We start from the raw sequence: 54,797 nt of genomic DNA on the forward strand, positions 1-54,797 counted from the left end.
GCATATTACGCTTTCCCGCTTCAGAGTCAAGTGATTAATTTCGCTTTTCTCTGCTGACCCGGCGGCGTGTGTGCCGTTGTTCCGTGTCAGTGGAGGCGCATTATAGGGAGTAATTCCGAACCTGCAAGAATAAAGTGACATTTATTTACTAACTGCTCACTTTCCAGGCAAGTTTTACTCCAGACCTCAATTTTCGCCTGGTTTTTAAACAAAAACGAGCCGCAAGCGGCTCGTTTTTGCGTTTTGTGACTTACTGCACTGCCACAATACGATCGTCGTTGGCTTCCAGACGAATAACTTTGCCCGGAATCAACTCTCCGGAGAGGATCTGCTGCGCCAGCGGGTTTTCGATCTGCTGCTGGATAGCACGTTTCAATGGACGCGCACCGTACACTGGATCGTAACCATTCTCGCTCAGCAGCTTCAGGGCCTCGTCGGAGATGTGAATTTCATATCCACGCTCTTCCAGACGTTTGTACAGACGCTGCAGCTGGATCTGCGCAATCGACGCAATGTGTTTCTCACCCAGAGGATGGAATACTACCACTTCATCAATACGGTTGATGAACTCCGGACGGAAGTTATGGCTCACGACACCGAGCACCAGATCCTTCATATGGCTATAGTCCAGTTCACCGAAACGTTCCTGAATCAAATCGGAACCCAGGTTCGAAGTCATGATGACAACCGTATTACGGAAGTCGACCGTTCTCCCCTGTCCGTCGGTCAGACGGCCATCATCCAGCACCTGAAGCAGGATGTTGAACACATCAGGATGCGCTTTTTCCACCTCATCCAGCAGGATGACGGAATAAGGGCGACGGCGAACGGCTTCCGTCAGATATCCCCCTTCTTCATAACCAACGTATCCCGGAGGCGCGCCGACCAGACGTGAGACGGAGTGTTTCTCCATAAACTCGGACATGTCGATACGTACCATCGCATCGTCGCTGTCGAACATAAAGTTAGCCAGCGCTTTACACAGCTCGGTTTTACCGACGCCCGTCGGCCCCAGGAACAGGAACGAACCAATCGGACGGTTTGGGTCGGACAGTCCTGCACGACTACGACGAATAGCGTTCGAAACCGCTTCAACCGCTTCGTTCTGGCCAATCACCCGATTGTGTAGATCTTGCTCCATGCGCAGCAGTTTTTCACGCTCGCCTTCCAGCATGCGCGCCACCGGAATACCGGTCCAGCGAGCAAGCACTTCCGCGATTTCCGCATCCGTTACTTTATTACGTAACAGACGCATCGTTTTCCCTTCTGACTGCGTCGCTATCTCAAGCTGTTTTTCCAGTTCAGGAATTTTGCCGTACTGCAGTTCAGACATCCGCGCCAGATCGCCGACACGGCGAGCCTGCTCAATGGCAATTTTGGCCTGTTCGAGTTCAGCTTTAATGGTCTGAGTGCCGGAAAGGGATGCTTTCTCGGCTTTCCACTCTTCTTCCAGCTCAGAATACTGGCGCTCTTTATCGTCCAGTTCTTCATTGAGCATATCCAGGCGTTTCTTACTGGCTTCATCAGACTCTTTCTTCAGCGCCTGCTGTTCCAGCTTGAGCTGAATGATGCGTCGGTCGAGCCTGTCCAGCTCTTCCGGTTTCGAGTCAATCTGCATACGAATGCTCGAAGCCGCTTCATCAATAAGGTCGATCGCTTTATCCGGTAGCTGACGGTCAGCAATATAACGATGCGAAAGCGTCGCTGCCGCAACGATAGCCGGGTCAGTGATCTGCACGTGGTGGTGCAGTTCATAGCGCTCCTTCAAACCACGCAGGATCGCGATGGTATCTTCAACGCTTGGCTCAGCAACAAACACTTTCTGGAAACGACGTTCCAGAGCAGCATCTTTCTCAATGTACTGACGGTACTCGTCGAGCGTGGTGGCACCGACGCAGTGAAGTTCACCGCGCGCCAGCGCAGGTTTCAGCATGTTCCCGGCATCCATCGCGCCGTCCGCTTTACCCGCACCGACCATAGTGTGCAGTTCGTCGATAAACAGGATAACGTTCCCTTCCTGCTTCGCCAGGTCGTTAAGCACGCCTTTCAGACGCTCCTCAAACTCACCGCGGTATTTCGCACCGGCCACCAGCGCGCCCATATCCAGCGCCAGTACGCGGCGGCCTTTCAGGCCTTCCGGCACTTCGCCGTTGACGATACGCTGCGCCAGCCCTTCAACGATGGCGGTTTTACCGACACCCGGTTCACCAATCAGCACCGGGTTGTTCTTGGTACGACGCTGCAGTACCTGAATCGTACGGCGAATTTCTTCATCACGGCCGATAACCGGGTCAAGTTTGCCCTGTTCAGCACGCTCGGTCAGATCGACCGTAAATTTCTTCAAAGCCTGACGTTGGTCTTCGGCTCCCTGATCGTTCACGCTTTCACCTCCGCGCATTTTCTCAATCGCCTGAGTCACATTGGCGGTGGTCGCACCGGCAGATTTCAGCAGGTCGGTCAAGGTACCGCGTGATTCAAGCGCCGCCAGAACAAACAGCTCTGACGAAATAAAGTTGTCCCCACGTTTTTGCGCCAGCTTGTCGCAAAGGTTAAGCACGCGCACCAGATCCTGCGACGGCTGAACGTCGCCGCCGGTACCTTCTACCTGCGGTAAACGGCTCAGCGCCTGATCGATAGCGGTGCGTAACTGGCCAGCATTAATGCCAGCGGACGTTAATAAAGGACGTACCGATCCCCCTTCCTGATTCAGCAAGGCGCTCATTAAATGAAGAGGTTCGATAAACTGGTTGTCGTGCCCCAGTGCGAGGGACTGGGCATCGGCGAGAGCAAGCTGGAATTTATTAGTAAGACGATCCAGACGCATAACTCCTCCCATAACAGGTCAAATTTGCTACTGGAGATTAAATGAGGTCATCCCTCAATTATTCAAGGTTAATGACCTGAATTATGTGAAAAGAAAACGGCACGTACCGGATCGTCTTGATTCTTTAGGTTATATCAGCCAAATGAAACTTGCCATACGCCCCGTGGTCTTGTCGCGACGATAGGAGAAAAAATCACCCTTTTCGGTGAATGTGCAGCGATCGCCGCCGAAGATCTGCGTCACGCCAACGTTATTCAGACGCTGACGGGCGAGCTGGTAAATATCGGCCAGATATTTATCCCCCGAAGGCAGGAAGGCTTCAACCGCTTGCGGATCTTTTTCCATAAAGGCTTCGCGAACCTCTGGCCCCACTTCGAAAGCGCGAGGACCAATGGCCGGGCCAAGCCAGGCCATAATATTGGCGGGCTCATCGTTAAAGCAGGCGACTGTTTCTTCGAGCACGCCTTCACACAGACCACGCCATCCCGCGTGTGCTGCTGCCACCTCGGTACCTGCACGGTTACAGAACAGAACCGGCAGACAATCGGCGGTCATCACGGCACAAACGGTTCCCGGAGTATTACTGTAAGAGGCATCAGCGCATTTAGAAGCATAGGGTTCTCCCGTCAACTTCAGCACTGCGTTACCATGAACCTGTTCCAGCCAGACCGGTTTCGACGGCAAGTTCCCCGCAGCAAACAGACGTCGGCGGTTCTCTTCAACATGTTCCAGGTTGTCGCCACAGTGCGCACCGAGGTTCAAAGACTCCCACGCGCCCTGGCTAACACCGCCAATACGGGTTGAACTGCAGGCGGCCACGCCTGCAGGCAATGGCCACTCCGGGACAATCAGTTTGGTCATAACCAGTCCACTTGATCCTTATGTTCTTCGAAATCAGCACGCATGGCGTCGATAAGATCCACCATATCCTGCGGGATAGGCGCATGCCACTCCATCTGAATACCGGTGATAGGGTGGTAAAGACGCAGCATAGTCGCGTGCAGCGCCTGGCGATCGAATTTACGCAATACGCTGATGAACTCATCCGATGCGCCTTTAGGTGGACGCGGACGACCACCGTATACCTGATCCCCGACCAGCGGATGGGTAATGTGGGCCATATGCACGCGGATCTGGTGAGTACGTCCGGTTTCCAGACGCAGACGCAGGCGCGTATGAATACGGAAGTGCTCCATAATGCGATAGTGCGTCACCGCCGGTTTACCCATCGGATGCACCGACATATGGGTACGTTTGGTTGGGTGACGGCTGATTGGCTCTTCCACCGTTCCGCCAGAGGTCATATGCCCAATGGCTACCGCTTCATACTCGCGGGTGATTTCGCGCAGCTGCAGCGATTCCACCAGACGGGTCTGAGCTGGAACGGTCTTCGCCACCACCATCAAACCGGTGGTGTCTTTATCCAGACGGTGCACGATGCCCGCGCGCGGGACATCCGCGATCGGCGGATAATAATGGAGAAGTGCGTTAAGTACCGTACCGTCAGGGTTCCCCGCGCCCGGATGAACAACCAGGTCGCGCGGCTTGTTGATCACCAGAATGTCATCATCTTCATAGACGATGTCCAGTGGGATATCCTGCGGCTCGAAGCGGATTTCCTCTTCAATTTCAGCATTGATGGCGACAGCTTCCCCACCTAACACTTTCTCTTTTGGTTTGTCCCAGATCTTGCCGTTTACCAGCACGCGCTGGTCAAGGATCCATTCTTTTATGCGTGAACGCGAATAATCAGGGAACAATTCGGCCAAAGCCTGATCTAAGCGTTGACCGAGCTGATTTTCGGAGACTGTTGCGGTGAGTTCTACTCGTTGTGCCATAAACTGCTTCTTCGTTTAACGTTGGGTTTTACGGCTTTGCCGTTTAATATAGTGTGCTATTGTAGCTGGTCTTAATCGGGAGCAGGAACAGAGTTTCTCCCGGACAAACATTTGAGGAAAGTCAAAACGTCATGACGCGCATGAAATATCTGGTGGCAGCGGCCACGTTGAGCCTGGCTTTGGTGGGCTGCTCCGGTTCAAATGAACAGGTCCCTGACAATCCGCCGAATGAAATCTATGCGACTGCACAACAAAAGTTGCAGGACGGTAACTGGAAACAGGCGATAACGCAACTGGAAGCGTTGGATAATCGCTATCCATTTGGTCCATATTCGCAGCAGGTACAGTTAGATCTCATCTACGCATACTATAAAAATGCCGATCTGCCGCTGGCTCAGGCAACCATCGATCGTTTCATGCGTCTGAACCCGACTCATCCTAACATCGACTATGTGATGTACATGCGCGGCCTCACCAACATGGCGCTGGACGACAGTGCGCTGCAAGGCTTCTTCGGCGTGGATCGTTCCGACCGTGACCCGCAGCATGCGCGTGATGCCTTCAATGACTTCTCCAAGCTGGTGCGCGGCTATCCGAACAGTCAGTACGTGACCGACGCGACCAAACGTCTGGTGTTCCTGAAAGATCGTCTGGCGAAATATGAATACTCCGTAGCGGAATACTATACCCGTCGTGGCGCATGGGTTGCCGTGGTTAACCGCGTAGAAGGTATGCTGCGTGATTATCCGGATACTCAGGCAACGCGCGACGGCCTGAAGCTGATGGAAAATGCTTACCGTCAGATGCAGATGACCGCTCAGGCTGAAAAAGTGGCGAAAATCATCGCTGCGAACAGCAGCAACACCTGATATTGCCTCAATGCAAAACGGCAGCCCGAAGGCTGCCGTTTTTTTATTCATTTTACCGCGTCGCTGAAGCGCTTAAGCCTCAACACATCCAGTCAACTATGGCCCCAATTTTTGCCTTCGACAAGGTAAATCTCACCTCTTCCTGCCCTGCCTCACAAAAAAGATTCCCTGACAAAAACCGACAAAATAACGTGATATAAATCACACATTTTGACATTAGGTCGGGTATGCTGGAATCACCAAGACGGAAAGACAAGAGGTAAAATTTATGACAATGAACATTACCAGTAAACAAATGGAAATTACTCCGGCAATCCGCCAGCACGTCGCAGACCGTCTCGCCAAACTGGATAAATGGCAAACTCATTTGATTAATCCACATATCATCCTGTCCAAGGAGCCGCAGGGTTTCATCGCTGACGCAACTATCAATACTCCAAACGGCCATCTGGTCGCCAGCGCAAAACACGAGGATATGTACACAGCAATTAACGATTTGATCAACAAGCTGGAACGGCAGCTCAATAAAGTGCAACACAAAGGTGAAGCCCGTCGCGCCGCAACATCGGTGAAAGACGCCAGCTTCGCGGAAGAAGTTGAAGAAGAGTAATCCTTTAAATTGAGTGTACCGCCAACGCGCCTTCGGGCGCGTTTTTTGTTTTTTATTGACAGGGTGAAAACAGTACGGGTACTTTAACGGTATCAATCACAGGATGACTTTATGAAACTTACGCCGTTCTTCTTCGCATTCTTTTTTACCTTCCCCTGACTGGGAGGCGTTTCGTCGTGTGATAAAGAATGCGAAGACGAACAACAAGGCCTCCCACACCGGGGGGCCTTTTTTATTGATAACGATAAAATGAGACAGGCAACACTATGACACCGGAAAACCCGTTACTGGATCTGCGAGTAAAAATCAGCGCGCTGGATGAGAAACTGCTGGCGCTGCTGGCCGAACGCCGCGCGCTTGCCGTTGAAGTGGGCAAAGCCAAGCTGGACTCCCATCGCCCGGTACGCGATATCGACCGCGAGCGCGATCTGCTGGAACGTCTCATTCAGCTCGGCAAAGCGCATCACCTCGATGCCCACTACATTACCCGGTTGTTCCAGCTCATCATCGAAGACTCCGTTCTCACTCAGCAAGCGCTGCTCCAGCAGCATCTGAATAAAACCAATCCACACTCTGCGCGTATTGCCTTCCTCGGTCCGAAGGGATCTTATTCTCACCTGGCCGCACGTCAGTATGCCGCACGCCATTTCGAAGAATTTATTGAGAGCGGCTGCGCGAAGTTTGCCGACATTTTTAACCAGGTTGAGACCGGCCAGGCGGATTACGCCGTCGTACCGATTGAAAACACCAGCTCCGGCGCCATCAACGACGTCTACGATTTGCTGCAGCACACCAGCCTGTCGCTGGTTGGCGAGCTGACGATCCCAATCGATCACTGCGTGCTGGTCGCCGGCTCAACGGACCTGAGCAAGATCGAAACGGTTTACAGTCATCCACAGCCGTTCCAGCAGTGCAGCCAGTTCCTGAACCGCTATCCGAGCTGGAAAATTGAGTACACCGAAAGCACCTCGGCGGCGATGGAAAAAGTGGCGCAGGCTAACACCCCAACCGTCGCCGCGCTCGGCAGCGAAGCAGGCGGGGCGCTGTATGGTTTACAGGTGCTGGAACGCAACCTGGCGAACCAGACGCAAAATATCACCCGCTTCGTGGTGCTGGCACGCAAGGCAATCAATGTGTCAGACCAGGTGCCGGCCAAAACCACGCTGCTGATGGCGACCGGCCAACAGGCCGGGGCGCTGGTTGAAGCCCTGCTGGTGCTGCGTAACCACAACCTGATCATGACCAGGCTGGAATCACGCCCAATCCACGGTAACCCGTGGGAAGAGATGTTCTACCTCGATATCCAGGCCAACCTGGAATCTGCTTCCATGCAGAAGGCCCTGCGCGAACTGGGCGAGATCACGCGTTCCATGAAGGTGCTGGGCTGCTATCCGAGCGAAAACGTGGTCCCGGTTGACCCGGCTTAACGTTCGATGAACCGGCTTTTCTTCATCCCTGCCACGTTCACCGGCAGGGTGAAGATGGCGCCGGAGAGCGGATACTTCGCCACCTCGTCCGCATCCATATTTTCCCGCGTGGTGGTAATAAACAGCGTTTTCATGTCATCGCCCCCAAAGCAGACCATCGTCGGGCAACGCACCGGCATGCGGTATTCTTCCAGCTGCTCCCCTTGCGGAGAAAAACGCGCAATACGCCAGCCGCCAAACAGCGCGCTCCAGTAGCAGCCTTCCACATCCATGGCCGCGCCGTCCGGTATCCCTTCGCCCTCTTTAAACTGACGAAACACCTCGCGCCTGCCGGGTTCGCCCTTCTCATCAAGCTGCGTTCGGTAAATAACGCCGTTTGGCGTATCTGAAGTAAACATCCATTGATTATCAGGGCTAAACGCTAAGCCGTTGTGGCCGTGAATATCACACTGGATCACTTTCGGCGTCAGGTCGTTGTCGATGCGCATCAGCAGGGCACCGTTATAATCTCCCGGCCCCCAAAACGTGCCCGCGTAGAATCGTCCCAGAGAATCGGTGCCGCCGTCGTTAAAGCGTGCGAGCTGCGGGTTAGAGGGGTTATCGCACACCTTGCGGCGCAGCAGGCCGTGTTTATCGGTCAGCCAGATACCCGTTCGCATCGCAACGATAAAACCACCCTGCTCGCGCAGCGCGAAACAGCCCACCTCCTCATGGAAAGAGAGTACGGTGTGTTCTGCCGTCGGCAGATGGTAGCGGTGGATCTCCCCTTCCAGAATATCGGCCCAGTAGAGCGCGCGCTCTTCTGCGCTCCACGTCGGGCACTCAGGCAGATGCCCGGTGTAATTCAACAGCAGCTGCGGTTCGGCCATGACAGTTCCCCAAAATAAAAAAAGCCAGCATTGCTGGCTTTCAGTATATACATCATCGCATTACTGGCGACTGTCATTTGCCTGGCGCAACAGCGTCCGGCTCTCACTCTGGAAACGCTGCGCGTAATCGCCAAACCAGTGCTCAACCTTGCGGAAACTGTCGATAAACGCCTGCTTGTCTCCGTGCTCCAGCAGCGTAATGGCTTCGCCAAAGCGCTGATAGTAGCGCTTGATGAGCGCCAGGTTGTTCTCGGAGGACATAATAATGTCCGCGTAAAGCTGCGGATCCTGAGCAAACAGGCGCCCGACCATCGCCAGCTCCAGACGATAGATAGGTGAAGAGAGCGCCAGCAGCTGTTCAAGCTGCACGTTCTCTTCCGCCAGATGCAGACCGTAGGCAAACGTCGCAAAGTGGCGCAGCGCCTGAATGAACGCCATGTTCTGATCGTGCTCGACCGCGCTGATGCGGTGCAGTCGCGCGCCCCATACCTGAATCTGTTCCAGGAACCACTGATAGGCTTCCGGCTGACGACCGTCGCAGTAAACCACCACCTGCTTAGCCAGGCTGCCGCTGTCCGGGCCAAACATCGGGTGCAGACCCAGTACCGGGCCCGTATGCGCAGCCAGCATCGCCTGTAGAGGACCATTTTTGACGGAGGCCAGATCCACCAGGATGCAATCTTTCGGTAAAGCAGGAAGCTTTCCGATGATCTGCTCCGTCACGTGGATCGGCACGCTGACGATAACCATCCCGGCATCTTTCATGAGTTCCGGAGCATGCGCCCAGTCCCCTTTTTCCAGAATGCGCACCTGATAGCCCGAAAGCGTCAGCATTTTTTCAAACAGACGCCCCATCTGTCCTGCCCCGCCGACAATCACCACCGGCCTCAGGGACGGACAGAGGGTTTTGAAGCCCTTGTCGTTTTCGCTGGAATAGGATTCCCGCATCACGCGACGCAGAACATCTTCAATTAAATCCGGCGAAACGCCCAGCGCCTGGGCCTCTTTGCGACGAGAGGCCAGCATTGAGGCTTCGCGCTCCGGGACGTAAATCGGCAGGCCGTATTTGCTTTTCACCTCACCGACTTCGGCAACCAGCGCCATGCGGCGCGCCAGCAGGTCCAGCAGCGCCTTATCCACTTCATCAATTTGATCGCGCAGTGCGGTCAATTCAGCAACCATAACTAACCTCTTAAGCCAGACGCGTCGCCAGCTGGCCTTTCAAATCTTTGTGGATCTCACGCAGCAGCGCATCGGTGGTTTCCCAGCTGATGCAGGCATCCGTCACGGAGACGCCGTGCTTCATTGCGCTACGCGGTTGTTCAGATGATTGATTGCCTTCATGAATATTGCTCTCAATCATCAGACCGATAATCGAACGGTTGCCATCTTTGATCTGTGCGACCACGGATTCCGCAACCGCAGGCTGGCGACGGTAATCTTTATTTGAATTACCATGACTGCAATCTACCATCAGTGCCGGGCGCAGTCCCGCCTGCTCCATCTCTTTTTCACACTGCGCCACGTCCGCCGGGCTGTAGTTAGGTGCTTTCCCGCCGCGCAGGATCACATGGCCGTCCGGGTTACCCTGCGTTTGCAGGAGGCAGACCTGACCCGCCTGGTTGATACCGACGAAACGGTGCGGCATCGCAGCAGCGCGCATGGCGTTGATCGCCGTCGCCAGGCTGCCATCGGTACCGTTTTTAAAGCCAACCGGCATTGACAGGCCAGACGCCATCTCGCGGTGGGTTTGCGATTCCGTGGTACGCGCGCCAATCGCCGACCAGCTGAACAGATCGCCCAGGTACTGCGGGCTGTTCGGGTCCAGCGCTTCGGTTGCCAGCGGCAGCCCCATGCTGACCAGCTCCACCAGCAGGCGACGCGCAATCTTCAGGCCTGCTTCCACATCAAACGAGCCATCCATGTGCGGATCGTTAATCAACCCTTTCCAGCCGACGGTCGTACGTGGCTTCTCAAAATAGACGCGCATCACCAGATAGAGGCTATCGCTGACCTCCTCCGCTAACGCTTTAAATCGACGAGCATATTCAATGGCGGTTTCAGGATCGTGAATGGAGCAAGGACCGCATACCACCAGCAGGCGCGGATCGCGGCCGGCGATAATGTCAGAAATGGTCTGGCGAGAGTGCTCGATCTGAGCCTCCTGCGCGACGCTCAGCGGAAATTCCGCTTTCAGTTGATCCGGAGTGATTAACACCTGTTCGTCAGTGATATGTACGTTGTTCAGCGCGTCTTTTTGCATGATGGCGATCCTGTAAAGCTCGTTTGCGATAGTTGTATTCCTCAATGAGGTGAAACCACGATACCATAAAAAGTAAACATTTCAATCCAAAATACGTACACATTACTTTACACATGCCAATTTATTGCAAAAATCAGCCGATAAAAACGTAAACTTTAAATTACAGACAGGTTTTCTTTAGCCAGGCTATGCTGAAGAAAAAAGGAGAATGGCTATGCGTTCAATTGCTCTCGCGCTGTTGTCGCTGTTTTTAACGGGCTGTCAGATCAATCCTTACACCTTCCAGCCCGACTGGACCAGCCCATCCTGGTTTGATGCAGGTAAAGAAGACGCCATGAATGGCCTGCCGGTTAAAGATAACCAGGCCCTGGCCGATAGTTTTAACGACACACACGTTGATCGTAGTGAATATCTTCGCGGCTATGCTGATGGTCAGAAGAAAATCTGCGAAGAAGGGTTTATTCACGCCTGGGGATTAGCAGGCAAATCTTTCCCTGCCAGTTGCGATACAGCCGAAAACGCGGCAAAACTGCGTGCGTCATGGCAGCAAGGGATGGATGAAAGTATGCGCTCCAGCAGACTGAATTAATCTATTTTTATCCACCGGAAAATAAACAACTGTAGGATTTAGCTTAGGTCGGCCTCATGCTATTTCTGACATAATGACGGCCCTGATAAACAATGGTATTCTGCCCGCAACTCTTAAGGACATCTATTTCCAGAGCGATGTGGCGGATTCTGGTGAGAAATTTATTCTTGATCTCTTTTTTCCGACTCACTCTGGTGATAATGCTGTTCCTTATGGTGGGCCCTGCGGCGGCAGGCACGCTTACGGAAACGGATAAATCGGTACGCTCGATTGTCTCAGGCATCGTGAGCTATACGCGATGGCCGTCACTTTCCGGTCAGCCTAAACTCTGCGTCTACGCCACGTCGCACTATACGCACGCCCTCAGCGGCGATGAGGGGCATAGCGAGTTACCTTATACTCCCGTTATTGTACGTAACGATCAGGAAGCCCTGGCCGCGACGTGCGATGCGATCTATTTCGGGTCTGAATCACCGGCAAAACAACTTGAATTAATAAGTCAATATCAGGGCAGAGCGTTGCTATTAATCTCAGAGCAAAATCCGGAATGTGTAATTGGCAGTGCCTTTTGCCTGATAATCGATCGCGGCCAGGTACGGTTCGCCGTCAATCTGGATGCATTGACGCGCAGTGGCGTAAGAGTCAATCCGGATGTATTAATGCTTGCACGGAATAAGCAGCATGGATAAAGATTTCACTTCAACGCCACGTCCGACGTTTAAAAGAACGTTGAGGCGAAACAGCATGATAAGCGTCATCATCACGATGACGTTAATATGGCTGCTGCTCTGTTTTGCTTCCGTCGTGACGTTAAAACAATACGCGCAAAAGAATCTCGAATTAACTGGCGCAACAATGAGCCACAGCCTGGAAGCCTCGCTGGTGTTCAACGACTCGCTAGCGGCCAACGAAACGCTGGCTGCGCTGGGCAAACAGGGGCAGTTTGCCGTGGCCGAGGTTATTAACGCGCATAAAAAGCGGTTTGCCTACTGGTCCTGGAACCCGGAGGACAACAACGACACGCTGGGCGCACTGGTCAGCCGCTGGCTTTTCCCCGTACCGGTTGCGCAGCCCATCATGCATAACGGCGCAACGATCGGCGAAATTCGCCTGACCGCGCGTGACAGTCTGATCGGCCATTTCATCTGGATGTCGTTTGCCGTTCTGACCGGCTGTATTCTCTTTGCAACCGTCGTCGCGCTCACCATTACCCAGTCTTTGCACCATGGGATGGTCACAGCCCTGCAAAACATCACCGACGTGGTGCATGACGTTCGCACTAACCGCAACTTCTCCCGCCGGGTGAAAGACGGCCGTATTGAAGAGTTTCACCAGTTTGGTGAGGACTTCAACAGCCTTCTGGATGAGATGGAGGAGTGGCAACTGAAGCTTCAGGCGAAAAATGCCCAGCTGCTGCGTACCGCCATGCACGACCCGCTCACCGGTCTTGCCAACCGCGCGGCGTTTCGTAACAGCATTGCGGCCTTAATGAACGACCCTTCTGCCAAAACAAACTCGGCCCTGCTCTTCCTCGACGGTGATAATTTCAAGTTTATTAACGACACCTGGGGACACGCGGCAGGTGACTGCGTGCTGATAGAAGTCGCCAGCAGGATGATGGAGTTTGGCGACAAACGTCACCAGGCGTACCGCCTTGGCGGTGACGAATTCGCCATGGTGCTGTACGGCGTACATTCTGAGCTTGAGGTTCAACACATTTGTGCTGCGCTATCGCAGCAGTTTATCCGTCCGTTTGATCTTCATAACGGACAAAAAGCATCGATGTCACTCAGCATTGGCTTTGCTCTGGCGTGGGAAAATGCTTCCGTGGAAGCATTACTGGAGAGGGCTGACCGCAACATGTATCAGGTGAAAAACCAGCGTACGAAAACAACAAGTTAGAAAGGATACACTATGTTAAAACGTTACTTCGCGCCGATAGTTCTGGCCTCACTGGTTCTGGCAGGCTGTCAGTCGCCCCCGGAAGGCAAATTCACTCCTGAGCAAATTTCGGCGATGAAGTCTTACGGTTTTAACGAACTGAACGGTGACTGGTCACTTGGCATGTCGGACACCATCCTGTTTGATAAAAATGACGCCAGACTGCGTCCGGAAAGTGAAACGCAGATCCAGTCCATGGCCTCTCGCCTGGCGGAAACCGGCCTGAACCACGCGCGAATGGACGGTCACACGGATAACTACGGTGAAGAAAGCTACAACGAAGCGCTGTCGTTAAAACGCGCCAATGCCGTGGCCGATGCCTGGGCGAAGGGGGCAAATATCCCGCGCAGCAATCTCACCACGCGGGGGTTAGGTCAAAAATATCCGGTTGCGAGCAACAGTACCCCGCAAGGGCGCGCTGAAAACCGCCGCGTCGCAGTGGTGATCAGCACGCCATAGGGTTATTTAGCGGATGATTCGGCGAGCGTCACCCTGGTTGCCGCTCGCCAGCGCAGCCAGTCCACCAGAACAAACAGCGCCAGACTCACGCCCATAACCGGCAAGGCCAGCCCCAGCAGTATGCTGATTATCACCGTAATGCCTCTTCCCCATCCTGACAGCGCCAGCCAGCTCTGACAAAGCGTCTGCACCGGATCCACGGCCGACTGTGCCGGACGACGCATCCACCACATCCGGTAACCCCAGACGATGAGCACGCACAGGGCGAGGCCGAACGCCACCAGCAGCAGCTGATTCACCAGCCCGAATAAGATCCCCATATGGAAATCCACGCCCCAGCGGGTCAGTTTTGCCATTAACGGGAAATCCTCGAATCGGGTTCTGTCCACGACCTGCATCGTAGAAGGATCAACCGCAACGGCGTCCACCTGGGTCGGCCAGCTGCGATCGATTTCCGTCACGGTCCAGGCGCTATCCGCCGTTTTCGCCGGGCGGATCTCCAGCCTGTTGGCATCAATTCCCGCGCTACGGGCCGCGCTTAATACTCCGTCAAACTGCGTCAGATCCATCGCCATTTCCGGCATCATCATTCCGCCGTGATGGCCCCGGTGTTCGGCATGCTCATCCACGATCTCCTGTTGACCGGAAAGCGTCGTGTTCACCTGCGGGGTAAGCCAGTTCATCTCTGCCCGCAGCTTATCAACGTTCCCGCCAGCCCACTGGGACCAGGTCAGGCCGGTTGCTGAGAACAACAGCATTCCGCCCAGCAGACTCCAGCCCAGCGTCACGTGCATCCGACGACGATTCTGGAAGAGATTATTGATCCGCCGTTTGGGTCGGGTATAAAACCACAGGACAGCACCGCCCAGCGCGGCAACCCACATCCAGGAGGCGGCAAGCTCGCTGTAGAGCCGCCCCACGTCGCCCAGCATCAGAGAGGTATGCAGATAATCAATAGTCTGACGCAGCGGTAAAATCCCGCTGGTGCCGTATACCGTCATATCTCCCAGCACCGCCAGGCTTACCGGATCAATAAAAATAGCCCGGTTCTCCGATGGGCCAAGCGTCGGATCGGCAAACATCACGCGGGTGGTTTCGCCTTCAGCCAGCCCCGGACGCACGGCGTGCAAATGCAAATCTGAGCCAACGGTTTTTTCCGCCACGGCAATTTGCTCCGCCAGCGGCTGCAACTCGCCTACGGAATTCGTGTGGAGCGCGTGCCGGTAGAGCGCATTCTCCAGCTGCGGGGTCGCCACATACAGCGTACCGGTCAGCGCGGCAAAGAAGATAAACGGACCAACAAAAAGCCCGACGTAGAAATGGAGGCGACGCAGCAGGTTTCCCCATGCCGCGCGCGGAGTGCAGGTAGTCATACTTTTCCTTTTTAAGGCAAAAAGTTATCGATTTAGTTTTAAAGGGAAAAAGCAGACTGCCGCGGCGGCGCGCGGGTATCAGGGTAAAGCCAGGGGAAAAAGTGCCAGTGGCTAACCGCCTGGCGCGGCGGCTTAATGCGAAGCCTCTGTAATACCGCGCTGAGCAGGACGATCAGCGCCAGCATCACGCCAGGGACATGCGCTAACAGCACGCAGTAGCCGCACGCTTCCGCATGGTCGACAGGCATCGTATGCGGCATATCGCCCTGATGCTCGTCCATCGACATCATGCTCATGTCATGATGCATGCCCGGCATCGCGCTCATGGGATCTTTCTGCAAGGAGACGGAGATAAGCGGCGCCACCACGATCAGCAGGATCGCAAACAGCGCGGTCAATGCCGCTGCGCGTTTCCGGCCAGGCTGATGCAGTACGTTATCCACTTCTCCTCCTTTCAAGAGGCAAGCATTGTAAATGATTTATGACAAAAGGGTTAACGTGAGAAATGCGCAGGGATAAAAAAAGGGCCAGCCTTTCGGCCAGCCCTTTCTAACAGGATGTCGCTTAAGCGAATCTTAGTTCAGACGCTCTTTAATACGAGCAGACTTACCAGTACGCTCACGCAGGTAGTACAGTTTAGCTTTACGTACAGCACCACGACGTTTAACAGCAATGCTGTCAACTACCGGAGAGTGAGTCTGGAAGACACGCTCAACGCCTTCGCCGTTGGAAATTTTACGAACAGTGAATGCAGAGTGCAGACCGCGGTTACGAATAGCGATAACCACGCCCTCGAATGCCTGCAGACGTTTTTTGGAACCTTCAACAACCCATACTTTCACTTCCACGGTGTCACCTGGACGGAAGGAAGGTACGTCCTGCTTCATCTGCTCTTGTTCAAGTTGCTTAATAATGTTGCTCATAATTTAATCTCTTATCCTGGGTAAACTGATATTCGGGAGCGTATTACGCATTCCCATCATGTTCATGCTGCTGGTGCACGTGTTCAGTTTTGAACTCGGCCAGCAACTTTGCTTGCTCTTCAGTCAGAGCCAGGTTTTCCAGAAGTTCAGGTCTTCTAAGCCAGGTTCGGCCCAGCGACTGCTTCAAACGCCAGCGACGTATCTCGGCATGGTTTCCAGACAGTAACACTGCCGGTACTTCCATCCCTTCTAACACTTCAGGACGAGTATAGTGTGGACAGTCCAGCAACCCATCGGCAAAGGAATCTTCCGTTGCCGAAGCTTCATGGCCCAGAACTCCCGGAATGAACCGGGCGACGGAGTCAATCAGCGTCATTGCGGGTAACTCACCACCGCTGAGAACGTAATCGCCGATAGACCATTCTTCGTCAATCTCGGTTTGAATTACGCGCTCATCTATCCCTTCGTAGCGCCCACAGACCAGAATCAGCTTTTGATTCGTCGCCAGTTCGCTCACGCCCGCTTGATCAAGCTTGCGTCCCTGAGGTGACAGATAAATCACCTTTGCGCCTTCACCTGCCGCGGCTTTTGCTGTGTGAATGGCGTCCCGTAAGGGTTGCACCATCATTAGCATCCCCGGTCCGCCGCCGTAAGGACGATCGTCCACGGTACGGTGCCGGTCATGAGTAAAGTCACGAGGACTCCAGCTCTGGATGCTCAGCAGGCCATTCTTTACTGCCCGGCCAGTTACCCCGTAATCGGTAATCGCGCGGAACATTTCAGGAAACAGGCTAATTATGCCAATCCACATAGCGCCGTCTTTTACCGTTTATCCGGAGAATTTAAAAACCAGGATCCCAATCTACTTCAATGGTTTGAGTAGTGAGATCGACTTTCTTGATAACCTGTCCATCGAGGAACGGAACCAACCGCTCCTTGATGCCAAATGCATCTTTCAGGTTTGCCTTAATGACGAGAACGTCATTTGACCCGGTTTCCATCATATCGATGACTTTCCCCAGGCTGTAGCCTTCGGTAGTGACTACCTGGCAACCCATAAGGTCTTTCCAGTAGTAGTCGCCCTCTTCCAGCTGTGGCAACTGCGACGAATCCACGACAATTTCACAATTAGTCAGCGCATTCGCGGCATCACGATCGTCAACGCCTTTCAGCTTGATGATGATGTCCTGATTGTGGTGACGCCAGCTTTCCAGCTCGACCTCTTCCCACTTACCGCCTTTCTGGATAAACCAGGGCTGGTAATCAAAAATGCTATCAGCGTCTTCAGTGGAGGAAAACACTCTGAGCCAACCACGGATACCGTAGCAAGAACCCATTTTTCCCAATACGATCGGTTCAACAGGTGCTTTATTGCTCATCATGACCACCGTGACAGATTAAGCTGCTTTATTTGCTGCTTTGATCAGCGTAGCAACGCGATCGGAAACAGTAGCGCCCTGGCCAACCCAGTGAGCGATACGATCCAGATCCAGACGAGTTTCTTCTTCTGCGCCAGCGGCCAGTGGGTTGAAGAAACCAACGCGCTCGATGAAGCGACCGTTGCGTGCATTACGGCTGTCAGTTACAACAACCTGGTAGAACGGACGCTTTTTAGCGCCGTGACGAGCTAAACGAATAGTTACCATAACATCCTCTTGTGTGAATAAAACAACCGGGCCCCATCGAGGAACGGAGCCCGGGTGTCATATTAAAAGCCCGAAAATTTTACTCATTTTCGGGCAAAAAGCAATCTCAAAAGCGATTAACGCCCTGGAAAACCGGGTGGCATCATGCCTTTCATGCCGCGCATCATCTTCGCCATGCCGCCTTTCTTCATTTTCTTCATCATTCGCTGCATGTCGTCGAACTGTTTAAGAAGGCGGTTAACGTCCTGCACCTGCATGCCGCAACCGGCTGCGATACGGCGTTTACGGGAACCTTTGATGATATCCGGGTTAGCGCGCTCTTTGAGGGTCATCGAGTTGATGATCGCCTCCATACGCACCAGCACCTTGTCATCCATCTGCGCTTTCACGTTGTCAGGGATCTGGCCCATGCCCGGCAGTTTGCCCATCAGGCTGGCCATGCCGCCCATGTTTTTCATCTGACGCAGCTGCTCAAGGAAATCGGTGAGATCGAAACCGTCGCCTTTTTTCAGCTTGCTGGCAAGCTTCTCGGCCTGCGCGCGGTCAACCTTGCTCTCGATATCTTCGATCAGCGACAGCACGTCGCCCATGCCGAGGATACGGGAGGCAATACGATCCGGGTGGAACGGCTCGAGCGCTTCAGTTTTCTCGCCCACGCCGAGGAATTTAATCGGCTTACCGGTGATGTGACGAATGGAGAGCGCCGCACCGCCGCGGGCGTCACCGTCCACTTTGGTCAGCACCACGCCGGTTAGCGGCAGCGCTTCGTTAAACGCTTTCGCGGTATTCGCCGCATCCTGACCGGTCATGGCATCGACAACGAACAGGGTCTCTACCGGGTTGATAGAGGCATGTACCTGCTTGATCTCGTCCATCATCGCTTCGTCAACGTGTAGACGACCGGCGGTATCCACCAGCAGCACGTCGTAGAATTTCAGCTTCGCTTCTTTCAGCGCCGCGTTAACGATGTCGACAGGCTTCTGCGCCACGTCGGACGGGAAGAAATCTACGCCGACCTGTTCGGCCAGGGTTTCCAGCTGTTTGATCGCTGCCGGGCGATAGACGTCCGCAGAAACCACCAGCACTTTCTTCTTGTGCTTTTCACGCAGGAATTTACCCAGCTTACCGACGCTGGTCGTTTTACCCGCACCCTGCAGGCCCGCCATCAGCACCACGGCCGGCGGCTGAGCCGCCAGGTTAAGCACCTGGTTCTCTTCGCCCATCGCCGAAACCAGTTCATTACGAACGATTTTGACGAACTCCTGACCTGGGGTCAGGCTCTTGTTAACTTCATGACCAACCGCTTTCTCTTTTACGCGGTTGATAAAATCACGAACAACCGGCAACGCGACGTCTGCTTCCAGCAGCGCCATGCGCACTTCGCGCAGCGTTTCCTTGATGTTCTCTTCAGTAAGGCGTCCGCGGCCGCTGATGTTGCGCAGCGTGCGCGACAAACGATCGGTTAAATTATCAAACATTGTCTCTCGCCTGAGTAGAAACGTTGGGCCGCCATGGGCGACACATACACAGAATTTTGCCGGAGTATAACATGAAGGCGCCTTTGTTGTTATGCAACGGTTGGAGCAGGCGTCACGTAACGTTATACTGCTTCTCTTTCTTATTAAGACAACTGTCGATGCCTATATGCCTGTTTTCGCACTGATCGCCCTTGTTGCCTACTCTGTCAGCCTCGCGCTGATCGTTCCCGGACTGCTGCAAAAAAACAGCGGCTGGCGGCGCATGGCTATTCTTTCCGCGGTGATCGCACTGATCAGCCACGCGTTTGCGCTGGAATCACGCATCATTCCCGGCGACGGCAGCGTGCAAAACCTGAGCGTCCTCAACGTCGGCTCGCTGGTCAGCCTGATGATCTGCACGGTAATGACCATAGTCGCGTCTAAAAATCGCGGCTGGCTGCTGCTGCCGATTGTCTATACCTTCGCGCTGATCAATCTGGCCCTCGCCACCTTTATGCCTAATGAATTCATTACGCATCTGGAGGCGACGCCGGGGATGCTGGTGCATATCGGCCTGTCGCTCTTTGCCTACGCGACGCTGATCATCGCCGCGCTTTACGCCATGCAGCTCGCCTGGATTGACTACCAGCTGAAAAACAAAAAGCTGGCGTTTAACCATGAGATGCCGCCGCTGATGGTCATTGAGCGTAAGATGTTCCACATCACCCAGGTGGGCGTGGTGCTGCTGACGCTGACGCTTTGCACGGGCCTGTTTTACATGAAGAACCTGTTCAGCGTGGAGAATATCGATAAAGCGGTGCTCTCCATCATCGCGTGGTTTGTCTATATTGTCCTGTTATGGGGCCATTATCATGAAGGCTGGCGCGGTCGTCGCGTGGTCTGGTTCAACGTCGCGGGTGCGGGCATTCTCACCCTTGCCTATTTTGGCAGCCGCTTCATACAGCAATTTGCTGGCTAAGTAACAAAAGGAGTTCCCCCTGGAACACATTTCTACCACCACGCTGATCGTTATCCTGATCGTCATGGTGGTCATCTCCGCCTATTTCTCCGGCTCGGAAACCGGCATGATGACCTTAAACCGCTACCGGTTACGTCATCGTGCTAAACAGGGTAACCGTGCCGCTCGTCGCGTTGAAAAACTGCTTCGCAAGCCGGATCGCCTGATAAGCCTGGTGCTCATCGGCAACAACCTTGTCAACATTCTGGCCTCCGCACTCGGCACCATCGTTGGGATGCGCCTGTACGGCAACGCCGGGGTGGCGATTGCCACCGGCGTGCTGACGTTCGTGGTGCTGGTGTTTGCCGAAGTGCTGCCGAAAACCATCGCCGCGCTTTACCCGGAGAAAGTCGCCTACCCGAGCAGCTTCCTGCTGGCACCGCTGCAGATCCTGATGATGCCCCTGGTCTGGCTGCTGAACATGGTGACGCGCGTACTGATGCGGATGGTAGGAATCAAAGCCGATGTCACCATCAGCAGCGCGCTCAGCAAAGAGGAGCTGCGCACCATCGTGAATGAATCCCGCTCGCAGATCTCCCGGCGCAATCAGGACATGCTCCTGTCAGTGCTGGATCTGGAAAAGGTGAGCGTCAACGACATTATGGTGCCGCGTAACGAAATCGTCGGTATCGACATTAATGACGACTGGAAAGCCATCGTCCGCCAGCTGACGCACTCCCCGCACGGGCGCATTGTGCTCTATCGCGACTCGCTGGATGACGCCATCAGCATGCTGCGCGTGCGCGAAGCCTACCGTCTGATGACCGAGAAAAAAGAGTTCACCAAAGAGGTGATGCTGCGCGCCGCCGACGAGATTTACTACGTGCCTGAAGGAACCCCGCTCAGCACCCAGCTGGTGAAATTCCAGCGCAACAAGAAAAAAGTCGGCCTGGTAGTCAATGAGTACGGCGATATTCAGGGGCTGGTGACGGTCGAAGATATTCTGGAAGAGATTGTCGGGGACTTTACCACGTCAATGTCGCCTTCCCTCGCGGAAGAGGTTACCCCGCAAAACGACGGCTCGGTGCTGATTGACGGTAGCGCGAACATTCGTGAACTCAACAAAGCCTTTAACTGGCATTTACCGGAAGATGAGGCTCGTACGATTAACGGGATGATTCTGGAAGCGCTGGAAGAGATCCCGGCGGCGGGCACGCGGGTGCGCATTGAGCAGTACGATATTGATATCCTGGACGTGCAGGACAATATGATTAAGCAGGTGAAAGTCCTGCCCGTAAAACCCCTGCGCGAAAGTATCGCTGAGTAAGGCTGTAGGCCGGGTAAGGCGAAACCGCCACCCGGCACTACGAATGGCAAATTACGCTTTCGCTTTCGCCACGGTCACCATCGCAGCGCGAATGGTACGGCCGTTCAGGGTGTAACCTTTCTGCATCACGCCCAGCACTTTACCGGCTTCGACCTCTTCGGACTCCACCATTGCAATCGCCTGGTGGACGTTTGGATCCAGCGGTACGTTGGTATCGGCAATCACTTCCACGCCAAACTTACGCACTACGTCGAGCATGGATTTCAGCGTCAGTTCGATACCTTCGATCATCGCCGCGTTGTCCGGATTCGCTTTGTCAGCCACTTCCAGCGCGCGATCGAGGCTATCAATAACCGGCAGCAGTTCGTTGACGAATTTCTCCAGCGCAAATTTATGCGCCTTCTCAACGTCCTGCTCGGTACGACGACGCAGGTTTTCCATTTCCGCCTTGATGCGCAGAACACCATCGCGTTCGCGATTCTGTGCTTCTACCAGCTGGGCTTCCAGATTCGCAATTTTTTCATCGCGCGGGTCCACCTGCTCAGCAGATGCGTCTGGCTCTACAGCCTCAACTTCATCGTGCTGTTCCGTGATAATTTCTTCAGGGGCTTGCCCCTCAGGCGTTTTCTGTTCTTTACTACTCATGAATTTCTCCGCGTTTTTCTGCATTCATCTCGCTAACTTCGCTTATTATGGGGATCAGTTTCCGGGATTCAAGGGAACAAGACAGATTGTCATCATTCATCAGGCACAAGGACCTCCAGAAAATGAATAATCATTTCAGGTGTATTGGGATCGTCGGGCATCCGCGTCACCCTACCGCACTAACGACACATGAAATGTTGTATCGCTGGTTGTGTAGTAAAGGCTATGAAGTGATGGTCGAGCAGCAGATTGCGCAGGAGCTGCAGCTGAAGAGCGTCAAAACCGGCACGCTGGCGGAAATTGGTCAACAGGCCGATCTCGCCGTGGTGGTGGGCGGCGACGGCAACATGCTCGGCGCAGCCCGCACGCTGGCGCGTTATGACATTAAGGTCATCGGCATCAACCGTGGCAATCTCGGCTTTTTAACCGATCTCGACCCGGACAATGCGCAGCAGCAGCTGGCCGACGTGCTGGAAGGCCACTATATCAGTGAGAAACGCTTTTTACTGGAAGCGCAGGTGTGTCAGCAGGACTGCCAGAAGCGCATCAGCACCGCGATTAACGAGGTGGTTCTTCACCCCGGGAAAGTGGCGCACATGATTGAATTCGAAGTTTATATCGACGAAATCTTTGCTTTTTCCCAGCGTTCCGACGGGCTGATTATCTCCACTCCGACCGGCTCAACCGCCTACTCGCTTTCTGCCGGCGGCCCGATCCTGACGCCCTCGCTGGATGCCATTACCCTGGTGCCGATGTTCCCGCACACGCTCTCCGCCCGCCCGCTGGTTATCAACGGTGACAGCACGATACGTCTGCGCTTCTCGCACCGCCGTAACGACCTGGAGATCAGCTGCGACAGCCAGATAGCGCTGCCGATCCAGGAAGGTGAAGATGTCCTTATTCGTCGGTGTGATTATCATCTGAATCTGATTCACCCGAAAGATTACAGCTATTTCAACACATTAAGCTCGAAGCTTGGCTGGTCAAAAAAATTGTTCTGATTTTGCATCCAGTACTTTACTGTATAAAAAACCAGTTTATACTGTATGAAAACACAGTTATGGTTTTTCATACAGGAAAACAATTATGCTGGCACAACTGACCATCAGCAACTTTGCCATTGTTCGTGAGCTTGAGATCGATTTCCACAGCGGCATGACGGCGATCACCGGGGAAACCGGTGCAGGTAAATCCATTGCCATTGATGCCCTCGGCTTGTGCCTTGGTGGCCGCGCAGAGGGCGACATGGTGCGCATGGGCGCAAACCGTGCCGACCTGTGCGCCCGTTTCTCCCTGAAAGACACCCCTGCCGCCCAGCGCTGGCTGGAACAGAACCAGCTTGAAGATGGACGTGAGTGTTTACTTCGCCGCGTGATCAGCAGCGACGGTCGTTCACGTGGCTTTATCAACGGTACGGCGGTTCCGCTCTCCCAGCTTCGCGAACTCGGCCAGCTGCTTATCCAGATCCACGGTCAGCACGCGCACCAGCAACTCGTCAAACCTGAACAGCAGAAAGCGCTACTGGATGGCTATGCGGGTGAGTACGCGCTTACTCAGCTTATGGCGGAGCACTATCGCCAGTGGCATCAGAGCTGCCGTGAACTTGCCCAGCACCAGCAGCAAAGCCAGGAGCGCGCCGCGCGTGCGGAGCTGCTGGCGTACCAGCTTAAAGAGCTCAACGAATTCAACCCGCAGCCGGGTGAGTTTGAGCAAATCGACGAAGAGTACAAACGTCTGGCGAACAGCGGCCACCTGCTCTCAACCAGCCAGAATGCGCTCAACCTGCTGGCGGACGGCGAAGACGTGAACCTGCAAAGCCAGCTGTATAACGTCCGCCAGCTCATTACCGAACTGGTTGGCATGGACAGCAAGCTTTCTGGCGTCCTGGATATGCTGGAAGAAGCGGCCATTCAGATCTCCGAAGCCAGTGACGAACTGCGCCACTACTGTGAACGTCTGGATCTCGACCCGAACCGTCTGTTTGAGCTGGAGCAGCGCATTTCCCGTCAAATTTCACTGGCGCGCAAGCACCACGTCACGCCGGAAGAGCTGCCAGGATTCTATCAGTCTCTGCTGGAAGAACAGCAGCAGCTTGACGATCAGGCTGACTCGCAGGAAACCCTCTCTCTCGCGGTGAACCTGCATCATGAACAGGCGCTGGCGACAGCGCAAAAGCTGCATGAAATCCGTCAGCATTACGCCCAGGAGCTAAGCCAGCACATCACCGACAGCATGCACACGCTGGCGATGCCGCACGGTATCTTCACCATTGATGTCCGCTTTGAAGAGAACCACCTGACGGCAGAAGGTGCGGACCGCATCGAGTTCCGCGTCACCACCAACCCGGGGCAGCCGCTGCAGGCTATCTCCAAAGTGGCCTCCGGTGGTGAACTTTCGCGTATTGCGCTGGCGATTCAGGTGATTACCGCGCGTAAAATGGAAACCCCGGCGCTGATTTTCGATGAAGTGGATGTCGGCATCAGCGGCCCAACGGCGGCGGTGGTGGGCAAACTGCTGCGCCAGCTAGGCGAATCAACGCAGGTGATGTGTGTCACCCACCTGCCGCAGGTCGCGGGCTGTGGCCATCATCACTTTATCGTCAGCAAAGAAACCGACGGTGAAATGACCGAAACGCACATGAAGCCGCTGGATAAACGTGCGCGTCTGCAGGAGCTTGCTCGCCTGCTCGGCGGCAGCGAAGTCACCCGCAATACGCTCGCGAACGCGAAAGAACTGCTGGCGGCATAAACTTTTTCGGGATCTCAGGGTCATACAGAACAACAAAAACGCCGCCAGACCGGTTTCAAAGTGGGGCAAGGTCTATTATCATCGGCATATTACATATGAGCCGCGTTCTGCTCGGGCCCGAAAAGGAATCAAATCACTATGCGTTGTAAAATGCTGACCGCTGCCGCAGCGGTTCTTCTGATGTTGACCGCAGGCTGTTCCACTCTGGAGAAAGTGGTTTACCGTCCTGACATCAACCAGGGGAACTACCTTACCCCTAACGATGTGTCCAAAATCCGTGTGGGGATGACACAACAGCAGGTCGCTTATGCACTGGGAACCCCGATGATGTCCGATCCGTTCGGCACTAACACCTGGTTCTATGTATTCCGTCAGAAGCCGGGCCACGAAGATGCGACCCAGCAGACCCTGACGCTGACCTTCAGCAGCGCCGGTGTGTTGACCAACATCGACAACAAGCCTGCCCTGACCAAATAATCAGAAGTCAGAAATGCAAAAAGGTGCTCATTGAGCACCTTTTTTGTTTTTCTTTTATCCCCTCGCCCCTTTGGGGAGAGGGTCAGGGTGAGGGGAAAACACGCTACTTACCCGATTTCTCCGCGCGCTGACGTCGCAGCTCTTTCGGATCGGCAATCAGCGGACGATAAATCTCCACCCGGTCGCCCTCTTTCAGCACATCACCCAGCTTCACCGGACGGCTATAAATCCCGACCTTATTTTTCGCCAGGTCGATATCGCTGCGAAGTTCGAGGATGCCGGACGCGCGGATAGCCACCTCAACGGTTGCCCCCTCTTCCAGCGTCACGTGCTGCAGATACTGCTTCTCCGGTAGCGCATACACTACTTCTACAGCAATCTTATGCGACACTGTAAACCTCTTTGGCGCGGGTGGTGAACGCCTGAACCATATTCGAGGCCAGCTCTTTAAAGATGCGGCCAAACGCCAGCTCAATCAGCTTATTGGTAAATTCAAAGTCCAGCTGGAACTCTATGCGACAGGCGTCAGCGCTCAACGGCGTAAACTTCCAGCCCCCCATCAGGGTTTTAAACGGACCATCCACCAGATGCATCAAAATACTCTGATTGCTGGTCAGCGTATTGCGGGTGGTGAACGTCTTGCTGATCCCCGCTTTGGAGACATCCACCGCCGCAGTCATCTGCGTCGGGCCGGACTCCAGAACGCGGCTCCCGGTGCACCCCGGAATAAATTCTGGATAAGACTGAACGTCGTTCACTAACTGATACATTTGTTCCGCGCTGTAAGGCACGAGCGCAGTACGGCTAATCTGAGGCATAGCATTTCCCATGGTCACACAACGGACAAATAATAACATTTATCACCTGTTAAAAAAACGCTAAGCCTCATCTCGTGCTAAGATAGCGCGTTAGACCTCACAGGACGCAATGAGGTGACTTTTTGAAATCAGATTACCGACGGCTTTACGACACTTATGACGAAGAAAAAAGCACATAAACCAGGCTCGGCGACCATTGCGCTCAACAAGCGTGCTCGCCACGAGTATTTCATTGAAGAAGAATTCGAAGCTGGCCTTGCGTTGCAGGGCTGGGAAGTAAAATCGCTGCGCGCCGGGAAAGCCAACATCGGCGATAGCTACGTGATCCTGAAAGATGGCGAAGCCTTCCTGTTCGGCGCGAACTTTACGCCGCTGACCGTCGCCTCCTCACACTACGTGTGTGACCCAACGCGCACGCGTAAATTGCTGCTGAACAAGCGTGAGCTGGAATCCCTCTACGGACGCATCAACCGTGAAGGTTTCACCGTGGTAGCCCTGTCGCTGTACTGGAAAAACGCCTGGTGTAAAGTGAAAGTTGGCGTCGCAAAAGGTAAAAAACAGCACGACAAACGTACTGACCTGAAAGAGCGCGAGTGGCAACTTGATAAAGCGCGCATCATGAAAAACGCAGGACGTTGATTCTGCACACTTATTGTACTATTCAATAAGTTAGCGTTCCGGGCTGGTATCCAGGAAGTGAAATCTGGTATACTTAATTCAACACTATTGGGGCTGATTCTGGATTCGACGGGATTTGCGAAACCCAAGGTGCATGCCGAGGGGCGGTTTGCCTCGTTAAAAGCCGCAAAAAAATAGTCGCAAACGACGAAAACTACGCTTTAGCAGCTTAATAACCTGCTCTGAGCCCTCTCTCCCTAGCTTCCGCTCTTAAGACGGGGATCAAAGAGAGGTCAAACCCAAAAGAGATCGCGTGGAAGCCCTGCCTGGGGTTGAAGCGTTAAAACTAATCAGGCTAGTTCGTTAGTGGCGTGTCTGTCCGCAGCTGGCGTGCGAATGTAAAGACAAACTAAGCATGTAGTACCGAGGATGTAGAAATTTCGGACGCGGGTTCAACTCCCGCCAGCTCCACCAAATAAAACAAGGGGTTACGTGAAAACGTAGCCCCTTTTTCTTTTCCAGTGGCGGCAAAATGGCGACAGGCTTTTGGACTGGCGACAAAAAACCCGCTTTCAAAGCGGGTTCTTTTTTTAAAAATTCATGTGCCCTTGCCCATCCTTTCCCGGATGTGGGGGCGCAGAAGAAATCACATTAGGCTTAATGATATGCCTAACAAATGTTTCATGCGTGACAAAAGTACAACCGCAGTTGATATTTTGGCACTGGTTGTAACGTTCTTTGGTTGTTGCTGATACCTGAAAACTGCTTCTTGTATGGGCTGCTTGGCCGCACTCTGGACAATTCATCATTCCGGTTATCCCACCACTTTTGCCAAAATCACAACAATGATACATCATTATTCAATTTTGAGAACCGATTACTCCATTACGAGATCATCAATATTAACTTCAAGCTCCAGAGTCGTAGTGAAACCATTATCTGCACTGACACTATGCGTCAGCGTGGTAATGGTCCATTCGGCATCATCAATGGGCTGTTTAAACCCGCTAACCTTCACCGTCATTTCGGTATACAGATCAGCCCTTCCCTCTGCGAGCTGCAGTGAAAATGTTGCTACCCCGCGCTGCAGGCGCTCCCACTGCATCTTTGCCGCTCGCTCTGCATTGCTGCGGTTTGCATAAGTTCTGTTGAGTACCAGCACGTTTTCATCCGTTCCAACCAGGTAATCTCCCTGTTTTGCTTCCGGCTCCTTTGCCGCAGTGGTTTTCTTTCGACGGCGCTTAATTTTTGCCGTCTCTTTTTTCTTTGGCTCACGGGTATGCAGCCAGCTGGCGATTACCCCCGTATAGGCATCGCGATCAGCCAGGGTAAAACGATGACCATCACCGGCCTGGCGGGTTATGGTGATAACCGGCAGCGGCTTACCGCTTGCCGTTCTGCCCTGCCCCTGACGGATAAACAACAGATAGCCGTCCTTAACGGAGGCTATCGCACCATACTGCCGCGCCAGCTTCATCAGGAAACTCGCATCGCTCTCGTTGGTTTGGTCAAGATGATCCACAGGCTTGTCCATCAGGTCCTGCCCCAGCGCCATCTTTAATTTATGCCTAGCAGCTATTTCCTTCACCACTTCACCCACCGTTGTCTGGTGCCATGATTTTTCACGCCGCGTGTTCAGGGTTTCACGGAAATCTGCGCTACGTGCGCGAATTGTGAGACGGTCAGGCGCGCCGCTGTGCTCAATCTCATCGACAGTAAATCCCCCTTTCGGAAAAAGCGGCTGACCTTTCCACCCCAGCGCAAACTGAATAATGGCCCCACGACGCGGCAGAACGATTTGCCCGTCCGAGTCGTCCAGCTCCAGATCAAGCTGGTCAGCTTCAAAGCCCCTGTTATCCGTAAGCGTCAGACTCATCAGGCGCGAATCCAGTACGGTTGTGACATCCTTGCCTTCAATAATGACGCTGAAACCCGGCGTTTTACTGTTCAGGTTCGTGAGATCAGAGGTGAAATTCACTGCAGTAACCCTCCCACCGTATTTTTAATATTCCCTATTGCAGAGGTGGCGGTGTCCTGCAAATTGCTGAGCTGATCGCTGAGGCTGCCGAACATATCAGACAGCGACTCATCCACCCGTTTCAGCGTCAGCGTGAATTCAATACGCCGCGGCATCCCGCTTTCAAAAAATTCAGTTTTGGTCTGACTCAGGCTCTCGATCACAAACATGCCGTAAATCGTCCCGCTCCCCTCAATCAAAGGCCACGATTTACCCAGCTCCGCCATCTGCTCAAGGGCCAGCAATGACAGCCTGCCGCCGGTGATTTCCGGGAGCAGGACGCCGGACAGCGTCAACGAATCGTTATCTGGCCCAAGAAACTGTGTAGACGGGCGCCGGTTTACCCGGCTGTTAGTGGCATGACGCCAGCTGCGCTGATACTGCAGCTCCTGATACGGCACGGTGCGCAGCATGAATACGTACAACCCCAGCACCATCATCATGATTCATACCCCCCTCGATCACTGAAATTACTTCGCGCTTTTGCCCTGGCCCTGCGCTCACGCTCATCAAGCTGCCTCGCCACTTCGCGGGCAATATCCTGTGCGCTCTGCCCCGGCTGAGCGGTGATATGAATAGGCGCGTTAATTTCATAACGAATTGCCTGCGGCGCACTGGCGGATTTTGCTGACTGGCTTTGTTTGTACTCTTTAGCTGGCAGGCTATATGGATGCATCGGCGAGGCTTCAGCAGGAGCCGCTGCCACACCCATGACGCCCGCAACAACGGAAGCCAGCGCAGCAGTCCGGCGCCTGCTGGTTACATTAGCCGGACCGTTCACAATCTCCGGGCCATTCTCCCCGACTATGCCAAACTGACCGCGCGGAATAACACCACCGCTGTCATACAGCCCTGCAAACGGAACAGAAGCAGCTGCGGCACCACCAACCACCTGAACCTGAGTATTACCCGGCGCTTTATTTTTCCCTGTCATCCAGTCAGGCAGATAATCGGTAACGGATGACAGCTTGCTCTTGAGCGTTTCCCACTTCGCATTGATACCATTGAGAATGTTGTCAATTATGGCGCTGCCCATATCCTGGAATTTAGCTGGTAGCGCACCGACATCTGAAAGAATGGCGTTCCACTTGTCACTGATCGTCTGCCTGACACTGGCCCACGCCTCAGACACTCCGGCCTTAATAGCTTCCCAATTTTTGGCTATAAGGCCCGGTAAGGTGTAATTGAAAAACAGAGATTTAATAGCTTCCCAGGCATTACTGACGGCCTGTTTAATCCACTCCCACGCCGCCGTGGTGGCCGCGCAAACCGCATCCCAAACGGCTTTGAACTTTGGCCCAAGCGTGTCCCAGTTTTGCCAGATATAAAGCGCACCCGCGGCTATCAGACCAATAACGGCCAGAATGGGGTTAGCAAACATCAGGCGCCCCAGCCACAATATCCCGCTGCCTACCCCCCTGAGGGCTTTAGTGATAAGCCCAAATGCCCCACCACCTTTAATACCAAGAATAGAAAACTGCAGGCGCATCAGCGCCAGTGGGCCAAGCACAGCTGAAACTGCCAGCATGACCGTACCCAGAACTCCTGTAATCGACGCCAGTGCTGCCATGACTTTCAGCAATGAGCCAGCCAGCTTAGGGTTTTCCTCCACCCAGCGACGCAGCGCCCCCGTTACATTTTTCACGTAACTCATAATATCCATCAGCGGCTGGCGCAGGGTTTCACCCAGGCTACTGAACGCGTTCTGCGCGCCCGTCTTTACCAGCAACCACTGCGCGGAAAGTGAGTCCTTATTAATATCGGATTCTTTCTGCATGGAGCCGTTTGCCGCAGTGCCTGAGGTGAGTTTCAGCTGTCGCTGCAGCTCCGGCAGGTTGTTCGCAAGCTTGGCCGCATCATCGCCAAACTCCTTGCCGAATATCATCGTCATGGCGGACAGGCGTTTATCCTGCGGCAGCTTGTTGACCTTCTCCAGCACGCGCTGAATGGTCCCCATTGCGTCCTTTGTCATCTGCTTTTCAATCTCTTCTGGATTGAGTTTCAGCAGATCCATGCCTTCCATAAACCGCTTGCTCTGCATGGTCGCAATCGACAGTTCGCGCACCATGGCATTCGATGCACTGGCTGCAATTTCTGGCGCAGCGCCAAGAGACAGGAACGTTGAACCCAGCGCGGCCGCCTTACGGAAATCAAGCCTGTCAGCCACGCCCCCCATACGCTGCAGCACGTTGATAATATCGCCACCCTTTGACATGGCGTTATCGTCCAGGTAGTTCAGGGCATCGCCAAGCTGTTCAATATTTCGGGTGGGCACTTTATACAGCTGTGCGATTTTACCCAGACCTTCCGCCAGCTCATCAGCGGGCAGTTCAAAGGCGGTTGCGGCTTTTGCTGCCGTGGATGCAAAGGCCAACAGGTCACGCTTCTGGTCTTCGTAAGGATCATTCTGATTTGTCACACCCATACGCGCGCCACCTTCAACCAGCGCGGCATAGTCAATAGCGCCATTCTCCATCGGTAACTGCTCACTGGCGGCCTTGATGGCCTCCTGCATATCGTAATACTGTTTTGTCCGGTTGCCGTTGTCGTCCCGCAGACCGTTCACCTGCTTTGCCACCCCTTTCATGGCATCTTCCATGCTGGCATAGCTTTTCACAGCGGCCATGACCGGCGCCCCCATAGCCAGCCCGGCTGCAGAGGTAGTTGCTCCGGCGCCCGCAATACGATCTCTCATCTCAAGTCGCCGTGAATACTGATCGCGGACAGCATGCATTCGCGCCTGTTGCGCGCCCAGACGTTTAAGAGATTTTTGCTGACGGTCCAGAGCCTGCCGGGTTTCGTCGGCGTTCTGCCGCAGCTCCCGCTGCGCACTACTCAGCTTTTTGGTGTCCAGCCCGGCCTCATTGAGCGCAAGACGCTGACGCTGCACAGACTGACGCAGACCGTTGTATTTGCTCTGCAGCTCGTTAACGCGGTTTTTTGCCTGCTCAAGCAGACGTGCCTGCGCCGCCGTCGGGCGGTTAGTGGCAGAGAACTGCGTAGCAAGCTTCGCCGCTTCTTCGCGTGCGGCTTTAAGACTGTTGCCGGTGACGGCCAGCTGCGCGCTTGCCTTGCGGAAACCGTCAATGCGGCCCGCCTGGGCGTCCAGTTCTTTTAATCTTGCGCGGCTTTGCTGAATGGCGGTAGCCAGCTCTTTAGAACTGGCCAGCGCGGATCGGAATGGGCGGGTGAGCTTATCAACCGCATTTAGAATTACCTGCAAACGCAGGTTAGTGTCACTCATCGCTGGCCCCGCTTCTCTGAATCGCTTTATGCCGCCACTCCAGCACTTCGGTCAGCGGCATAACGTCAGTGACGGACGGCGGCCAGTGAAAAATGGTGGCGATATCAGCCACCAGGTCTTCTACCGTCAGGCTGTCGGCAAACCGGCAAGCACCGATTTCTTCAACAAAAAAGTGACCACCTCAACCGACAGCGCGGTGAGATCGGCGGGGTCCATTTCAGCCATTTCCTGAGCGGTCAGCGCGGGCGTGGAGATGCGGGGAATAATCGTCATCATCGCGCCGACGTCCATATCCATGATCGCCTGCAGGCGGGTACCACGCAGTGCGCCGGACTGCGGCTTGCGCAGCACAATTTCGGCAATTTCGGTTTTACCGCGTTTGATTGGGGTGTCCAGCTGTACGGTTTTTTCAGTCAGTTGTTCGCTCATCGTCATTTCCTGTTAATAAGGTACTGGCGCGGCTGCCCGCGCCTTTAAAGTAGATCAGAGGCCCAGGGCGTTGCGGTGTTCTTCCATCAGGTCCACGCCATCAACGATTTCAATCATGTTGATCACATCAACCTCATAGAGCACCTCACCGTTGATGGTCAGCTTCGCGTAACTGTTGGTGCTGCTGACTTTTGTGGTGTTGCTCTCGCCGGTTTTCCATTCGCCGGAATCGACTTCTTTATGCCGCCCGCGCACAACCAGCTCAACGGCCTGCACTTCGCCGGTATCGTCACGCTGAATGGAGCCGGTGAAACGCAGCTGGATGCCGTCAACCGTGGCTTTACCCATCTGCTTGAATAACAGCAGCTCGGTGCCACCGATTGAAAACTCAGTGTCCAGCGCGCCATCATCCAGCCCCAGATCAACATCCGCTGAACCAGGCATACCGCCGCCGCGATACTTTTCAAACTTGCGGCCGAATTTAGGCAGGGTCAGAGATTCAACGATCCCCTGATAGTTGTTCCCGTCGTTAAACAGGTTCAGGTGTTTTAACTTACGTGGTAAAGCCATATCGTCCCCTTACGCGCTGACCTAGCTGGAGAAATCCAGCAGATACTTATCGGTGATGCGCTGGCGCAGCATCAGGTTTTCCAGAGGCGGTACCGGCGTATAGTCGTAATCGATGGTGAGCTTCCCGGCTTTCAGGGAATCTTTATCGTTCACCGATTCATCCAGCCAGCAGTCCGCGCCTAGGATGTAGCCCTGCGTCTTCAGGCTGCGCAACTTGGCGCGAATACCCTCAATAATGTCGCGGGCCAGCGATGGGTTAAGCACGCCGTCCACCGACCACATATGGGCTTCTGCCATCGTGTCGGCCAGCACCTGCGCCGTGCGGGTGTAGTTCTCAAAGGAAAACAGCGGATCGTCACTGAGGCAGCGGGAACCCCAGAAGCGGAAACCGTCTTTTCGGATCAGCGTGGTGACATCGTTCTGGTTCAGCAGCCCCGCATCGGTTGCCGGGTCCTGCAAATCCCAGAACACATCAGCAGAAATGCCGGTGACGCCGTTCACGCCCACGTTGGACAGGGATTTGTGCCAGCCGGTCTGCTCGTCAATTTTTGCACGCAGACCCAGCGCGCGGGCTGAGGCGTAAGCCGTTGCGTCAGCATTCAGCACGGTGTCAAAACTGATGAAATCAGGCCAGATCAGCATCCCCTCGCGCTGACTGAAATTAGCGCGGTAGGCAATGGCCTCCTCTACCGTTTTGCAGCCGTAGGCTGACAGATAGGCGAAACCGCGCAGACTCTGCGCCACGCTCAGCAGCCCAGTGGCAACCGCCTGCGTGTCGTGCCCCGGCACGCCAAGAATACGCGGCTTAACGCCGAGCTGGGACTGCGCAGATAACAGCGCTTTCATGCCCGTTTTTTTACCATCAGCTGTCACACCGCCGATAATGTTGGAGGTTGTCTCCGCTTCGGTTTCACCCTGTGCAACACGCACAACGACGGTCACGGGTTTAGCCTGGTCGGCAATTGCATCCAGCGAACGGGCCAGCGTGCCGGACTCGCCTGCTTTACCGCTGGCAGTCAGCACATCGGTAAGAAGGACCGGTTTATTGAGGGGAAACATGGACGCATCAGCATCATCGCCGGTGCAGACCATGCCCACGATGGCAGTGCTCACCGTGGTAATGGATCGGGTGCCCTCGTTGACTTCAACAACGCGCACCCCGTGGTGGTAATCCTGAGCCATAAGGCAGTCTCTCCGGTTTACAGGGGGTGTGCGTATGTTCTGGTTGATATGCGCGCGGCGCACGCTTTGGGCTTTGTGTAGGGAATGGCACAGTTTGCAAGTAATAATTTGAGCTGCTGCGATGATCCCCTAATACATGGCAGAGAATAGCCACAGGATAATGAGCCCTGAGGTTTCCCGATTATCGGGAACTGTTCAGGGAGTCTGACATCCAGAGCGCGGTAGCCTTTATTAATATTTACTCTTCATTTCAATACGTTGTAGCTTTTATTGAGCTCGCTTATTTCTATTTGTTCCGAAGTTATCGGGGAGGCTTTTGGCGTCTTGCCCTGACGCACATCACAAATTTGTTTGACACATTTAGCCATTGCGAAAAGGCCAACATCATTAGACTTAGCTAGCGTCAGAGGCGGTGTAATTCTGGTCGGCAACCAACTTTGCGGTTTCGAGTTTGAATTAAGTAATAAAATTTCTTATTTTCATTGAAGCACATGTATTGTTCTTAGAAGAATGCTGAACCTCTGTTCAGGAGGCCTAACTCAGCAAACCACTTCAAATTACCGTGCAATATCATTACAATGCGATTAAATTCATTCACTCCATAACTAGGATAATAATGCTGCAAAATTCTTCTCTTACAGAAAATAAGCCTAACCTGGATTATATTCAGGCGTTAAGGGCACTGGCTGCACTGATGGTAGTCCTTCATCATGCTAAAGCCTTTCTGGTTGGAACTGTTTATGAAAAACTTTCGTTTGATCTCTTTTGGCCAGGAGCCTTCGGTGTTGATCTTTTTTTCATAATCAGCGGATTTATCATAGTTTACACATCCTACGACTATACAAGAAAAGACTTACCAACCTTTATAAAAAAGAGATTCATCAGAATTTGGCCTTTGTATTTCATTGCAACAATGATTTATGCCTTACTATTCAAAAACACAGACCTGTCAACAATGCATGGCTTTGTTTATTCCGATAAAATTGATGCAGTACAATCACTCAATATTATTAAAAGTCTTTTATTTATCCCTCTTAATTTTTATGACCCTGTGTATTTTGGCGCTGCCACATTATTCGTCGGATGGACCTTAAATTACGAAGTTTATTTCTATATAATCTGCGCAACAGGGTTGCTATTTTCCAGAAATAAATACTGGTTTTATGCTCTTTGGTTTTTAACAACGCTATTTATAATCCCATCGTTTATGGGGTTAGCCACGACTATAAGACCTACTATAGAGAATGGGGGGTATTTCAATCTCACAATACAAAGCGTTGTATGGGAGTTTGTTTTTGGTGCATGCGTTGCTATTTTATTCAAAAAAAATATGCTTAGGATAAAAGATCCCAAAAAAGCAATACCGTTAATCCTCATTGCATTCGCAATCCCTGCATATGGCTATGTTACAAAAAGGAACACAATGCATGGGGTAGAATATTTCGGAATGTATTATTGCGTAATGTTTTTCCTTCTTACATCATGCCATCAATTTATAAAGGACAGTATAAAAATACCCAAAACAATACTTTCCATTGGAGATGCCTCTTATTCCTTATATCTCTTGCATCCTATAGTTTTCATTGTCTTGTTCAAATTAAAAGAACGATTACTACCAACATTAGATTACCAGAACTTTTATTTCATGTTCATTTCAGTAATAGTATCAATTTTAGTGTCTATCCTTTCTTATAATTATCTTGAAAAAAAGTTAATTAACATATACAAAAAATAATTTCATTCGTTGATTGGGGTAGTTCATTCTACCCCACAACGCGTTACTTCGGCATTAGTTGTTTGTTGGCCAATTAATATTGGGTGCGCAGGAAATGTCTACAGACTCCAGTGCATCAAGATAATCCAGCCACATATTGTATTGTATCAATTCTTCATCTTTGAGTCTCCCAATCGCCGCCTTACCAGGCCATTGCTTGCCATTCATGTAATTGTTTGCAGCATCAATCCGGTTTTGTTTTTCGACTCGAGCCTGCGCCAAACTCTCTTCGCGAGTCGGCGGAGGAACATCTCCCCATGCAGGTAAACCATCAATACCGGCAATTAAAAATTTTCCTTTAGGTGGATCGGCCGAAAATTTCTCATGAATGTCGTCGGCCACCTCAATGGCATCAGATGGCCATGTACCAGCGGCATAATATTCATCCTTCCAGCCGAAATAATAAAAAGCATTTTTAGAAGGGCTATAGGCATAATTCATTTTTTTATTTCCCGATTGCCAGAAACATTGAGCGAGTGCTTGTAATACCACCCGCGATAGTTGTAATGAGCGTTACCACCGCATCAAAGCCAGTCAGGGACTGGTTCTCGCAGCTCACAGCAGCCTGAACATAGTTTTTCTTGGTAGCGAACACACAAATCAATCGTAAAGGAAAGGCCTGAGGGAAAGTAATGGGGGTTGTTACGCCCGTACCGACAGTAGTTGAGTTGTTTACTAATCGGTTAAAAGCCATGAGCTTATATCCACCAGGCAGCGTATAAACAACAGTTTCTGTATCTGGTTCACTGAGAGAGTATTGCAAACCGAGGTATTCGAGAATGGCCGCAATAGATTTTCCCGACAAGGCTGTAAGCGTATTATCCAGAGGCTGCTTGTTCGCCAGGGCATTAGTCATAGTGGCCGCAAAGTTAGGATCGTTACCTAACGCCGCCGCCAGTTCGTTCAATGTATCAAGCGCTGCAGGTGAGGAACCAACAAGCCCTGCAATAGCGGCCTGCACAAAAGCAGTATTGGCAAGCTGTGTTGAATTGTTACCAGCTGCCGCCGTCGGGGCTTTTGGGGTGCCGGTAAACGTCGGGCTGGCTTTTGGTGCATATTGCGAATGCGGATCAGCTGTCGCAATATGCACCGCCATCAGCTCATCCACATACACCTTAAGCTCCAGTACCTTATCATCCACGTATTTACGGGTAGCGAGCACGACGGAAGGATCAATTTTCAGCGTAATGTTATCGGTGCTGCTGGTAATTAACACCATGCGTACTGTCTGCGTGCGGCCGCTGCCCTCTGCCAGCTGCGGCTTGTAGCTCTCCGGGCAATTACCGACAGCAATCAGCGCGCCGGTTTCATCAAACAGACCAACCTCACGAATCCACCAACCGCCCTCTGTTTCGGGTATCACCTGCTCAGCGATCACCTGGCTGCTGTTCTGCGGATCGATATACAGCATATTCAGAGCTGCACGGCGTTTTTCACCGACCAGCTTTGTCTGTTGTGCGTTTGGCGTAGGCAGCACGCCGCCACCATCACCCACCGCCATCAGTGTAATTTTCAGCGGAACACCGAGCGCGGCGGCATTTGCCAGTTTCGCCGCGCCGATATCCGTCAGCAGGGTATAAAATTTTGCGCTCATGGATTCACTCTCATTGTGTCAATAACATGGACGGCGCCGCCCTCGTAGGCAGAACCACCGGAAATGATGGTTTCGTTGATATACGGGTAAATCGTGATTTCTTCGCCGGTGTAAGTGGCAGCACCCACAAAATATGGCCCGCTCGTCTGCAGGTTTATGGACATGCCTATCAGATGCCGGCTGCAGGGTTTGGCGTCACCGATCAGGCGCTCCAGCTCCAGATAGGTTTCCTCTGTTATGCCCTGGTCCTGCACCCCAATATCCAGGCGAAACGTGCCCGGCGCCTCGCCTGTCTGCCACCATTCAATGATGCGGATCAGGAAGCCGAACGGCTCCACCACACGCCGCACAGCGCTGGTTGTGCCCTTGTGCTGATGGATATAGAACGCATCCTGCACCACGCGGCGCTTCACGCTCTCCGCCCATCCTTCGTCCCAGCGATCAACCGAAAAGGCCCACGCCAGATACGGCAGAAACTTGACCGGGCATGTTGCCGGGTTCCATAAATCGCGCAGCGGCACCTGCAGATCGGAAATTCCGCTGCAGGTCTGCGCCAAGCGGCGCTCAAGCGGCGATGAACCCGGAGGAAGCAGACTATTCATCCGTTCCCCCGTTGGTTACGCTCCATTCCGTACATGAAGCGGCTTGTGTCTTATCCAGCACCACATCAGCGAGCGGCGAGGCCAGCTCAACACGCTGCACACCTTCAACATGCAGCGCGGCATAAATAGCACTGCGGCGAATATCGCGCCCCAGCCTCGTCTGGCTGGCGATATATTTCTGCAGGCTGGCCTTTGCCGCCTCCATCACCGGCTCAGCTTCTGGCCCCGGGTAAAGAAAGATCGTTGCATCCACGCTGTACGGAATAATTTCAGCGCTGCGCACCGTCAGACGGTCAGCAACCGGCCTCACGTTCTCACTGTTAAGCGCCTGTTCAACCACCGCCAGCAGGTCCGCCGCTGCCGTTCCGTCGCCCTCACGGCTCAGTACGGTAAGCACCACCTCCGCCGGTGCCGGGCTGGTTGCGCTGGCGTCAGCGACTCGCCCGTCCGTGCTTTTAGCGTGAAACTCATAAGCCGCCGTCGGGCCCGCAACGGACAGCCCCTCAAATGCAGCAGGAACACGCAGGCGCAGCGCCTCGTCACTTTCCATCACCGCTGCGACCGGCGGCACCGCGTCGTTGTCAGCAGGTGTAACCGTCAGGCGCTTCACGTTGTAGTTGGCCGCCATCTGATCGAGATCGCTGCCCATGGCATAAGCAACCATGACCGCCTGCGCCGCCTCGTTAATACGCTGGCGCAGCAGGATTTCCCGGTACGTGTTTTCCTGCAGTTGTTTGGTGATGGGTTCAGATTCCAGCTCAAGCGTGCGCCGCACCGCGTCCTGCTCATCTGCCGGATACAGGGCCACAAAGGCGGCCTTACGCTCAGCCAGCAGGGATTCAAAGTCCGGCACGTCAACGATTTGCGGCGCGGGGAGCTGGGAAAGGTCAATGACTGCCATTGTCTGCTCCTGTTGATACCGAAAGGGAAACAGGCGCGCCGTTATTGCGCTTCCCGGTTAGCTCAACCACCATGGAGCCGTCAAAGCTGCTGTTGATGGTGATGGAATCCAGCGTAAGCCGAGGCTCCCAGCGACTCAGCGATACGTAAACAGCCGCCATAATCTGCAGGCGCAGCGCCGGGTTCTGGGGCTGGTCAATCAATGCTGACAGCAGGGAACCATATTCCCGGCGGGCTATACGGCTTCCCTGGGGAGTCAGCAGAATATCCCTGACCGACTGCCGCAAATGATCCGCATCAGAAATGGCTTTGCCATTGTCCTGATTCATACCGATATACAGCGTCATACAGGACCTCCAGATGTATCTCCGCCGGACTTAACGCCGGTATGACCGTGTTTATCGACTACGATCCCGTTAGAACTCATGGCACCGCCGCCCTGGGTGACGCCACCATTGATCGCCACCTCGCTGTTTATGCGCGTGTTGCTTGCTTCCACCACAAACTCCCCCGTTTTCAGGGTTATGTTATCTGCCGCCTCGATCACCATGGATTTGATACCGCGCACATGCCAGCGGCCGGTCGCGGGTTCATATTCAAACCAGCCACCGTCCGGATATTCCGTTATGCATCCGTCCACGGAGTCCGACGGCGGCGCGAACTGGTTGGAATAGATCGCAGGTAAGGCAAAAGCGGTTTCCAGATTGCCGCCCATACTCAGCACCACCACCTGCTCATCCGGCGACGGGCACCACCATGTACGGGCACCACCTGCGCGCAGCGTCAGCCAGTTAATCCAGTTGGTTTCAAGCTCGCCCACTTTCACCCGGCACAGCCAGTTTTCCCGGTCCACTTCGGTTACGGTGCCGGTGCGGATCAGGTTGGTGATAAGGCGCATGATTTCGGTTAGTTGTGCGTTCATATTTTTAATTTGCCAGCCAAAGCAAACTCAGGCATGTTTTGAACATTGTTTCGTAAATCACACAATGTGAAAAAAAAGAGAGACCGATGAAATTTAAATTTGGCTTGAATTTACCTTGGGGAATTTACCTTTCCATCCTTGTTCTTCTTACGATTGCAACTTATATTTGGGACAACGTAGACTCTACAGATACAAAGGATTTAATTAAATACATATGCTTGATACTTACACTCTCAATTGTTCAGGGAGCCTTACTTATAAGAATGAGTAAGTTCGAGATTTATAAAAACATTCTAAACGCCCTATGGAATATAGAAACAGCGGCAACTTTCCTCTATGGTATGTACGTAGTTTTGGAGTATTCAAACGCGCCATCACAAATTAAACTACCCTTTGCACAATGGTCAGCAGACAATCGTGAAATCTTTACCTTATCTATTATTTTCTTTAGTGTTATTTGTGTGGCAAGAGCAGGATACTCAGTAGCAGAAATATTCAAAGCACCAATAATGAAAACATTACCCATTGAATCGTCAACCTTAAAAAAAACAATAATAGAATCTAAAAAAATTAAAAGGCACTCGGGCAAAAGAAGAAAGAAGTAAAGCTATTCCATGAGCCAGCGCATCAAGGTGTTAAGGGTAACGGTTTCCACCTCATCATTCACGCCCAAAAGACGGCGTGCCGGGTACCGGGCCTCCGGGCCGTTGCGTCTGACTCGCTCACGCAGGCCATAATGGTGAACACGAGCGATGCGCTGGACTTTCCCATCAAACTGCACGCTGGCAGAGTCCGCAGTGGCTGCAGTTTTCAGGTATTTAGTGGTGCGCAATTTGGCGAACATCTGGCGCTTTATGCGCCCCTTTTTACTTCTGGCCGTTACCCGGCGCGGCTCAAAAGCGGTGCCGTCTGGATTGCGCTGCAGCCTGATGTTTTGCTGTTGCGACCGACGCAGCTCCTGCGCCAGCTGTCGCATCATACGGTTGCGGGCTGCCGGTTCCAGATTCGCCAGCAGGGCCCCCAGCCAGTCATCCACCCTCTGCAGGTCATCCACGTTTCACCGTCCACATTTCTTCGGGTACGTCGGGTTCCGGCACCGCTTCAACGCTCGATACGGTGCCGTCTGTACTGACAATCACGCGTTCCGTGAGCTGCAGATTGAGGCTGATATCACACAGATCGTTGCTCAGGATATCGACGTCAAAGGTAAAAAGTTTTTCGCGCAGCTCCGGGTTGTTGATGGCGTCCGGTTGATTGGTCATTAACCAGAGCAGCACGGGTGCCATCACTAAATTCTGGTTGCCGCTAAAATCTTCAATCACCACGTTCAGGGTGTAGCGATATTCCCATGACATTGAACGGGCGCCGGTTGCGACCAGCGAACCGTTATCAACAAAAAGGTGCAGCTTGTCCGGGTTGTCACGAACATACGCCACCGATTTATTCAGGGCGTTGCGTAAGGACTGCGGCTTGTTCACTGTCTCGCTCCTGACACGCTATGATCGTGTCCACTTTGTCGGCACATACTGCCCAGGCGGCCTCAGTCTCATCCAGCACCTGGTTCAAATCCCCATTACTGCGCGGCGCTGACCTGTCCAGGCGGCATTGCGTCACTTTTGGACAACCACTCACGGTAAGCTGCACCTCCGGCGAGGGCCGGGCGCTCCCGCAGCCGGATAATGTCAGCAGGCAAAGGAGTGTCAGCCCAGCGGCGTAAATCCTCGTTTTCACGTTTTAGCTCCTCGATCCGGCGCTGGCGACTGCGCAACAGCGCGGAAGTCTCCTCCGCTGCAGCATAAAGTTGCATCTGCGCCCGGCTGTTGGTTTCAGTAAGAATGGACAGGCTGATGAGCTGGCTGCTTTTCTTCGCCAGCTCCTGCTTGTTATTTCTAAGCGCCTCAGCCTGCGTCCCGATGGTGTGACCGGCATTGTTAAGCCGCCATGACTGCCAGCCCAGCAATGCCAGCACCAGAGCCAGGATCACCGCCAGCGCGCGCGTCATGCCCCAGCCCCTTTAAGACACCAGGCAAGCTCACGGGCGCGCCTGTTTTCCAGCCCTTTATTCCGTTGACCATTTACATAAATCCAGCGGGGGAGCTGGTTGCACGCCTGCCACCATTGCTGGCGATTGATGTAAGAAACCATTGTTGACCGGCAGATTGCCCCCGTTCCGACATTAAAGCCGATACTGATCAGGGCATCGTAAACATGCTGAGGTGGCTTAACCTGCAGGCAGGCTTCAATCCTTTTTTCCGTCAGCAACACGTTATTAATCAGCCCCTGCGCGGCCTGTCGCTCCGTTATGGTTTTGCCCGGCACTACCCCGGACGTATTGCCGATCCCGTCAGTCCAGATCCCGGCGCTGCACTGGTATGGCCGCAGGCGGCACCCTTCGAAGTCAGCAATCAGTTTCAGCCCCTCGACGGAGGTATGAAGCGACTGAAAGCCCGGCAGCGTGGCGGCAATCGCCAGCACCGCGCCGACCAGGCAACGCTTAACGATTGAAGGACTCATATTCCCCCCTGGATATTCTGCCGTCCCGCAGCAGCTGGTAGGCTTTCCAGCGTAAATAACAGGTCACCGCTGCAGTAATAATCCCCAGCGCAAGACCGGTAATGGTCGATACATCTTTAAGAGACAAATCGCCGAGCCATGCCAGAAGCAGGGCAACGCAGTAAGTGATAAAGGCGCTGATTCGTTCAAGCGTCATAGTTCAGTCCCATAACTGGACAGTCTGCGCAGTGGTTGACACCGTGATATCCGGCAGCTCCACCTGCAGCCCGTGCGGTAAAAAGGGGCCATATTCAGCCAGCCCCGGATTCGCCTGCAGCACCTGTTCAGTGACTCCCTGCGTGCGCCCGTAATGGCGCCAGCAAAGTGCGTCCACCGTGTCATACTGATGCGCACGCACTTTCATCAAATCAGCTCCACCGTCATATGCGGCATATCGCGCAGGCGGGACTCCGCCCAGCGCACATCGCGCCACAGCTCGCCTAAGGTTGTTTCGATATCTTCGGCTTTCTTGCTTCCGTCGCCGGTTGCGTCAAAATCGCGATAGCGCTCAACCAAGTTTGCTTTTGCCCAGCAAAACACCGCACGGCGATACAGCATGAGCCGCTGGCTTTCGCCGTCGATCACATCTGCAGGAACGTCGGCCAGGCTCGCATACCCCTGCGCCCGTTGTTTCTCGCGGAACTCATAAAGATCGGCGTTAACTTCAGCAATCGCTGTCAGCAACGCCAGACGCAGGCGCGGATCGGTGACACTCCCATCCATGCGCATATCACGGCGGAACTCTGAAACCCTGACATCAGGCCAGAAACTGGTGTTTTTAATAACGTCCTGGGTACTTTCCCCGGCCTGTTCCGGCGAAACGAATTGCATATTTCTGGCACTCCCAAATAGTTGGGCGGTGGACGGGGTTTTGACGCGGCATAAAGCCTGTCGCCACCCCGTGCCGCCCCGCGCGTTGGCACGATTCGTTAAGCCGACATTGCCTGTCGCAATCGGCTTTCAAGCTTGTTGATTTCGGTTTTGACGCCAGAACTGTTATCCAGCTGCAGGGCACGCTTCAGATGGTTAAGTGCCGCCACTGCCTGATCGTTATCCCGCAGCGCGTAGCCCATCGCCTTATGAAGTCGGGCGCGGGACTGATCCGGCATATCCTGACCTTCAACGATATCGAGCACCTGGGTAAGAATGGCGGCACTGAATGATTCACCGGCAGAAAAAGCGCGCATTGCCGCGTCGGCAAACTCTTCGGCAACAGCGGTCCCGCAGGTCCGGTTGAAGCGCTGCGGCAGGACCCAGCCGTGTTTAATGGCATGACGGGCAATGTCCAGCGCGCCGGTATAGTCTCCGGCATCAATGCGCCAGATCATGACGTACATCGCCACGTCGTCCTGGCCTGACGCGTCAGCATCCAGCAAACCGGCAATCCATGAGGCATAAGCGGGAAGAAACTCACGTTTGAGCTGAGCCTTGCGCTCATTTGACTGGACGGTTTTAAGGCGCCTGCGATGTTCTGTCAGCTGTAACAGCATCTGGTTATAACCCGTCATACTGGCTTTACTGCCGCCCTGCCGGGCGGCATCCTGTGCCTGTACATACTGAGTGTGAGCACGGAACGGATTCATTTATCACGCTCCGGCGCCAGTGCCGCCCGTGTTCTGAGCATCAAGCGCGCCCTGCACTGCTGCAGCAACGATGGTCTGAATATTTTCAGCCGTCAGCGCCGCGCCCGGATTGCCGTCTGCCTGCGCTGGTAACATCTCGATGTTCTCAACCAGGCAAACGCCATCGTAATCTTCGACAACATACGCCTCGTTAACGGATTCGTAGTTCTCCACGCGGTCACGCTTCGGATTGTCGATAACTGAACGACGACGGGTACCGGCTTGCCAGTAAATAGACAGGTTATCCAGACGGGTGATCAGCATGGCGTTAGCCGGGAAGAACGGCGCGCGAACGGCCGGGAGGTTGCCGATACGCTTCTGGCTGATGATGAGATCGGCCGCCATCGCTTCGCTGTTTGGCTGGTCGCGGTTGACGATCGGGAAATATTTATCCGCCAGCAACTGGCGCCCGACGATAACCACAAGCTCTGTATCTTCCTGATACCACGGCGCGATTTTCTCATTCACGGCGCCCATAACCAACGCGTCCAGATTCAGGAAATCGCCGCCTTTACCGACACGGATAGTCTGAGAAACCACCTCGCCCTCGGACACAATTTTGTCCAGAACCTGAACGGGTTTCTCCTGGCGGATTTTCTCCAGCCAGCCGATATTCACATCCTGCAGCAGCGGATAGGTCTTGCGGTCTGACGTTTTTTCACGCTTCACGCCGTTGAAGCCGATCATGATGCGGTCAAGCGCCTGGCGAATAATGATGGCGTCACGGATGCGCGTCTGGAAGTCCTGGAATTTAGCCCACAAATCCAGTTTTGCATAAGGCAGCGCCGTATCAGAGTTAGTCTGGGTACACTTGTACCCTTCACCGTCGATGTAGGTCGGATCAACGGGTTCACGGTCTTTCTGGGTGGTATCAGTATTTCCGGCGATACTGGCGCCAATCCCCAGCCCCAGACGTTCGCCGGACTGCTCATCAACCGGGATAATGTTGATTTTCTGCAGGAACGAGGAAGACTCCTGGATTTTCGTTTCCAGCGTCTGCGCAACGGACGGCTCTGCCGTATATTTTGAGGTGATACCGCTCACAGGCACGCCATTAAGTGTGGCGAGCTGCGTCAGATAGCCGTTGAATTTGAAACGTGTCTCTTTTTTCATTGTGCTTTTGCTCCGTCAGCAATCGGTGGTTTGTTCTGCGCCGTTATTGCCGGTCGCATTAGGGCGGCGTTCGCTGCGGCTGTCCTGAGTGGAAAGCTGCTCACGCAGGGTGGAGAGTGCGTTGGTTGTCTCATCAACAACCTTCTGCATATCGCTCAGCTTGTTGCTGAAATCGGTTTGATGGGTGCTGACCTGCTCCGCCAGCGTCTGATGCTCACGCGCGATGGTTTCAACAGCCTGATTCACATCAGCAAAGCGGGCGTTATCATCGGCGCCTTTGCGGGACAGCAGCTCTTTCACGCGGGTAAACAGGCTGGTTTTTTCCGGCACGTCCTCAAACTCAATGAGCGTTTCAACAGCAGCGGTAAACAGGTTGTCTTTGTCCAGCTTGCGGCGCGCCAGGGGGTTATGTTCTGCGCTGGCGCTGAACTGCAGCATTTCAGTGCCGAGGCTTGCCGGATCGTCAGTAATCGCCAGGCCAACCAGATAAGCGGAGCCGGTATCGGCAAAGCTGGTGTTAACTTCCATTGAGGTGAAAAGCTTCTGCCAGTTGCTGGTCATCGTGACCAGATCGTCAGTCGGGACAATCCAGCCATACAGCGCCATTTTCCCGGACAATGCCCCTTCGGTAATTTCTTCCGCTTCCAGCTTTTCCACCATGCCAAAACGACGGAAGGGCCCATCAGGAGTAAAGCCCTTGATGTGCTCCATATTGATCAGCGCGGTGTATACCTGCGGGTTATAGCTCGCTGCCATCTGGGTGAGCCATTCACGCTCAATAACGCGCCCGTCAGTAGTGGCCCCTTCGACCCCAATACGAAAACGCTTAGATTTTTTTGCCATCGGTCCGGCTCCGGTTAGTTAGTTCGTAACACGTTCAGAGCCTTATGTTTGCGGTGATGGGCGCGTGTAAACAACGCGTTGGGCTTGTGCGAACTCCCACACAATGCGAAGCCGGGGAAAGTGCTGATTTGAGGCCGTATGTTTGTGTCATGACAACACTGACCCCCGCAGACCTCGATCCCCGTCGTCAGGCAATGCTGATGTACTTTCAGGGATACCGCGTAGCCCGCATTGCTGAAATGCTGGGCGAGAAAGTTGCAACCGTTCACAGCTGGAAAAAACGCGATAAGTGGGGCGAATATGGCCCACTGGACCAGATGCAGCTCACCACCGCCGCGCGTTACTGCCAGCTCGTCATGAAGGAGCAGAAGGAAGGAAAGGATTTTAAAGAAATTGACCTGCTGGCGCGTCAGTCCGAACGACAGGCCAGGATCGGCAAATTTAACAATGGCGGGAATGAAGCAGACCTGAATCCGAACGTGGCGAACCGCAATAAAGGTCCGCGCAAGCCGCCGGAAAAAAACCTGTTTACCGACGAGCAGATCGAAAAGCTGGAAGAGATTTTCCGCGCCGGTATGTTCGAGTACCAGCGCCACTGGTGGGACGCTGGCATCAAACACCGTATCCGCAACCTCTTAAAGTCACGCCAGATCGGTGCAACCTACTATTTCGCCCGTGAAGCGTTGATAGACGCCCTGACCACGGGCCGAAATCAAATCTTTCTGTCAGCGAGTAAAGCTCAGGCGCACGTTTTTAAACAGTACATCATCGACTTTGCAAAAGAGGTGGACGTTGAACTGAAAGGCGATCCGATGGTGCTGCCTAACGGCGCGTGTCTTTACTTCCTCGGTACAAATGCCCGTACCGCGCAGAGCTATCACGGCAATCTGTATCTTGATGAGTATTTCTGGATACCGAAATTCCAGGAGCTGCGCAAGGTGGCCTCCGGTATGGCGCTGCACAAAAAATGGCGTCAGACCTATTTCTCTACCCCTTCCAGCCTGACGCACAGCGCCTACCCGTTCTGGTCTGGCGCCCTGTTCAATAAAGGGCGCCCGAAAGCCGACAGGGTAGAATTTGACATTTCTCACAGTAGCCTGGCGCACGGCGTTTTATGCCCTGACGGCCAGTACCGCCAGATAGTCACAATTGAAGATGCCGTAAACGGCGGGTGTAACCTTTTCGACCTGGACCAGCTGCGCCTGGAGTACAGCCCGGACGAATACAACAACCTGCTGATGTGTCAGTTCGTTGACGACCTGGCGTCCGTGTTCCCGCTGGCGTTGCTGCAGTCCTGCATGGTTGACAGCTGGGATGTGTGGGACGATTTCGAACCGCTTTTACTGCGTCCGTTTGCATACCACCCTGTCTGGATCGGCTATGACCCGGCAAAAGGAACGCAGAACGGTGACAGCGCCGGTTGCGTGGTCATTGCGCCTCCCGTCGTCCCCGGCGGTAAATTCCGCATCCTTGAGCGTCACCAGTGGCGCGGGATGGACTTTCGCGCACAGGCCTCAGCGATTGAGGAAATCACCAGACGCTACAACGTGACCTACATCGGCATTGACTCGACCGGCGTTGGCGATGGCGTTTACAAAACGGTTAAGCAGTTCTTCCCTGCTGCGCGTGAGTTTGTCTACAACCCGACCGTTAAAAATGCCCTGGTGCTTAAAGCCTACGACATCATCAGCGGGCGCCGTCTGGAATTTGACGCGGGGATGCTGGATATCGCGCAGTCCTTTATGTCCATTCGGCGTTCAACCACCGCCAGCGGCAACCGGCCAACCTACGAAGCAGCCCGCACAGAGGAAGCCAGCCACGCGGATTTAGCCTGGGCAACCATGCACGCACTTTATAACGAACCACTGGCAGGAGCTTTCGCCAGTACCAGCAACATCGTGGAGATTTTTTAATGGCTAACCGCAAAAACCGCAGCAAGGCACCGCGCGTCCAGACCGCCACCGATACGGCTAACATGGGCAGTAATGCACATGCGGAGGCGTTTACGTTTGGCGATCCGATCCCCGTGATGGACCGCCGGGAGTTATTTGATTACCTGGAGTGCGTGCAGGTGGACCGCTGGTACGAACCACCGATCAGCATGGATGGCCTGGCGCGAACTTACCGCGCCGCCGTACATCACTCCAGCGCCATTCAGGTAAAACGCAATGTTCTTACCAGTACCTTCATCCCTCACCGCTGGCTGTCTAAACAAGCCTTTTCCCGGTTCGCCCAGGACTTTCTGGTATTTGGTAACGCGTATCTTGAAAAACGCTTGAACCGGTTAGGCCAGATCATGGAGCTGCGCGCTTCGCTTGCGAAATACACCCGCCGCGGCATTGACCAGGACACCTACTGGTTTGCACAGTATGGTCACAACTCACAGCCATATCAGTTCGATGAGGGAAGCGTGTTTCATCTGATGGAACCTGACGTTAACCAGGAGTTATACGGAATGCCGGAATACCTCTCTGCCATTCCTTCCGCACTGCTGAATGAATCGGCCACACTGTTTCGCCGTAAGTATTACCTCAACGGTAGCCATGCTGGTTTTATCATGTACATGAGCGACCCCGCCGCCGATCAGAAAGACGTGGACAACATACGCGAAGCACTTAAAAAATCGAAAGGACCAGGCAACTTCCGCAACCTGTTTATGTACAGCCCGAACGGTAAGAAAGACGGTATTCAGATCATCCCGCTGTCAGAAGTCGCAGCGAAAGATGAGTTTCTTAACATCAAAAACGTGAGCCGTGATGACATGCTGGCAGCTCACCGCGTACCGCCGCAGCTGATGGGGATTCTTCCAACGAATACCGGCGGGTTCGGCGATGTTGAAAAAGCAGCACGTGTTTTTGTACGAAATGAACTCATCCCCCTCCAAAAGCGCCTCGAAGAGATCAACGAATGGTTGGGTAATGATGTGATCAGATTCAGTCCGTACGCTCTGGAGGCTGATTAGCAGGCTTAAAAAAGCTCGGCTTGCCCGGGCTTGATGCAAAACGCACTTTGGAATTAAGCAGCTTTCTGCTTCTCTTTGAGTCTGCCTTGCAGCACATTACCTTTAACCTTGCATTCCTGCATCATATGTGGGGCCGCCTGAAGTAGTTCTTCCATTATGTTTTGTCCGTAACGAGCTGATGCCTCTACAAAAACAACTCGAGGGGCACAATGATTTGTTAGGGAGAAAAAATTATGTGTTTTGAATGGTAAGAACTAACTATTTGATTTTTATGGGAAATAGAGGCGGCGGTATGAATACCGCCAACTATTAAATTTCCCGTTCCAGAATATGAGAAACTATTGTCTCAGTTAAATATTTAACCATACCCTCGTTAGCACAGACAGAACCGTTCTTTGATATCTCAAACTCACAACGATGCCCTAAAACATATCCTGCAGCCCTGACCTTATCAAGAGTATATGCTTTATCCCCAATAATATCCTTCACATCATCAAATGCATTTTTCTTAGATGTAACCTCTACAGTTGCCTTAGAGTTATCATTAACTATCAAATTGCTAACCTTAACCTTCTTGATGCTAATAAGGTCTAAATCATATCTTTCACGCAGCGAACCCAAATACTCAGACAGTTTAATATCAACGATACCAAACCCTATTTTATAACCAGAATCCGCACTAAGCCGCTCTGTCAAGGACTTTATTGATTTTGGAGGATTGTAAACTGATAATAAATATAGCCTACCTATGAGCTTTGATATAGAGAACTGAATTGACTCATAAGTAATAAACTCTTGTTCATTTTCGTTACCCAACGGATCTACTGAGGTCTGTTTATTCAACTTAGCTTCAGTATACGTAGCTGATAGTGCTTCAGACGAAAGTTCAAAATCAGAATAACCATAGCCAAGCTCTTCAGAGTACTTGTTACTCTTTATATAAAAAGCAATCTCACTTAACGTAAGATTAGATTTCAATCTATTCCATTTAACTCTGATCAGATTTTCCATCTTTCTTCCCCTGAGCCTGTTTATTTAATTCAATTATAATGGAACGGGCTGCCTTTTCAATCATACGACTAAAAAATAACTTCTGACCATCTTTCAATTGAACCGTTGACTTATTATACTCACCGCCCCCTTTGTATTTTTTAATACCTTTTGCTATATATGAAAATCCTTTGAAGTTTTGAGCATCATTAAACTGCGCTTCAAACTCAAAAATATTTGGATCAGCACCTTTCTCCTTAACCCGCCACTTGATTTTACATATATAAAAACCACGTTCATAAAGTGAGTTGATTTCTTCAGATTTGAGTACTCCTTCCCCTTTCAACGATGCCTTACTAACATGTACTCCTAAATCAATTTCGCCGCTTTCCTCTTCAATCTCTTCTGGTTTTGGGTGATAAACGTAAGCATCTGTTACATCATCGAGCTCATAGCCCTCAAGCCCGTTTATTAATTTCGTAAAGAAATCAGTTCTGGACTGAGGAGAATCAATATTTTCTAGACTTATTTCTTGGATATCTAGAGTAGCGTCCGAAATTGGTTTCCCTTCCTCGATTGCTCTTTCCTTTGATAATCTTTCAACGATAGCAAGCAACTGACTCTCATAAACCTCAGTTTGCTCATTATCTGGGCGACGAATCACATATCCAGCATCTGTTGGTTCGACTTCAATGACAGCTTGTTTTTTAACGACTTGTTTGAAATCACTTTTTGAAAAATTGGTTGACATATAAGTTATATGTATATTTATTATACCACTTTTATCAGCAACTACATGGCACAGGTCTTTTTGGTCTGATAGTTCTTTTTTCAGCGAATCCGCCGCTTTTAGTAAAATTGTTTTTTCAGGCATATTAGAAACTAGTCTCGAAGTAGAACGTTCCCTCCGAGGCTCACTTCCTAATATCTCTGCTATTTTTTGGTGATCATAGTAATCATGAGTAAACTTTGAGAAGTTTTTAGCTAATAATTTTCTATCAGTGTTTTTTGAAATGATTATACCTCTTGAAAGATAAAGCTCTCTCATCTCATTTTGAGTTACTTGTGACTGGTTAAGAGCATCACATAAAACCTTATCCGTCACACTATAAATATTGCTCATATTAATAATCCCATGATGTTGATTCAGTACTATAAAACTCTTTAACCGTAGGAACTAAATATATATCCATAGAAAGCAACTTTTCCTTTGCACTATCATCATAATTCCAATCAAATGCATATTTCTGAAGTGCTCGCTTGAAATGCGATCTTATTGAATCATTCCGATCCTTTGTCGCGATACGTATTCTGATGTTGTTCTTTCCATTCAGAATCTGGTAGTTAGTTAAAAGATCAAAGAGGTAATAAAATTCCATATCCGTGGAGCCCGGACGATTATAATACACAACATACCCAGCGGGATAAACTTCAACTTCTTTCTGTAGCTCGCGGTCATACGAGTAAACTGCATCATGTTTAATAATTAAAAATGGAGCAGTCAAAGATTCTATCGTTGCAGGTAAATAATCATCGGTAACAATTACCTTATGATACGTAAGTTGAGGGTAATAAAAACCATACTCCTCTCTCGGAAATTGATTATCTCTGATTAATTCATTCATGTCTGCGATTATAGATAACATATAGCTAATCGACTTAGGCTCAATTATATGGATTTGTTGCCCATCAGAAACCTTTATATTATCTAATTTAACTGCTTTCGGCTTTCTTTTTCTTCCCGCAGGTTTAGGGGGATCGAAGAAATCATAAAAGTCATGCTCAAAATCATTGTCATGGTTATAAACAAACAATAGCCCTCTAACCTCACTGTCCCCAACGCATATATTATATTTATCTCGCCACTCTGGGCTATATTGAGCACAGGAAATTGTATATCCAAGCGATGTGAGCGCTTTTTCTATCATGTCAGGATTGATAGAACCCTTAGAGTAACTTTTTAAGTCAGTATTCAATAAAATAGTTTTATTTAAATAGGGGTCTTTATAGCTAAAAACCACATCGACAGGGTGTGTATGAGCCTGCTTTTTATCGAGTGGTTTATGGTTTTCTTCGTCAATACATCCAAAGTCCTGATCACACGGCCCTGATATGCTCCATTTAAAGCGCTCGAAAATCTTCGACGATACTATCTTTGCTAACTCTTCTATCGGTCCGTTCTCAGCCACAACACATCTCCTTAGCTTAACCTTTCTCGGCAAAATCCTATGGACAAGATAAGTAAATCATTGTTGCTTTGCAAGAATGTAGGGGCATTATGCCAAGTGGTGAAATATGACATCAAGCGCGCGCTCGTAGCCCCGCCACGCCTGCCCGCTTTATGCAGAGGTTTTCATGCACTTGCATGACATAAGCAAAATCCCGCCAGTTCTGGCCGGCTTCAGCGAAAACGACCCTCGAACGATCATGCGATATCATGCAGCATAGACATGCACTTCTTGCTTTGCCGATCCTTAAGTATGTCAATTGAGCCCGTATAGGCTACTTTTGCCCGGAGCGAACCTGAAAGGGATGCGTTACGCTAGCCTGTCTTAATGCAGCCTTAGTTAGATGATCTAGAAAAACCACAGTACTCAACGTAGTAATCACAGAGTAAAAAACATAAAACATGTAAAAACTAGAAAAAACGCCATTGACCAACCAGTATTCTAGTGCATATACTAATCAAATCGACAGTATCCCCTCTAAAACATTAACGGGACATGATTAAATGGCTAATACTAACTGCATTACTGTACTTACTGCTCGTGGCATTACTGAGATTCTTAGCACAGGAGGAAGTCAAGCATGGAGACTTGACGCCAGCCATGCTGCTAAATACGAATATTTAGTTTGTGTACAAAATTCGAAAAAAGATTGGGGATCACAAGAAGCAAAACATCACCATGCATTCATGGTCGGTCGTATCTCGGGAATCAGCAGGGCTCCCGAAAATCCTCACCGCTGGATCATAAATATCAGTTCTTATGCTGAAATTGACATCCCAGAGCAATGGGATGGTAACCGAAACCCCGTTTCTTATCGCAACCTCAAAGATATTGGCATCGAGACGAATAAACTGGAATTCAAAGCTGTTCCAAAATTCGCTCCAGCGAATTTGAATGTCGAACAAGCGGGTGATGAGTACGAAGATGAAGAAGAAAATGTTGTTAAGCCGTTAACACTTAAAGAGGCAAAAGCTGGGCTAGCCTTATATTTTGGAGTCAATGAAGAAAACATCCAAATCACCATACAAGGCTAAGAACTCACTACACTCGTTGTTCAACGTTGCTGGCATAAGATTCAAGTTCTCAAGCCAGCAACGTTCCTGGTTCCTACTTCTAACCGGGAAGATCCATCGACCGGCCATTTTCATGAGCACGAATCTTCGCCATCAACTCGTCCGTTAACTCAGAAACCCACTGGATAGCCAGCCGCTTCTCTTCGTCGTCACATTCACTAGCCGCTACAAGCTTGATAAAGAAATCAATACGCTGGAGCTTTAGCGACTCCAAAAGATAGTCCTGCATCTTCCCTCCTAACAAAACAACTGTATATAAACACAGTATACAGCCAGTCTCAAAATGTAAAATGTTTTTTTATCTTTCAAGCAGATGGCTAAAATGCGTTCCTTAAAAAAGAAACTCAAATGAGGCATAAGATAATGCGCAAAGCATGTATTGAGCTTATGGCAGGAACCAATGCCGCGTGTCTGTTGGCAGGCGAACTAGGCATGGCCGCTGCCTTTATATGGTTGTAGTAATGGAGGATATTTTTGGTAAGCCTACAACAGAACAATGGCTTAAATCCTTAAGGCTCTGCGAGGCCAAAGCAGCTGAACTTAAGTATGAAGTAGCTCGTATTCGCGGCCTGCGTCTGGCTGGTTTGTAACCTTCCATTTGAGGGGCTTAGTACCATTGACGCCATTTGTCGTCCTCCTGCAGGCGCTGGTTTCGATAGAACAGGCGCAATCCACCTCCAGATGGCAGGCTGCCGCCACGCAGAAGCAGATTCAATTCCGTTTCGCTGGCGTCAAAGCCCCTAGACCTCAGTTCCGCTTCGAGTTGCAGCCGTTGGTGATCCGAAATTTCCTGTTTGTACCCTTTTCGGCGTTTCGGTTTGACAAGCCGCAGCCTCGCGGTCAGCTCTCGCAGATCCTTTTCGCTAATGTTTTCGAAGTCCGGTAGTGCTGCAGATTTTACGCTGCCCAGTAATTCGCCCCCTGTCTGGTACATTTTTTCAACAGGGGGACAGTTATTGCCACGAGTCCAAGGGGCGCTAGCGCCCTGGTCGGCTGTCGCCTCCTGAAGGTCAACGGCTTTACGAACCATTTTCCACTTCACTGCATGAGTGCAGATCCGGCCCTCAATGATCGGGGACCAGATGCCATAAATACGGACACCATGATCGCCGTAGGCGCTCGGCTCGTCGTTCAGCTCGTAGGCAGTCCTGACAAGATGATGTTTACGGGGAATCAGGACGCCGCCCTGCTTCATGATGTACGTGGCAAAACAGCCAGCATCAGCTGCGGCCAGCACAGCATCCAGACGCGGATTTTCCAGTACGGGCGAGCCGGCCTTCTTGTCACCCTGCGCCCTGGCAGCCTGACCGGCCAGCAGGCGCAGCTCTCGATACGCCTGGCGGCCAGGAATCCCAAAGAAGCGGAATTGCTGGACACGGTGCAGCGAAGCCCAAGCGTTTACGTTCTCAGCGTTATCGCGCAGTGATCTGCCTGTTTCTTTGCTGACTTCCTGCGCCAGCCCGCGTCCGTCAATATTTTTGCTGATGTATTTGGCGATAT

At 52.4% G+C, this 54,797-nt stretch carries 65 protein-coding genes, 1 other RNA gene, 2 pseudogenes and 1 other annotated feature (1 of these 69 running past the window's edge); of the genes and pseudogenes, 21 read left to right on the plus strand and 47 right to left on the minus strand.

Annotation, left to right across the window (positions count from 1 at the left end; translation table 11 throughout):
- Positions 1–250: 250 nt before the first annotated feature.
- The 3 genes from clpB to rluD form a co-directional block, all read right to left on the minus strand.
- Positions 251–2,824, minus strand: coding sequence for an ATP-dependent chaperone ClpB (gene clpB / locus USF70_RS20895; RefSeq protein ID WP_023308864.1), 2,574 nt, complete (start codon positions 2,822–2,824; stop codon positions 251–253).
- 129 nt (positions 2,825–2,953) lie between these two features.
- Positions 2,954–3,685, minus strand: coding sequence for a purine nucleoside phosphorylase YfiH (gene yfiH / locus USF70_RS20900; protein WP_232939417.1), 732 nt, complete (start codon positions 3,683–3,685; stop codon positions 2,954–2,956).
- Positions 3,682–4,662 (minus strand): 23S rRNA pseudouridine(1911/1915/1917) synthase RluD, encoded by a 981-nt coding sequence (gene rluD, locus USF70_RS20905; protein ID WP_023308866.1) that lies wholly within the window; start codon positions 4,660–4,662, stop codon positions 3,682–3,684. Before rluD ends, yfiH begins: the two co-directional genes overlap by 4 nt.
- A 131-nt stretch (positions 4,663–4,793) precedes the next feature.
- Here rluD and bamD point away from each other — a divergent pair, with 131 nt between their 5' ends.
- From bamD to pheA, 4 genes are all read left to right on the plus strand, one after another.
- The gene (gene bamD, locus USF70_RS20910; protein WP_023308867.1) at positions 4,794–5,531 is read left to right on the plus strand and encodes an outer membrane protein assembly factor BamD; all 738 of its coding nucleotides are present in this window, start codon (positions 4,794–4,796) and stop codon (positions 5,529–5,531) included.
- A 268-nt stretch (positions 5,532–5,799) separates the two neighbouring features.
- The gene (gene raiA, locus USF70_RS20915) at positions 5,800–6,141 is read left to right on the plus strand and encodes a ribosome-associated translation inhibitor RaiA (protein WP_003863162.1); all 342 of its coding nucleotides are present in this window, start codon (positions 5,800–5,802) and stop codon (positions 6,139–6,141) included.
- A 110-nt stretch (positions 6,142–6,251) separates the two neighbouring features.
- Positions 6,252–6,377 (plus strand) — a sequence feature (Phe leader region).
- Positions 6,253–6,300, plus strand: coding sequence for a pheA operon leader peptide PheL (pheL, locus tag USF70_RS20920; RefSeq protein ID WP_100249759.1), 48 nt, complete (start codon positions 6,253–6,255; stop codon positions 6,298–6,300). Its footprint overlaps the feature before it by 48 nt.
- A gap of 30 nt (positions 6,378–6,407) precedes the next feature.
- Positions 6,408–7,568: a bifunctional chorismate mutase/prephenate dehydratase gene (gene pheA, locus USF70_RS20925; RefSeq protein WP_069303190.1), complete on the plus strand. Its 1,161-nt coding sequence runs from the start codon at positions 6,408–6,410 to the stop codon at positions 7,566–7,568.
- On the opposite strand, the gene USF70_RS20930 is transcribed toward pheA, so the two are convergent.
- Genes USF70_RS20930 through aroF form a run of 3 tightly spaced genes read right to left on the minus strand, consistent with a single transcriptional unit; the run spans position 7,565 to position 10,700 of the window.
- A complete protein-coding gene (locus USF70_RS20930) occupies positions 7,565–8,437 on the minus strand; it encodes an SMP-30/gluconolactonase/LRE family protein (protein WP_064673563.1) in 873 nt (290 codons plus the stop codon). The two genes, pheA and USF70_RS20930, sit on opposite strands and share 4 nt — an antisense overlap.
- A gap of 60 nt (positions 8,438–8,497) precedes the next feature.
- Complete coding sequence (gene tyrA, locus USF70_RS20935) at positions 8,498–9,619, minus strand: bifunctional chorismate mutase/prephenate dehydrogenase (protein WP_320735975.1); 1,122 nt, start codon at positions 9,617–9,619, stop codon at positions 8,498–8,500.
- Between the two features lie 10 nt (positions 9,620–9,629).
- Positions 9,630–10,700, minus strand: a complete 1,071-nt coding sequence (gene aroF / locus USF70_RS20940) for a 3-deoxy-7-phosphoheptulonate synthase AroF (RefSeq protein ID WP_033146251.1) — start codon at positions 10,698–10,700, stop codon at positions 9,630–9,632.
- Between the two features lie 214 nt (positions 10,701–10,914).
- On the opposite strand from aroF, the gene USF70_RS20945 reads away from it, so the two are divergent.
- The 4 genes from USF70_RS20945 (at position 10,915) to USF70_RS20960 (ending at position 13,689) form a co-directional block, all read left to right on the plus strand.
- Positions 10,915–11,289, plus strand: coding sequence for a DUF2799 domain-containing protein (locus USF70_RS20945; protein ID WP_064673562.1), 375 nt, complete (start codon positions 10,915–10,917; stop codon positions 11,287–11,289).
- 152 nt (positions 11,290–11,441) lie between these two features.
- On the plus strand, positions 11,442–11,978 hold the full coding sequence (locus USF70_RS20950) for a YfiR family protein (RefSeq protein ID WP_033146572.1): 537 nt from the start codon (positions 11,442–11,444) through the stop codon (positions 11,976–11,978).
- Positions 11,971–13,191, plus strand: a complete 1,221-nt coding sequence (gene dgcN / locus USF70_RS20955; protein ID WP_029741024.1) for a diguanylate cyclase DgcN — start codon at positions 11,971–11,973, stop codon at positions 13,189–13,191. Before USF70_RS20950 ends, dgcN begins: the two co-directional genes overlap by 8 nt.
- Positions 13,192–13,203: 12 nt before the next feature.
- Complete coding sequence (locus USF70_RS20960; protein ID WP_029741023.1) at positions 13,204–13,689, plus strand: OmpA family protein; 486 nt, start codon at positions 13,204–13,206, stop codon at positions 13,687–13,689.
- Between the two features lie 2 nt (positions 13,690–13,691).
- Here USF70_RS20960 and USF70_RS20965 read toward each other — a convergent pair whose 3' ends face one another.
- From USF70_RS20965 to ffh, 7 genes are all read right to left on the minus strand, one after another.
- Positions 13,692–15,062, minus strand: coding sequence for a PepSY-associated TM helix domain-containing protein (locus tag USF70_RS20965; RefSeq protein WP_320735976.1), 1,371 nt, complete (start codon positions 15,060–15,062; stop codon positions 13,692–13,694).
- A gap of 38 nt (positions 15,063–15,100) precedes the next feature.
- Positions 15,101–15,505: a DUF2946 domain-containing protein gene (locus tag USF70_RS20970; RefSeq protein WP_058841144.1), complete on the minus strand. Its 405-nt coding sequence runs from the start codon at positions 15,503–15,505 to the stop codon at positions 15,101–15,103.
- A gap of 132 nt (positions 15,506–15,637) precedes the next feature.
- A complete protein-coding gene (rplS, locus tag USF70_RS20975; protein WP_002914145.1) occupies positions 15,638–15,985 on the minus strand; it encodes a 50S ribosomal protein L19 in 348 nt (115 codons plus the stop codon).
- 43 nt (positions 15,986–16,028) lie between these two features.
- The gene (gene trmD, locus USF70_RS20980; protein ID WP_015571574.1) at positions 16,029–16,796 is read right to left on the minus strand and encodes a tRNA (guanosine(37)-N1)-methyltransferase TrmD; all 768 of its coding nucleotides are present in this window, start codon (positions 16,794–16,796) and stop codon (positions 16,029–16,031) included.
- 31 nt (positions 16,797–16,827) lie between these two features.
- Positions 16,828–17,367 carry a ribosome maturation factor RimM gene (gene rimM, locus USF70_RS20985; RefSeq protein ID WP_029741020.1) on the minus strand — a complete coding sequence of 180 codons (540 nt, stop codon included), beginning with the start codon at positions 17,365–17,367 and terminating at the stop codon, positions 16,828–16,830.
- A gap of 15 nt (positions 17,368–17,382) precedes the next feature.
- Entirely contained in the window at positions 17,383–17,631 is a 249-nt protein-coding gene (gene rpsP, locus USF70_RS20990; protein WP_003863133.1) for a 30S ribosomal protein S16, read from the minus strand.
- 116 nt (positions 17,632–17,747) lie between these two features.
- Positions 17,748–19,109 carry a signal recognition particle protein gene (ffh, locus tag USF70_RS20995; RefSeq protein ID WP_014884878.1) on the minus strand — a complete coding sequence of 454 codons (1,362 nt, stop codon included), beginning with the start codon at positions 19,107–19,109 and terminating at the stop codon, positions 17,748–17,750.
- A 166-nt stretch (positions 19,110–19,275) separates the two neighbouring features.
- Between ffh and USF70_RS21000 the strand changes: the two genes are divergently transcribed.
- A complete protein-coding gene (locus USF70_RS21000; RefSeq protein ID WP_014884879.1) occupies positions 19,276–20,067 on the plus strand; it encodes an inner membrane protein YpjD in 792 nt (263 codons plus the stop codon).
- Positions 20,068–20,086: 19 nt separating this feature from the next.
- Entirely contained in the window at positions 20,087–21,373 is a 1,287-nt protein-coding gene (locus USF70_RS21005) for an HlyC/CorC family transporter (RefSeq protein WP_025759264.1), read from the plus strand.
- Between the two features lie 51 nt (positions 21,374–21,424).
- Here USF70_RS21005 and grpE read toward each other — a convergent pair whose 3' ends face one another.
- Positions 21,425–22,018: a nucleotide exchange factor GrpE gene (grpE, locus tag USF70_RS21010; RefSeq protein WP_023333122.1), complete on the minus strand. Its 594-nt coding sequence runs from the start codon at positions 22,016–22,018 to the stop codon at positions 21,425–21,427.
- Positions 22,019–22,140: 122 nt separating this feature from the next.
- Here grpE and nadK point away from each other — a divergent pair, with 122 nt between their 5' ends.
- From nadK to bamE, 3 genes are all read left to right on the plus strand, one after another.
- Entirely contained in the window at positions 22,141–23,019 is an 879-nt protein-coding gene (gene nadK, locus USF70_RS21015) for an NAD(+) kinase (protein WP_008502500.1), read from the plus strand.
- Between the two features lie 85 nt (positions 23,020–23,104).
- Positions 23,105–24,766 (plus strand): DNA repair protein RecN, encoded by a 1,662-nt coding sequence (gene recN, locus USF70_RS21020; RefSeq protein ID WP_033146256.1) that lies wholly within the window; start codon positions 23,105–23,107, stop codon positions 24,764–24,766.
- A 138-nt stretch (positions 24,767–24,904) separates the two neighbouring features.
- Complete coding sequence (gene bamE / locus USF70_RS21025; RefSeq protein WP_008502502.1) at positions 24,905–25,243, plus strand: outer membrane protein assembly factor BamE; 339 nt, start codon at positions 24,905–24,907, stop codon at positions 25,241–25,243.
- Between the two features lie 103 nt (positions 25,244–25,346).
- On the opposite strand, the gene USF70_RS21030 is transcribed toward bamE, so the two are convergent.
- Both USF70_RS21030 and USF70_RS21035 read right to left on the minus strand, forming a co-directional pair.
- Positions 25,347–25,634 carry an RnfH family protein gene (locus USF70_RS21030; RefSeq protein ID WP_048979774.1) on the minus strand — a complete coding sequence of 96 codons (288 nt, stop codon included), beginning with the start codon at positions 25,632–25,634 and terminating at the stop codon, positions 25,347–25,349.
- The gene (locus USF70_RS21035) at positions 25,624–26,061 is read right to left on the minus strand and encodes a type II toxin-antitoxin system RatA family toxin (protein ID WP_024908332.1); all 438 of its coding nucleotides are present in this window, start codon (positions 26,059–26,061) and stop codon (positions 25,624–25,626) included. Before USF70_RS21035 ends, USF70_RS21030 begins: the two co-directional genes overlap by 11 nt.
- Before the next feature lie 156 nt (positions 26,062–26,217).
- Between USF70_RS21035 and smpB the strand changes: the two genes are divergently transcribed.
- Complete coding sequence (smpB, locus tag USF70_RS21040; RefSeq protein WP_008502505.1) at positions 26,218–26,700, plus strand: SsrA-binding protein SmpB; 483 nt, start codon at positions 26,218–26,220, stop codon at positions 26,698–26,700.
- Between the two features lie 89 nt (positions 26,701–26,789).
- Positions 26,790–27,153: a transfer-messenger RNA gene (ssrA, locus tag USF70_RS21045) on the plus strand.
- A gap of 116 nt (positions 27,154–27,269) precedes the next feature.
- On the opposite strand, the gene USF70_RS21050 is transcribed toward ssrA, so the two are convergent.
- The 9 genes and pseudogenes from USF70_RS21050 to USF70_RS21090 form a co-directional block, all read right to left on the minus strand.
- Entirely contained in the window at positions 27,270–27,488 is a 219-nt protein-coding gene (locus USF70_RS21050) for an ogr/Delta-like zinc finger family protein (RefSeq protein ID WP_045334934.1), read from the minus strand.
- Positions 27,489–27,556: 68 nt separating this feature from the next.
- Positions 27,557–28,657 (minus strand): phage late control D family protein, encoded by a 1,101-nt coding sequence (locus tag USF70_RS21055; RefSeq protein WP_320735977.1) that lies wholly within the window; start codon positions 28,655–28,657, stop codon positions 27,557–27,559.
- Positions 28,654–29,139, minus strand: coding sequence for a phage tail protein (locus tag USF70_RS21060; protein ID WP_047059311.1), 486 nt, complete (start codon positions 29,137–29,139; stop codon positions 28,654–28,656). The genes USF70_RS21055 and USF70_RS21060 overlap by 4 nt, the downstream gene beginning before the upstream one ends.
- Positions 29,136–31,940, minus strand: a complete 2,805-nt coding sequence (locus USF70_RS21065; RefSeq protein ID WP_320735978.1) for a phage tail tape measure protein — start codon at positions 31,938–31,940, stop codon at positions 29,136–29,138. Before USF70_RS21065 ends, USF70_RS21060 begins: the two co-directional genes overlap by 4 nt.
- Positions 31,933–32,052 (minus strand): GpE family phage tail protein, encoded by a 120-nt coding sequence (locus USF70_RS21070; RefSeq protein ID WP_007848878.1) that lies wholly within the window; start codon positions 32,050–32,052, stop codon positions 31,933–31,935. Before USF70_RS21070 ends, USF70_RS21065 begins: the two co-directional genes overlap by 8 nt.
- Before the next feature lie 14 nt (positions 32,053–32,066).
- Positions 32,067–32,369, minus strand: coding sequence for a phage tail assembly protein (locus USF70_RS21075; protein WP_007848877.1), 303 nt, complete (start codon positions 32,367–32,369; stop codon positions 32,067–32,069).
- Between the two features lie 54 nt (positions 32,370–32,423).
- Positions 32,424–32,939 carry a phage major tail tube protein gene (locus USF70_RS21080; protein WP_007848874.1) on the minus strand — a complete coding sequence of 172 codons (516 nt, stop codon included), beginning with the start codon at positions 32,937–32,939 and terminating at the stop codon, positions 32,424–32,426.
- Positions 32,940–32,960: 21 nt separating this feature from the next.
- Entirely contained in the window at positions 32,961–34,121 is a 1,161-nt protein-coding gene (locus USF70_RS21085; protein WP_320735979.1) for a phage tail sheath protein, read from the minus strand.
- A gap of 100 nt (positions 34,122–34,221) precedes the next feature.
- Positions 34,222–34,556: pseudogene (locus tag USF70_RS21090) on the minus strand (IS3 family transposase); the annotation flags it as partial.
- A 181-nt stretch (positions 34,557–34,737) separates the two neighbouring features.
- On the opposite strand from USF70_RS21090, the gene USF70_RS21095 reads away from it, so the two are divergent.
- Positions 34,738–35,856, plus strand: coding sequence for an acyltransferase family protein (locus USF70_RS21095; RefSeq protein ID WP_213787961.1), 1,119 nt, complete (start codon positions 34,738–34,740; stop codon positions 35,854–35,856).
- Between the two features lie 54 nt (positions 35,857–35,910).
- On the opposite strand, the gene USF70_RS21100 is transcribed toward USF70_RS21095, so the two are convergent.
- From USF70_RS21100 to USF70_RS21125, 6 genes and pseudogenes are all read right to left on the minus strand, one after another.
- Positions 35,911–36,336, minus strand: a complete 426-nt coding sequence (locus USF70_RS21100) for a tail fiber assembly protein (protein ID WP_320735980.1) — start codon at positions 36,334–36,336, stop codon at positions 35,911–35,913.
- Positions 36,337–36,655: 319 nt separating this feature from the next.
- A pseudogene (locus USF70_RS21105) lies at positions 36,656–37,489 on the minus strand (phage tail protein); the annotation flags it as partial.
- Positions 37,486–38,091 (minus strand): phage tail protein I, encoded by a 606-nt coding sequence (locus USF70_RS21110; RefSeq protein ID WP_032665791.1) that lies wholly within the window; start codon positions 38,089–38,091, stop codon positions 37,486–37,488. The pseudogene USF70_RS21105 and the gene USF70_RS21110, both read right to left, overlap by 4 nt.
- Entirely contained in the window at positions 38,084–38,992 is a 909-nt protein-coding gene (locus tag USF70_RS21115; protein ID WP_248173207.1) for a baseplate assembly protein, read from the minus strand. The genes USF70_RS21110 and USF70_RS21115 overlap by 8 nt, the downstream gene beginning before the upstream one ends.
- Positions 38,979–39,338, minus strand: coding sequence for a GPW/gp25 family protein (locus USF70_RS21120; protein WP_029741006.1), 360 nt, complete (start codon positions 39,336–39,338; stop codon positions 38,979–38,981). Before USF70_RS21120 ends, USF70_RS21115 begins: the two co-directional genes overlap by 14 nt.
- Positions 39,335–39,913: a phage baseplate assembly protein V gene (locus USF70_RS21125; RefSeq protein WP_320735981.1), complete on the minus strand. Its 579-nt coding sequence runs from the start codon at positions 39,911–39,913 to the stop codon at positions 39,335–39,337. Before USF70_RS21125 ends, USF70_RS21120 begins: the two co-directional genes overlap by 4 nt.
- Before the next feature lie 86 nt (positions 39,914–39,999).
- On the opposite strand from USF70_RS21125, the gene USF70_RS21130 reads away from it, so the two are divergent.
- A complete protein-coding gene (locus USF70_RS21130) occupies positions 40,000–40,518 on the plus strand; it encodes a hypothetical protein (protein ID WP_320735982.1) in 519 nt (172 codons plus the stop codon).
- Between the two features lie 2 nt (positions 40,519–40,520).
- On the opposite strand, the gene USF70_RS21135 is transcribed toward USF70_RS21130, so the two are convergent.
- From USF70_RS21135 to USF70_RS21185, 11 genes are all read right to left on the minus strand, one after another.
- On the minus strand, positions 40,521–40,967 hold the full coding sequence (locus USF70_RS21135; protein ID WP_320735983.1) for a phage virion morphogenesis protein: 447 nt from the start codon (positions 40,965–40,967) through the stop codon (positions 40,521–40,523).
- Positions 40,960–41,391 (minus strand): phage tail protein, encoded by a 432-nt coding sequence (locus tag USF70_RS21140; RefSeq protein ID WP_014884898.1) that lies wholly within the window; start codon positions 41,389–41,391, stop codon positions 40,960–40,962. The genes USF70_RS21135 and USF70_RS21140 overlap by 8 nt, the downstream gene beginning before the upstream one ends.
- A complete protein-coding gene (gene lysC, locus USF70_RS21145; protein ID WP_223195361.1) occupies positions 41,354–41,602 on the minus strand; it encodes an Rz1-like lysis system protein LysC in 249 nt (82 codons plus the stop codon). The genes USF70_RS21140 and lysC overlap by 38 nt, the downstream gene beginning before the upstream one ends.
- Complete coding sequence (gene lysB / locus USF70_RS21150) at positions 41,487–41,915, minus strand: Rz-like lysis system protein LysB (RefSeq protein WP_320735984.1); 429 nt, start codon at positions 41,913–41,915, stop codon at positions 41,487–41,489. Before lysB ends, lysC begins: the two co-directional genes overlap by 116 nt.
- On the minus strand, positions 41,912–42,427 hold the full coding sequence (locus USF70_RS21155) for a lysozyme (protein WP_320735985.1): 516 nt from the start codon (positions 42,425–42,427) through the stop codon (positions 41,912–41,914). Before USF70_RS21155 ends, lysB begins: the two co-directional genes overlap by 4 nt.
- Positions 42,408–42,623, minus strand: coding sequence for a hypothetical protein (locus tag USF70_RS21160; RefSeq protein ID WP_014884902.1), 216 nt, complete (start codon positions 42,621–42,623; stop codon positions 42,408–42,410). The genes USF70_RS21155 and USF70_RS21160 overlap by 20 nt, the downstream gene beginning before the upstream one ends.
- 3 nt (positions 42,624–42,626) lie before the next feature.
- Entirely contained in the window at positions 42,627–42,830 is a 204-nt protein-coding gene (locus USF70_RS21165) for a tail protein X (RefSeq protein ID WP_032642157.1), read from the minus strand.
- Positions 42,830–43,297: a head completion/stabilization protein gene (locus tag USF70_RS21170; RefSeq protein ID WP_014884903.1), complete on the minus strand. Its 468-nt coding sequence runs from the start codon at positions 43,295–43,297 to the stop codon at positions 42,830–42,832. The genes USF70_RS21165 and USF70_RS21170 overlap by 1 nt, the downstream gene beginning before the upstream one ends.
- A gap of 98 nt (positions 43,298–43,395) precedes the next feature.
- Positions 43,396–44,049, minus strand: coding sequence for a phage terminase small subunit (gene gpM / locus USF70_RS21175; protein ID WP_032678727.1), 654 nt, complete (start codon positions 44,047–44,049; stop codon positions 43,396–43,398).
- A 3-nt stretch (positions 44,050–44,052) separates the two neighbouring features.
- Positions 44,053–45,201, minus strand: a complete 1,149-nt coding sequence (locus tag USF70_RS21180) for a phage major capsid protein, P2 family (protein WP_032678728.1) — start codon at positions 45,199–45,201, stop codon at positions 44,053–44,055.
- Positions 45,202–45,216: 15 nt separating this feature from the next.
- Positions 45,217–46,044: a GPO family capsid scaffolding protein gene (locus USF70_RS21185; RefSeq protein ID WP_320735986.1), complete on the minus strand. Its 828-nt coding sequence runs from the start codon at positions 46,042–46,044 to the stop codon at positions 45,217–45,219.
- A gap of 149 nt (positions 46,045–46,193) precedes the next feature.
- Here USF70_RS21185 and USF70_RS21190 point away from each other — a divergent pair, with 149 nt between their 5' ends.
- Together USF70_RS21190 and USF70_RS21195 are read left to right on the plus strand one after the other, a co-directional pair.
- Positions 46,194–47,957, plus strand: a complete 1,764-nt coding sequence (locus USF70_RS21190) for a terminase ATPase subunit family protein (protein WP_032678730.1) — start codon at positions 46,194–46,196, stop codon at positions 47,955–47,957.
- Positions 47,957–49,006: a phage portal protein gene (locus USF70_RS21195; RefSeq protein ID WP_320735987.1), complete on the plus strand. Its 1,050-nt coding sequence runs from the start codon at positions 47,957–47,959 to the stop codon at positions 49,004–49,006. Before USF70_RS21190 ends, USF70_RS21195 begins: the two co-directional genes overlap by 1 nt.
- 309 nt (positions 49,007–49,315) lie before the next feature.
- On the opposite strand, the gene USF70_RS21200 is transcribed toward USF70_RS21195, so the two are convergent.
- The 3 genes from USF70_RS21200 to USF70_RS21210 are packed head-to-tail and all read right to left on the minus strand — an operon-like array spanning position 49,316 to position 52,185.
- Positions 49,316–50,017: a hypothetical protein gene (locus USF70_RS21200; RefSeq protein WP_044704123.1), complete on the minus strand. Its 702-nt coding sequence runs from the start codon at positions 50,015–50,017 to the stop codon at positions 49,316–49,318.
- Complete coding sequence (locus USF70_RS21205; RefSeq protein ID WP_320735988.1) at positions 49,995–51,119, minus strand: hypothetical protein; 1,125 nt, start codon at positions 51,117–51,119, stop codon at positions 49,995–49,997. Before USF70_RS21205 ends, USF70_RS21200 begins: the two co-directional genes overlap by 23 nt.
- 1 nt (position 51,120) lies before the next feature.
- Positions 51,121–52,185, minus strand: a complete 1,065-nt coding sequence (locus USF70_RS21210; protein ID WP_320735989.1) for a hypothetical protein — start codon at positions 52,183–52,185, stop codon at positions 51,121–51,123.
- A gap of 542 nt (positions 52,186–52,727) precedes the next feature.
- On the opposite strand from USF70_RS21210, the gene USF70_RS21215 reads away from it, so the two are divergent.
- Positions 52,728–53,258: a hypothetical protein gene (locus USF70_RS21215; protein ID WP_063160907.1), complete on the plus strand. Its 531-nt coding sequence runs from the start codon at positions 52,728–52,730 to the stop codon at positions 53,256–53,258.
- A 79-nt stretch (positions 53,259–53,337) separates the two neighbouring features.
- On the opposite strand, the gene USF70_RS21220 is transcribed toward USF70_RS21215, so the two are convergent.
- A complete protein-coding gene (locus USF70_RS21220; protein WP_063160908.1) occupies positions 53,338–53,526 on the minus strand; it encodes a hypothetical protein in 189 nt (62 codons plus the stop codon).
- Positions 53,527–53,758: 232 nt separating this feature from the next.
- Here USF70_RS21220 and USF70_RS21225 point away from each other — a divergent pair, with 232 nt between their 5' ends.
- Positions 53,759–53,887: a hypothetical protein gene (locus USF70_RS21225; RefSeq protein WP_320735990.1), complete on the plus strand. Its 129-nt coding sequence runs from the start codon at positions 53,759–53,761 to the stop codon at positions 53,885–53,887.
- A gap of 17 nt (positions 53,888–53,904) precedes the next feature.
- Here the strand turns inward: USF70_RS21225 and USF70_RS21230 are convergent, their stop codons facing one another.
- Positions 53,905–54,797: the end of a replication endonuclease gene (locus tag USF70_RS21230; RefSeq protein WP_320735991.1), read on the minus strand. The gene runs 1,453 nt beyond the window's last position; the window shows 893 of its 2,346 coding nt (coding positions 1,454–2,346); its start codon lies beyond the right edge, outside the window — the gene reads right to left on this strand; the stop codon is at positions 53,905–53,907.

This window comes from Enterobacter sp. 237C8 (assembly GCF_034106865.1).
GTDB lineage: Bacteria > Pseudomonadota > Gammaproteobacteria > Enterobacterales > Enterobacteriaceae > Enterobacter > Enterobacter asburiae_B.

Excerpts from the sequence above, each read along its gene's own strand:
- clpB (WP_023308864.1), bottom strand. The coding sequence starts at position 2,824 with ATGCGTCTGGATCGTCTTACTAATAAATTCCAGCTTGCTCTCGCCGAT.
- yfiH (WP_232939417.1), bottom strand. The coding sequence starts at position 3,685 with ATGACCAAACTGATTGTCCCGGAGTGGCCATTGCCTGCAGGCGTGGCC.
- rluD (WP_023308866.1), bottom strand. The coding sequence starts at position 4,662 with ATGGCACAACGAGTAGAACTCACCGCAACAGTCTCCGAAAATCAGCTC.
- bamD (WP_023308867.1), top strand. The coding sequence starts at position 4,794 with ATGACGCGCATGAAATATCTGGTGGCAGCGGCCACGTTGAGCCTGGCT.
- raiA (WP_003863162.1), top strand. The coding sequence starts at position 5,800 with ATGACAATGAACATTACCAGTAAACAAATGGAAATTACTCCGGCAATC.
- pheA (WP_069303190.1), top strand. The coding sequence starts at position 6,408 with ATGACACCGGAAAACCCGTTACTGGATCTGCGAGTAAAAATCAGCGCG.
- USF70_RS20930 (WP_064673563.1), bottom strand. The coding sequence starts at position 8,437 with ATGGCCGAACCGCAGCTGCTGTTGAATTACACCGGGCATCTGCCTGAG.
- tyrA (WP_320735975.1), bottom strand. The coding sequence starts at position 9,619 with ATGGTTGCTGAATTGACCGCACTGCGCGATCAAATTGATGAAGTGGAT.
- aroF (WP_033146251.1), bottom strand. The coding sequence starts at position 10,700 with ATGCAAAAAGACGCGCTGAACAACGTACATATCACTGACGAACAGGTG.
- USF70_RS20945 (WP_064673562.1), top strand. The coding sequence starts at position 10,915 with ATGCGTTCAATTGCTCTCGCGCTGTTGTCGCTGTTTTTAACGGGCTGT.
- dgcN (WP_029741024.1), top strand. The coding sequence starts at position 11,971 with ATGGATAAAGATTTCACTTCAACGCCACGTCCGACGTTTAAAAGAACG.
- USF70_RS20960 (WP_029741023.1), top strand. The coding sequence starts at position 13,204 with ATGTTAAAACGTTACTTCGCGCCGATAGTTCTGGCCTCACTGGTTCTG.
- USF70_RS20965 (WP_320735976.1), bottom strand. The coding sequence starts at position 15,062 with ATGACTACCTGCACTCCGCGCGCGGCATGGGGAAACCTGCTGCGTCGC.
- rplS (WP_002914145.1), bottom strand. The coding sequence starts at position 15,985 with ATGAGCAACATTATTAAGCAACTTGAACAAGAGCAGATGAAGCAGGAC.
- trmD (WP_015571574.1), bottom strand. The coding sequence starts at position 16,796 with ATGTGGATTGGCATAATTAGCCTGTTTCCTGAAATGTTCCGCGCGATT.
- rimM (WP_029741020.1), bottom strand. The coding sequence starts at position 17,367 with ATGATGAGCAATAAAGCACCTGTTGAACCGATCGTATTGGGAAAAATG.
- rpsP (WP_003863133.1), bottom strand. The coding sequence starts at position 17,631 with ATGGTAACTATTCGTTTAGCTCGTCACGGCGCTAAAAAGCGTCCGTTC.
- ffh (WP_014884878.1), bottom strand. The coding sequence starts at position 19,109 with ATGTTTGATAATTTAACCGATCGTTTGTCGCGCACGCTGCGCAACATC.
- USF70_RS21000 (WP_014884879.1), top strand. The coding sequence starts at position 19,276 with ATGCCTGTTTTCGCACTGATCGCCCTTGTTGCCTACTCTGTCAGCCTC.
- grpE (WP_023333122.1), bottom strand. The coding sequence starts at position 22,018 with ATGAGTAGTAAAGAACAGAAAACGCCTGAGGGGCAAGCCCCTGAAGAA.
- nadK (WP_008502500.1), top strand. The coding sequence starts at position 22,141 with ATGAATAATCATTTCAGGTGTATTGGGATCGTCGGGCATCCGCGTCAC.
- recN (WP_033146256.1), top strand. The coding sequence starts at position 23,105 with ATGCTGGCACAACTGACCATCAGCAACTTTGCCATTGTTCGTGAGCTT.
- bamE (WP_008502502.1), top strand. The coding sequence starts at position 24,905 with ATGCGTTGTAAAATGCTGACCGCTGCCGCAGCGGTTCTTCTGATGTTG.
- USF70_RS21035 (WP_024908332.1), bottom strand. The coding sequence starts at position 26,061 with ATGCCTCAGATTAGCCGTACTGCGCTCGTGCCTTACAGCGCGGAACAA.
- smpB (WP_008502505.1), top strand. The coding sequence starts at position 26,218 with ATGACGAAGAAAAAAGCACATAAACCAGGCTCGGCGACCATTGCGCTC.
- USF70_RS21050 (WP_045334934.1), bottom strand. The coding sequence starts at position 27,488 with ATGATGAATTGTCCAGAGTGCGGCCAAGCAGCCCATACAAGAAGCAGT.
- USF70_RS21060 (WP_047059311.1), bottom strand. The coding sequence starts at position 29,139 with ATGATGATGGTGCTGGGGTTGTACGTATTCATGCTGCGCACCGTGCCG.
- USF70_RS21065 (WP_320735978.1), bottom strand. The coding sequence starts at position 31,940 with ATGAGTGACACTAACCTGCGTTTGCAGGTAATTCTAAATGCGGTTGAT.
- USF70_RS21075 (WP_007848877.1), bottom strand. The coding sequence starts at position 32,369 with ATGAGCGAACAACTGACTGAAAAAACCGTACAGCTGGACACCCCAATC.
- USF70_RS21080 (WP_007848874.1), bottom strand. The coding sequence starts at position 32,939 with ATGGCTTTACCACGTAAGTTAAAACACCTGAACCTGTTTAACGACGGG.
- USF70_RS21085 (WP_320735979.1), bottom strand. The coding sequence starts at position 34,121 with ATGGCTCAGGATTACCACCACGGGGTGCGCGTTGTTGAAGTCAACGAG.
- USF70_RS21095 (WP_213787961.1), top strand. The coding sequence starts at position 34,738 with ATGCTGCAAAATTCTTCTCTTACAGAAAATAAGCCTAACCTGGATTAT.
- USF70_RS21100 (WP_320735980.1), bottom strand. The coding sequence starts at position 36,336 with ATGAATTATGCCTATAGCCCTTCTAAAAATGCTTTTTATTATTTCGGC.
- USF70_RS21110 (WP_032665791.1), bottom strand. The coding sequence starts at position 38,091 with ATGAATAGTCTGCTTCCTCCGGGTTCATCGCCGCTTGAGCGCCGCTTG.
- USF70_RS21115 (WP_248173207.1), bottom strand. The coding sequence starts at position 38,992 with ATGGCAGTCATTGACCTTTCCCAGCTCCCCGCGCCGCAAATCGTTGAC.
- USF70_RS21120 (WP_029741006.1), bottom strand. The coding sequence starts at position 39,338 with ATGACGCTGTATATCGGTATGAATCAGGACAATGGCAAAGCCATTTCT.
- USF70_RS21125 (WP_320735981.1), bottom strand. The coding sequence starts at position 39,913 with ATGAACGCACAACTAACCGAAATCATGCGCCTTATCACCAACCTGATC.
- USF70_RS21130 (WP_320735982.1), top strand. The coding sequence starts at position 40,000 with ATGAAATTTAAATTTGGCTTGAATTTACCTTGGGGAATTTACCTTTCC.
- lysB (WP_320735984.1), bottom strand. The coding sequence starts at position 41,915 with ATGACGCGCGCGCTGGCGGTGATCCTGGCTCTGGTGCTGGCATTGCTG.
- USF70_RS21155 (WP_320735985.1), bottom strand. The coding sequence starts at position 42,427 with ATGAGTCCTTCAATCGTTAAGCGTTGCCTGGTCGGCGCGGTGCTGGCG.
- USF70_RS21160 (WP_014884902.1), bottom strand. The coding sequence starts at position 42,623 with ATGACGCTTGAACGAATCAGCGCCTTTATCACTTACTGCGTTGCCCTG.
- USF70_RS21165 (WP_032642157.1), bottom strand. The coding sequence starts at position 42,830 with ATGAAAGTGCGTGCGCATCAGTATGACACGGTGGACGCACTTTGCTGG.
- USF70_RS21170 (WP_014884903.1), bottom strand. The coding sequence starts at position 43,297 with ATGCAATTCGTTTCGCCGGAACAGGCCGGGGAAAGTACCCAGGACGTT.
- gpM (WP_032678727.1), bottom strand. The coding sequence starts at position 44,049 with ATGAATCCGTTCCGTGCTCACACTCAGTATGTACAGGCACAGGATGCC.
- USF70_RS21180 (WP_032678728.1), bottom strand. The coding sequence starts at position 45,201 with ATGAAAAAAGAGACACGTTTCAAATTCAACGGCTATCTGACGCAGCTC.
- USF70_RS21185 (WP_320735986.1), bottom strand. The coding sequence starts at position 46,044 with ATGGCAAAAAAATCTAAGCGTTTTCGTATTGGGGTCGAAGGGGCCACT.
- USF70_RS21190 (WP_032678730.1), top strand. The coding sequence starts at position 46,194 with ATGACAACACTGACCCCCGCAGACCTCGATCCCCGTCGTCAGGCAATG.
- USF70_RS21195 (WP_320735987.1), top strand. The coding sequence starts at position 47,957 with ATGGCTAACCGCAAAAACCGCAGCAAGGCACCGCGCGTCCAGACCGCC.
- USF70_RS21200 (WP_044704123.1), bottom strand. The coding sequence starts at position 50,017 with ATGGAAAATCTGATCAGAGTTAAATGGAATAGATTGAAATCTAATCTT.
- USF70_RS21205 (WP_320735988.1), bottom strand. The coding sequence starts at position 51,119 with ATGAGCAATATTTATAGTGTGACGGATAAGGTTTTATGTGATGCTCTT.
- USF70_RS21215 (WP_063160907.1), top strand. The coding sequence starts at position 52,728 with ATGGCTAATACTAACTGCATTACTGTACTTACTGCTCGTGGCATTACT.
- USF70_RS21220 (WP_063160908.1), bottom strand. The coding sequence starts at position 53,526 with ATGCAGGACTATCTTTTGGAGTCGCTAAAGCTCCAGCGTATTGATTTC.
- USF70_RS21225 (WP_320735990.1), top strand. The coding sequence starts at position 53,759 with ATGGAGGATATTTTTGGTAAGCCTACAACAGAACAATGGCTTAAATCC.